40 protein-coding genes, 1 tRNA gene and 2 pseudogenes (2 of these 43 running past the window's edge) are annotated in these 57,671 nt (G+C 71.6%); 14 read left to right on the top strand and 29 right to left on the bottom strand.

What is annotated here, in order from left to right; translation table 11 throughout:
• From QQK26_RS08755 to rpoB, 7 genes are all read right to left on the bottom strand, one after another.
• Nucleotides 1-2,325 carry the 5' portion of a transglutaminase-like domain-containing protein gene (locus QQK26_RS08755; RefSeq protein WP_284231861.1) on the bottom strand. 150 nt of this gene lie to the left of the window's left edge, so the window shows 2,325 of its 2,475 coding nt (coding positions 1-2,325); the start codon lies at nt 2,323-2,325; its stop codon lies off the left edge, out of view.
• An 11-nt stretch (nt 2,326-2,336) separates the two neighbouring features.
• Nucleotides 2,337-3,710 (bottom strand): DUF58 domain-containing protein, encoded by a 1,374-nt coding sequence (locus QQK26_RS08760; protein WP_284231862.1) that lies wholly within the window; start codon nt 3,708-3,710, stop codon nt 2,337-2,339.
• Entirely contained in the window at nt 3,707-4,672 is a 966-nt protein-coding gene (locus tag QQK26_RS08765; RefSeq protein WP_284231863.1) for an AAA family ATPase, read from the bottom strand. Before QQK26_RS08765 ends, QQK26_RS08760 begins: the two co-directional genes overlap by 4 nt.
• A 41-nt stretch (nt 4,673-4,713) precedes the next feature.
• On the bottom strand, nt 4,714-10,815 hold the full coding sequence (locus QQK26_RS08770) for an Ig-like domain-containing protein (RefSeq protein ID WP_284231864.1): 6,102 nt from the start codon (nt 10,813-10,815) through the stop codon (nt 4,714-4,716).
• Complete coding sequence (locus tag QQK26_RS08775) at nt 10,815-11,945, bottom strand: serine/threonine-protein kinase (protein ID WP_284231865.1); 1,131 nt, start codon at nt 11,943-11,945, stop codon at nt 10,815-10,817. Before QQK26_RS08775 ends, QQK26_RS08770 begins: the two co-directional genes overlap by 1 nt.
• A 357-nt stretch (nt 11,946-12,302) precedes the next feature.
• Nucleotides 12,303-16,181 carry a DNA-directed RNA polymerase subunit beta' gene (rpoC, locus tag QQK26_RS08780; protein WP_284231866.1) on the bottom strand — a complete coding sequence of 1,293 codons (3,879 nt, stop codon included), beginning with the start codon at nt 16,179-16,181 and terminating at the stop codon, nt 12,303-12,305.
• Nucleotides 16,182-16,225: 44 nt separating this feature from the next.
• A complete protein-coding gene (gene rpoB / locus QQK26_RS08785; protein ID WP_284231867.1) occupies nt 16,226-19,714 on the bottom strand; it encodes a DNA-directed RNA polymerase subunit beta in 3,489 nt (1,162 codons plus the stop codon).
• 260 nt (nt 19,715-19,974) lie between these two features.
• On the opposite strand from rpoB, the gene QQK26_RS08790 reads away from it, so the two are divergent.
• From QQK26_RS08790 to QQK26_RS08820, 7 genes are all read left to right on the top strand, one after another.
• The gene (locus QQK26_RS08790; RefSeq protein WP_284231868.1) at nt 19,975-20,823 is read left to right on the top strand and encodes a spermidine synthase; all 849 of its coding nucleotides are present in this window, start codon (nt 19,975-19,977) and stop codon (nt 20,821-20,823) included.
• Nucleotides 20,824-21,326: 503 nt separating this feature from the next.
• Entirely contained in the window at nt 21,327-22,625 is a 1,299-nt protein-coding gene (locus tag QQK26_RS08795; RefSeq protein WP_284231869.1) for a PQQ-dependent sugar dehydrogenase, read from the top strand.
• A 724-nt stretch (nt 22,626-23,349) separates the two neighbouring features.
• The gene (locus QQK26_RS08800) at nt 23,350-23,832 is read left to right on the top strand and encodes a SprT-like domain-containing protein (RefSeq protein WP_284231870.1); all 483 of its coding nucleotides are present in this window, start codon (nt 23,350-23,352) and stop codon (nt 23,830-23,832) included.
• 129 nt (nt 23,833-23,961) lie between these two features.
• Nucleotides 23,962-24,816, top strand: coding sequence for an amino acid ABC transporter substrate-binding protein (locus tag QQK26_RS08805; protein WP_284231871.1), 855 nt, complete (start codon nt 23,962-23,964; stop codon nt 24,814-24,816).
• Between the two features lie 63 nt (nt 24,817-24,879).
• The gene (locus QQK26_RS08810; RefSeq protein ID WP_284231872.1) at nt 24,880-25,545 is read left to right on the top strand and encodes an amino acid ABC transporter permease; all 666 of its coding nucleotides are present in this window, start codon (nt 24,880-24,882) and stop codon (nt 25,543-25,545) included.
• The gene (locus QQK26_RS08815; protein ID WP_284231873.1) at nt 25,532-26,311 is read left to right on the top strand and encodes an amino acid ABC transporter ATP-binding protein; all 780 of its coding nucleotides are present in this window, start codon (nt 25,532-25,534) and stop codon (nt 26,309-26,311) included. Before QQK26_RS08810 ends, QQK26_RS08815 begins: the two co-directional genes overlap by 14 nt.
• A 30-nt stretch (nt 26,312-26,341) precedes the next feature.
• Nucleotides 26,342-26,926 (top strand): CGNR zinc finger domain-containing protein, encoded by a 585-nt coding sequence (locus QQK26_RS08820; RefSeq protein ID WP_284231874.1) that lies wholly within the window; start codon nt 26,342-26,344, stop codon nt 26,924-26,926.
• 91 nt (nt 26,927-27,017) lie between these two features.
• Here the strand turns inward: QQK26_RS08820 and QQK26_RS08825 are convergent, their stop codons facing one another.
• A complete protein-coding gene (locus QQK26_RS08825) occupies nt 27,018-27,560 on the bottom strand; it encodes a hypothetical protein (protein WP_284231875.1) in 543 nt (180 codons plus the stop codon).
• A gap of 42 nt (nt 27,561-27,602) precedes the next feature.
• Nucleotides 27,603-27,905 carry a DUF427 domain-containing protein gene (locus QQK26_RS08830; protein ID WP_284231876.1) on the bottom strand — a complete coding sequence of 101 codons (303 nt, stop codon included), beginning with the start codon at nt 27,903-27,905 and terminating at the stop codon, nt 27,603-27,605.
• Nucleotides 27,906-28,008: 103 nt separating this feature from the next.
• Between QQK26_RS08830 and QQK26_RS08835 the strand changes: the two genes are divergently transcribed.
• Both QQK26_RS08835 and QQK26_RS08840 read left to right on the top strand, forming a co-directional pair.
• A complete protein-coding gene (locus QQK26_RS08835) occupies nt 28,009-28,458 on the top strand; it encodes a hypothetical protein (protein WP_284231877.1) in 450 nt (149 codons plus the stop codon).
• A 236-nt stretch (nt 28,459-28,694) separates the two neighbouring features.
• Entirely contained in the window at nt 28,695-30,326 is a 1,632-nt protein-coding gene (locus tag QQK26_RS08840; RefSeq protein ID WP_284231878.1) for a DEAD/DEAH box helicase, read from the top strand.
• Between the two features lie 70 nt (nt 30,327-30,396).
• On the opposite strand, the gene QQK26_RS08845 is transcribed toward QQK26_RS08840, so the two are convergent.
• The 11 genes from QQK26_RS08845 to QQK26_RS08895 form a co-directional block, all read right to left on the bottom strand.
• A complete protein-coding gene (locus tag QQK26_RS08845) occupies nt 30,397-30,777 on the bottom strand; it encodes a DUF805 domain-containing protein (RefSeq protein WP_284231879.1) in 381 nt (126 codons plus the stop codon).
• Nucleotides 30,774-31,316: an NUDIX hydrolase family protein gene (locus tag QQK26_RS08850; protein WP_284231880.1), complete on the bottom strand. Its 543-nt coding sequence runs from the start codon at nt 31,314-31,316 to the stop codon at nt 30,774-30,776. The genes QQK26_RS08845 and QQK26_RS08850 overlap by 4 nt, the downstream gene beginning before the upstream one ends.
• Nucleotides 31,317-31,365: 49 nt before the next feature.
• On the bottom strand, nt 31,366-32,256 hold the full coding sequence (locus QQK26_RS08855; RefSeq protein ID WP_284231881.1) for a hypothetical protein: 891 nt from the start codon (nt 32,254-32,256) through the stop codon (nt 31,366-31,368).
• Between the two features lie 317 nt (nt 32,257-32,573).
• On the bottom strand, nt 32,574-33,296 hold the full coding sequence (locus tag QQK26_RS08860; protein ID WP_284231882.1) for a FadR/GntR family transcriptional regulator: 723 nt from the start codon (nt 33,294-33,296) through the stop codon (nt 32,574-32,576).
• 25 nt (nt 33,297-33,321) lie between these two features.
• Entirely contained in the window at nt 33,322-34,287 is a 966-nt protein-coding gene (locus QQK26_RS08865; RefSeq protein WP_284231883.1) for a DUF4862 family protein, read from the bottom strand.
• Nucleotides 34,284-35,672 (bottom strand): MFS transporter, encoded by a 1,389-nt coding sequence (locus tag QQK26_RS08870; RefSeq protein ID WP_284231884.1) that lies wholly within the window; start codon nt 35,670-35,672, stop codon nt 34,284-34,286. The genes QQK26_RS08865 and QQK26_RS08870 overlap by 4 nt, the downstream gene beginning before the upstream one ends.
• A 102-nt stretch (nt 35,673-35,774) precedes the next feature.
• Nucleotides 35,775-36,665 carry a 2-hydroxyacid dehydrogenase gene (locus QQK26_RS08875; protein ID WP_284231885.1) on the bottom strand — a complete coding sequence of 297 codons (891 nt, stop codon included), beginning with the start codon at nt 36,663-36,665 and terminating at the stop codon, nt 35,775-35,777.
• Nucleotides 36,666-36,869: 204 nt separating this feature from the next.
• Complete coding sequence (locus QQK26_RS08880; protein WP_284231886.1) at nt 36,870-39,044, bottom strand: alpha-galactosidase; 2,175 nt, start codon at nt 39,042-39,044, stop codon at nt 36,870-36,872.
• Nucleotides 39,045-39,111: 67 nt separating this feature from the next.
• Nucleotides 39,112-40,458 (bottom strand): ABC transporter substrate-binding protein, encoded by a 1,347-nt coding sequence (locus tag QQK26_RS08885; RefSeq protein WP_284231887.1) that lies wholly within the window; start codon nt 40,456-40,458, stop codon nt 39,112-39,114.
• Nucleotides 40,459-40,508: 50 nt separating this feature from the next.
• Nucleotides 40,509-41,468 (bottom strand): carbohydrate ABC transporter permease, encoded by a 960-nt coding sequence (locus QQK26_RS08890; protein ID WP_284231888.1) that lies wholly within the window; start codon nt 41,466-41,468, stop codon nt 40,509-40,511.
• Between the two features lie 11 nt (nt 41,469-41,479).
• Complete coding sequence (locus QQK26_RS08895; RefSeq protein WP_284231889.1) at nt 41,480-42,427, bottom strand: carbohydrate ABC transporter permease; 948 nt, start codon at nt 42,425-42,427, stop codon at nt 41,480-41,482.
• A 186-nt stretch (nt 42,428-42,613) separates the two neighbouring features.
• Between QQK26_RS08895 and QQK26_RS08900 the strand changes: the two genes are divergently transcribed.
• Nucleotides 42,614-43,639, top strand: coding sequence for a LacI family DNA-binding transcriptional regulator (locus QQK26_RS08900; RefSeq protein ID WP_284231890.1), 1,026 nt, complete (start codon nt 42,614-42,616; stop codon nt 43,637-43,639).
• Between the two features lie 70 nt (nt 43,640-43,709).
• Nucleotides 43,710-44,135, top strand: a complete 426-nt coding sequence (locus QQK26_RS08905; protein ID WP_284231891.1) for a hypothetical protein — start codon at nt 43,710-43,712, stop codon at nt 44,133-44,135.
• Between the two features lie 18 nt (nt 44,136-44,153).
• Here the strand turns inward: QQK26_RS08905 and QQK26_RS08910 are convergent, their stop codons facing one another.
• Nucleotides 44,154-44,315 (bottom strand): hypothetical protein, encoded by a 162-nt coding sequence (locus QQK26_RS08910; protein WP_284235389.1) that lies wholly within the window; start codon nt 44,313-44,315, stop codon nt 44,154-44,156.
• A gap of 180 nt (nt 44,316-44,495) precedes the next feature.
• Nucleotides 44,496-45,131 carry a carbohydrate-binding module family 20 domain-containing protein gene (locus QQK26_RS08915; protein ID WP_284231892.1) on the bottom strand — a complete coding sequence of 212 codons (636 nt, stop codon included), beginning with the start codon at nt 45,129-45,131 and terminating at the stop codon, nt 44,496-44,498.
• A gap of 44 nt (nt 45,132-45,175) precedes the next feature.
• Between QQK26_RS08915 and QQK26_RS08920 the strand changes: the two genes are divergently transcribed.
• Both QQK26_RS08920 and QQK26_RS08925 read left to right on the top strand, forming a co-directional pair.
• The gene (locus tag QQK26_RS08920) at nt 45,176-45,391 is read left to right on the top strand and encodes a TIM-barrel domain-containing protein (protein WP_284234527.1); all 216 of its coding nucleotides are present in this window, start codon (nt 45,176-45,178) and stop codon (nt 45,389-45,391) included.
• A gap of 221 nt (nt 45,392-45,612) precedes the next feature.
• Nucleotides 45,613-45,918: a helix-turn-helix domain-containing protein gene (locus QQK26_RS08925; RefSeq protein WP_284231893.1), complete on the top strand. Its 306-nt coding sequence runs from the start codon at nt 45,613-45,615 to the stop codon at nt 45,916-45,918.
• Nucleotides 45,919-45,993: 75 nt separating this feature from the next.
• Here QQK26_RS08925 and QQK26_RS08930 read toward each other — a convergent pair.
• Together QQK26_RS08930 and QQK26_RS08935 are read right to left on the bottom strand one after the other, a co-directional pair.
• Nucleotides 45,994-46,084 (bottom strand) — tRNA-Ser (locus QQK26_RS08930).
• A gap of 55 nt (nt 46,085-46,139) precedes the next feature.
• Nucleotides 46,140-46,730 carry a hypothetical protein gene (locus QQK26_RS08935; protein WP_284231894.1) on the bottom strand — a complete coding sequence of 197 codons (591 nt, stop codon included), beginning with the start codon at nt 46,728-46,730 and terminating at the stop codon, nt 46,140-46,142.
• Nucleotides 46,731-46,794: 64 nt separating this feature from the next.
• Here QQK26_RS08935 and radA point away from each other — a divergent pair.
• Nucleotides 46,795-48,142, top strand: a pseudogene (gene radA / locus QQK26_RS08940) (DNA repair protein RadA).
• 7 nt (nt 48,143-48,149) lie between these two features.
• Here the strand turns inward: radA and QQK26_RS08945 are convergent.
• The 5 genes and pseudogenes from QQK26_RS08945 to QQK26_RS08965 all read right to left on the bottom strand — a co-directional run.
• Nucleotides 48,150-48,785: a hypothetical protein gene (locus QQK26_RS08945; protein WP_284231895.1), complete on the bottom strand. Its 636-nt coding sequence runs from the start codon at nt 48,783-48,785 to the stop codon at nt 48,150-48,152.
• Nucleotides 48,786-49,181: 396 nt separating this feature from the next.
• The gene (locus tag QQK26_RS08950; protein WP_284231896.1) at nt 49,182-53,780 is read right to left on the bottom strand and encodes an ExeM/NucH family extracellular endonuclease; all 4,599 of its coding nucleotides are present in this window, start codon (nt 53,778-53,780) and stop codon (nt 49,182-49,184) included.
• Nucleotides 53,781-53,902: 122 nt separating this feature from the next.
• Nucleotides 53,903-54,406 carry an amino-acid N-acetyltransferase gene (locus QQK26_RS08955; protein WP_284231897.1) on the bottom strand — a complete coding sequence of 168 codons (504 nt, stop codon included), beginning with the start codon at nt 54,404-54,406 and terminating at the stop codon, nt 53,903-53,905.
• Nucleotides 54,407-54,415: 9 nt separating this feature from the next.
• On the bottom strand, nt 54,416-55,876 hold the full coding sequence (locus tag QQK26_RS08960; RefSeq protein ID WP_284231898.1) for an MFS transporter: 1,461 nt from the start codon (nt 55,874-55,876) through the stop codon (nt 54,416-54,418).
• Nucleotides 55,877-55,974: 98 nt separating this feature from the next.
• A pseudogene (locus tag QQK26_RS08965) lies at nt 55,975-57,671 on the bottom strand (ATP-dependent Clp protease ATP-binding subunit); it runs 792 nt beyond the window's last position.

Genomic DNA, 57,671 nt, shown 5'->3' on the forward strand with positions numbered 1-57,671 from the left:
GTCGAGTAGCGCCCACGCGGCGTGCGCCTGCTCGGGGCCGGGCGGGTGCTCGCCGAACACGGCGACGTCGACGGCCTGCGCCAGCTGCGTCGCGCGCGGACGACCCAGCTCGCGGGCGATCTGCAGCCGCGTGCCGTCCCACGGCACGGCGATGCGCGCATCCGTGTACGTGTCGATGAGCTCCTCCCAGGCGCCGACGATGGCGACCTCGGGCGACGCGGCGGCACGGCGGCCGCGGCGGCGCAGCAGCTTGCCGGCCGCCAGCACGATCACCGGCAGCAGCACGAGGACGACGACGGCCAGGATGAGGGCCACCAGCCGCAGCGCCATGAGCGCCTGCGCGAGGCGGGCCTGCTCCTCCTGCTCGTCGGTCAACGGTGCCGAGTCGGCGTCCTCGCTGAGCGCCTCGGGCGGGTCGATCGGATCGCTCGACTCCTGCTGCGGCACGGTCGGGTTCTGCGGCAGCTCCTCGCCCTCGGCGATGACCGACGGCGGCATCGCGAACTGCGGCGTCGCCGCGAGCGCGACCCAGGTGCCGTCGGCCGAGCGCGCCTCGGCCCAGGCCGTGACGTTGCCGCCCGTGCAGACCTCGTCGCAGGCGGGCACGCCGGCGGGCGCGTCGTCGCCGAGGCGCACGCCGACGACCACGCGCGACTCGAAACCGAGGTAGCGCGCCACCAGGGCTGCGGCGGTGGCGAACTGCTCGTCGTCGCCGGGCGCCGCGACCAGCGTCTCCGGCGACGGGTCGTCGCCCGCGCGCTGCTGCTGCTCCTCCAGGCTCGCGAAGAGCTCCTCGGTGCGGGCGGTGGAGTGGCCGGAGTAGCTCGACTCGAAGGCGTAACCGGCCTGCTCGTCCAGGCGGGCGATCCAGGCGGCGGACTGCGCATCCTCGCTGACGGCGTGGCTGAGGTAGCCGCGTTCGACGAGCCGGCCGACCAGCTCCCGGACGTCGGCCGCGGTGCGGCCGACCTGCTGCTGCTCGACCCACGAGGCGAGCGCGGGATGCAGCTCCGGGTCGATGAGCGACTCGCCGCCGGTGCCCGTCAGCTCCTCGTCGCCCGCGCCGGCGGGAGCCCAGACGCGGTAGCGGTCGCCGGCCGCGAGCCCGTCGCCGGATGCGTCCGTCGCGGTCACCGCGGTGGCGCGGTCGTCGCTCACGTAGAAGGAGTCGGCCAACCGCTCGGCGCGCTCGCCCGCGAAGCTCGGTGAGGAGCGCAGGCCCTCCGGCACCGGGGTCCAGACGCCGTCGTAGCGCTCCCCGATCGTGATCTCGAGCTCTGCATCCGAGCCGTCGATCCGGCCGTTGGTCGGCAGCCGGCTGAACCGCCCGGCGGCCGTGTCGTCGGCGACGTGGAACTCGTGCCCGTCGTAGGCGTCGAGGGTGGCGAGGCGCAGGCGCTCGACCGCGCCGGTGTCGCCGGTGACCGTGAACAGCGCCTCGTCGACCGCCCCGGCGGTGAACCATGAGCGGTACTTCGCCAGCGGGCTAGCCTGGCGCTGCACGACGAGGCTCGGATCGACCCGGTCGCGCCAGGCCGAGCGATCGCTCAGACCGGATGCGGCGGGTGCGACGAGCAGGCCCGCCAGGAGGGCGACCGCCAGGATCGCCCCGCCGAGCACGTTGCGGCGCGCCGCGGCGGCGAGGGACTCGCGGCGCTGCTGGACGGCACCGGTGCGCGCCCGTGCGAGGCGCAGTGCGCGCGCTCGGTCGAGGCGCCCTCGGCCGACGAGCCACACGACCGAGGCGAGCAGCAGCCCGAGGCCGATGCCGAGCTCGCGGGGCGCGGGGAGGACGAGGCCGCCCAGCACCAGGGGCTCGCTGGTGGCGCTCGCCCCGAAGACGGGCCCGAAGGCGACCATGAGCACCGCGATGGGCGCGGCGAGCGCCGCGAGCCGACCGCCGCGCACGATGAGCGCCGCCGCGATCAGCGCCCCCGCGTAGACCACCGCGAAGAACGGCACGAGCACGGCCTGGTAGTCGCCGAGCGGCAGCTCGAGGGTGAGGAGCTGCTTCCAGCCGACGACGAGTCCGACGACGGCGTCGCCGGCGCCCCCGAGGGCGGCGAGCGGCCCGGTCAGCGCGCTCGGCACCGCGAGGCCGACGGCGCCGAGCAGGTAGAGCGCGACGGCGACGATGCTCGTCTGCCACCAGCGCCAGCCGAGGTATCGGCCCGCGACGACGATGCCCGGGCCGAGCACGGCGGCCGCGGTGCCGAGGAGCAGCACGCGCTGGTCGCCGTAGATCGGCCACGCGCTCGCCGTAGCCAGCGCGACGGCGACCACGACGTAGGCCAGACCCCACCAGGCGGTGGAGTCGAGGCGCACGGCATCGCGCCTCATCGTCCGGCGCCCCGGGCGAGCATGCGGGTGAGGTCGTGCAGCGCGCCGACGGTGAGCACGCTGAGCTCGGGCGTGGTGCGCAGAGTGGGCTCCGCGCCCGGCTCGCAGCGCACGGCGACGACGGCGACGTCGGGCGGGAAGGCGACGGCGATCGCGCGCAGGCGCGGCAGGGGCAGCAGCGAGCCGGTGACGACCAGGGCGATGGAGAGCTCGGGGTAGGTCTGCACGGTCAGCTTGGCGACGTCGCCGAGCGCCATGGCCGTCGAGGAACCCTGCACGCCGCTCATCGCGTCGAGCAGCCCCTTGGCGCTGATGGTGGGCAGCGTGCGGATGGCCTTGACCGAGTCCTTCTCGTACTCGGAGATCTCCGCGCTCATCGACACGAGCACGTCGCGCCCGTCGCGCACGCCCTGCGCGGCGAGGCTGGCGGCGGCGCTGACGGCCATCTCGAACTCGTCCTCGCTCGCGTGCTCGTCGTCGTGCCGCAGCCCGAGCAGCACGGCGATGCGCGAGCGGCGCGACTCCTCGTACTGGCGCACCATGAGCTGCCCGGTCTTGGCGGTCGACTTCCAGTGAATGTGCCGCTGCGAGTCGCCGGCGGCGTAGTCGCGGATGGCGTGGAACGACAGGTCGGCATCGACGATGTCGCTGGTCGGCTGCCCCTCGAGGTCGCGGATGAGGCCCTGGCTGGTGGAGGGCACCGGCACGGTCACCGGATGCACGAAGATCTGGTGCTCCTCCGGCCAGGTGATCTCCCGGCGCAGGAAGCCGACGGGGTCGCCGCGGCCGATCGTCAAGGGCCCGACCGTGATGACCCCGCGGCGTCGAGCCGCGATCGCGAGCGGTTCGCGGTGCTGCCCGCCCGCGCGCAGCAGCGGCACGTGCGCCTCGACCAGGCCCTCGCCGACCGGCACGTCGACGATGCCCGGCAGGGCCACGCGGCGGGCGCGGTTGACGATGTCGATCCATCCGCCCACATCCGTGCCGGCGACGACGCGGTCGCGCTCGAGGTGCAGGCTCACGCCGTAGTCGTGGCCGCCGACGAGGAAGGGCGCGCTCGCGAGCAGCAGCAGCGCCGCGACGACCGCGACCGCCCAGGCCTCGACCCAGCCCAGGGTGGCCCCGAGCACGACGCCCGCGACCAGCAGGGCGGCGAGCAGCCAGCCCGCGGGCATGACCGTCTCGCGCAGGAAGCGGCCGGTGCGCCGCGCCACGCGGGCGCTGCGCCGGGCCGCACGCCGGCTCCAGGCCACACCGCTGCCCACCACGCCGCTGCGGCTGGTGGTGTACCGCGTGACGGTCGCCGCACGCGTGTGCGTGCGGGTGCTCGTCGCGGTGCGGTGGGTCCTGGAGTCGGTGTCGCCGTTCACGCCGCGCCGTTCTCCGCGGGCGGGGCGACGTCGAGCAGCACCTTGCCGATGACCGCCTCGGCGGTGACGCCGTCGAACTCGGCCTCGGGCTCGAGGATGATGCGGTGCGCGAGCGCCGGGATCGCCAGCTCGCGCACGTCGTCGGGGGTCGCGTAGGTGCGTCCCTGCGACGCGGCCCACGTCATCACGATGCGGCTGAGCGCGATGGCGCCGCGCACGCTGACGCCCAGCTTCACCTCGGTCGCGCGCCGGGTGGCGCCGACGAGGCGCATGACGTAGTCGTGCACGAGCGGGTTGACGTAGACGCCGCGGGCCAGCTCGGCCATCTGCACGATCGTCTGCGGCGTGATGATGGCCTGCAGCTGCGCCTTCGGCTGCGCCGTGCCCTGCAGGATGCGCATGGTGGCCGCGTCGTCCGGGTAGCCGATGGAGGTCTTGATCATGAAGCGGTCGAGCTGCGCCTCGGGCAGGCGGTAGGTGCCGGCCTGCTCGACGGGGTTCTGGGTCGCGATGACCATGAACGGCGTGCCGACGGGTCGGGTGACGCCGTCGACCGTGACGTTGCCCTCCTCCATCACCTCGAGCAGCGCCGACTGCGTCTTGGGCGAGGCCCGGTTGATCTCGTCGGCGAGCACGATGTTGGCGAAGATCGGGCCCGCGTGGAACTCGAACTCGCCGTTCCTCTGGTCGTACACGGTGATGCCGGTGACGTCGCCAGGCAGCAGGTCGGGCGTGAACTGCACGCGCGAGTTCGTGCCGTCGACGGTCTGCGCCAGCGAGCGGGCGAGCGCGGTCTTGCCGGTGCCCGGGTAGTCCTCGAGCAGCACGTGGCCCTCGCTGATGGCGGTGGCGAGCACGAGCTCGATCACCTTGCGCTTGCCGAGGATGTTCTGGCCGATGTTGTCGGCGAGCAGCGAGAAGGTCTCGGCGAACCAGGTGGCCTGCTCCTGGGCGATCGTCATGCGGGGTGTCCTTTCCGGGACGGATGCTGGTGCTGGGCTGGTCAGGGTGTCGGGCTGGGTGAGGGGTCGGTTCCACCGGGGTCGGTGCCGGCGTCGCCGCCGTCGTCTCCAGGGGGCTCAGGCGGGCCGCAGCCAGGAGTCGTCCAGATCAGCTTCCGATTCTCAGGCGCGAGCGACGCGTAGCCGTCGATGAACCAGGCCTCCACCGTCCAAGACCTCGTGAAGAGGTTGATCAGGGAGGGCTCGTTCTCAATCGCCGTAGTACGGATCGAGGGCGAGGCCCCAAGTTCCGACACCTGCACGCCGTGCGGGGCGGCGCCGCTGGCATCGGCGCAGCTGTTCGAGAACGTCACGGTCACCGGTCGCTGAGGGGCGCCAGCAGCAGCGCGGATCGGCGTCTCAGACGTCGAACATTGGTTCTGGCGGCGATCTGTCGAGCAGTACTTCGCGGCGATCGCACCCGGGCGCGTCATGGTCTGCGCGAAGTCAGTGCCGACGTCGGCTCCGTCGACGCTGTAGCGGATCTCGAAGCGCTGGCGGTTCTCCAGGTTCGGTCCGGTGCGGAGGTTCCACGTGTAGGAGTTCCCGAAGCCCGACCGCTGCCCAATCTCGTAGCTCGCCCCGATGCCGCCGCCGGCCCTGGGAGCTCCCGGATCCGTCCAGGTTCCTGCCGGCAGCCCGCCCCACCACGATGCAGCCCAGCCATTCGCCACGCAGACGCCGATCGTGTAGTCGGTGTTCTGCTCGAGACTGGAGATCGTGGTGCTGGCGGACTGGATGCCTCCATCCACCGAAGCCTGACCGCCCCGAGTGGTGCAACGGGGTTCGCCGCCGCGGCCCGTCCACGCCACGTAGACGATGGAACGCTCGCGATCCGAGAAGTTCGCGTCGAATGGCGCATCGCTCACGGTGATCGAGTCCTGACCAGCCCCCTGCAGGCTGATCGGCCCGGTGCGCGGCGCACCCGCCACGCGCACGGTTGTGCTCTGCGCGGCACCGGTGCGGTCGCCGCCCTCGGTGCGCGGTGGGGAGAAGGTGCTCTCCGGCAGTGCTGTGACGTCGATGCGGTCGCCGACCGGCACATTGTCGTAGCGGTAGGTCGACGTGCCGCCCTGACGGATCTCCTGCCGCGCCTGGCCTGCCACCGTGACGGTGATGCGGCCCACGTCCGCCGCGGAGCGCACCGTGACCTCGATGGTGCCGACGCGGTCGCTCGGCACCGAGCCCTCGGCCTGGCGCGCGGAGACGTTCTCGATCGACGGAGCGGCGTACGCGTTCGTCGCCACGGCGGAGCTGTCGAGCGACTCGCCGACGCTGTTCACGGCCCGCGCCGTGTAGTTGTGCCGCTCGCCGTTGACCAGGCCGCCGATGCGGCAGTGGTACTCGCCGCCCGCGGGCGAGCAGCTCTGGTCGCCGACCCGGTTGCCGTTCTCGTAGATGACGACGCCGGTGAGCGACGGGTGCGCGAGGGCCGCCTCGCCCAGCACGACCGCCAGCGTCACCCGGTCGGGCCCGTAGTCGATCGTGCGCACCGAGGCCGGCCGCTGCGGGTAGCCCTGCACGTCGAGGGTCAGCTGACCGCTGCCGGTGCGGTTCTGCGCGTCCTGCACCGTGAACGGCACGACGCACTCCCCGCCGGCCGGGCGCTCGCCGCCAGGCCAGGTCGCCGTCACCTGCGATTCGCTCGATGCCGTGACGGTCGCGACCGCGCAGCGCACCGAGCCGTTGCCGACCTGCGCGAGCCGCAGCCCCGATCCGCTGTTGCCGGCGAAGGGGTCGTACTCGCCGCCGACGCCCACGACGGTGACCGAGCAGCTCGGCCCCTGGCTCACCGTGCAGCTCTGCCGCAGGGTCGCGCCGTCCGGGGCATCCGGCGCCGCGGCGCCGACCGTCAGGCGCACCGCCGCGCTCAGGCCGCCGAAGTTCGACACGCTCACCGTGGCGTCCTGGCGCGTGCCCGGCACCGCATCCGCTCTGGACTCGATCGTGAGCGAGGAGCCCTGCTGCACGAGCTCGAAGGCTCCGCCCACGTCGGCCACGCGGTAGTCGAGCAGGCCGCGGTCGCCCTCGCGACCGCCCTCCCAGCTCGTCATGCCCTCGTACAGGTCGACGGTCTGGCTCTGGCCCGGCGGCACGGTGAGACTGATCGACTCGAGCACGGCCTGCGGGTCCTCGGGCACGATCGACACGGGCACCGGCACGATCGTCCACGACGACTGGCCCTCGAGCCGCACGGGCACGGCGCAGGTGTCGCTCCAGGGCGCCTCGCGACCGGCGGCGTAGCGGATGCCCTCCGCCCCGTTCACCGTGCAGCTCGCCTGCGGGCGCTGCACCGAGAGCCCCTCCGAGTTGCGCACCTCGAGGTCGTCGCGATCGTCGACGTCGAGGAAGTCGCGCACCTCGACGTCGACGCTCTGCTCCTCGTCGACCGTGACGGCGGGCACGCCCGTGCGCAGCTGCACCCGCATGTCGTCGAAGGCGGGGATGCGCAGGAAGCCGTAGGCGACGACCTCATCGCCCGCCGCATCCGGCCCGGTCAGCGAGAACGGCACGAGATCGCCGCCGTCGCGCGCAGCGCCGCTGATGCGGTGCCCGCTCACCGCGTAGCGGGAGGCGTTCGGGCCCCACACCTCGAGCTCGAGCGCGGCGGTGTCGCCGGAGGCCCACTGCACCTTGCCCGCCACCACGTCGATGCCGGTGGTGAGCTCGTGGCGATTGCGAGCCGTGAGCACGGTGTCGGTGACCGTCGGCCGGTCGCTGGCGGCCTCGCTCGTCACCGAGACGACGAGGTAGCCCTGGGAGGTGCTGCCCGACTCGCTCGAGCGCACGGTGTAGACGTAGGAGTGGGTGCCCAGACGGTCGCCGGCGCGCAGCGAGACGCGGCCGTCCTCCAGCGCGGTGCCGGCCTGGTCGACGAGCCCCTCGAGGCGGGCGTACTCGGGGTTCGAACCCGTGCGCGGCGCATTCGGCTCGATCGACACCAGCTCGAGCGCACCCAGCTCGGGGTCGCGGTCGTTGAGCAGCGGGTTGACGGTCACCGGCTCGCCGCTGCCGACCTGCACGCGCACGTAGTCGCTGTAGGTGACCGGGGCCGTGTCGACGAGGGACGCGTCGATGACGCCCACCCGCACGGTGCCGGTCGCCTGCTCGCCCTGCGCGTCGCGCACCGTGTAGTCGAAGCGCACCTGGCCGCCGGCCACGCCCGCCGCCGGGGCGCTGTAGACGATGCTCGCACCGTCGGCCGAGATCGACGCGACGCCCGAGCCCGCCGGCGGCTGCGAGACCCCGGCGAGCACGACGGCGTCGCCGTCGGGATCGGCGATGTTGCGCAGCACCGCGATGGTGGTGCTCTTGCCGCTGAGCACGCGGCCCTCGAGCACCGGCGGCTGCGGCGCGCGGTTCACGCCCTGCTCGAGCACGGTGACGGTGATCGACGTCGCGTCGAGCCGCTGCGGCTCGTTCTCGAGGTGCACCGAGTAGCGCAGGGTGTAAACGCCCGGCTCGTCGGGCGCGAGGTAGCGGACGAGCGAGCTCGAGACGAAGCGCAGCTCGCCCTGGGCCTCGGCACCACCCGTGAGCTCGGGATGCACCAGCAGGCGCTCGCCGAACGGGCTGACGTCGTTGTCGGTGACCGGGATGTCGATCTGCTCGCCGACCCGCACCGTCGCGGTGTCGGGCACGGCGATCGGCCCGACGCCGGAGGAGGGCGAGACAAGGAACGCGGTGATGGCGCCCTGCACGGTCGTGCCGGCGCCGTCCGTGATGCTGACGCGGGCGGTGCCGATCGTGCCGGGCGAGCCGTCGGCGGTCGTGCCGGAGAGCCGGATGCGCGCCTGGCCCACCGCGTCGACGGACAGGTTCGGATCGGAGGTCGTCACGTCGGCGACCATGAGCACCCGGTCGGAGGCGTTCTGCACCGACGAGATCACGTCGATCGTGGTGTCCTCGTTCGGCCGCACGAAGGCCGTCAGCGGGCGCAGCGTCGGCGTCGCCGCCTGCTCGGCGACGGTGACGCGGATGGTGCCGGTCTGGTCCTCGAGGCTCTCCGTGTCCTGCACCGCGTAGTTCACGAGGTACTGGCCGGCCGTCGAGGCGTTCAGCTCGACCGCCCCGGAGGCGCCGTTGGCCGTGACGCCGAGACCGCCCTCGACCGCGGCCGAGGCGACGACGGCGTCGCTGAGCCGCAGGGAGCCGGAGCCGCCGGTGACCAGCTCCGCGGCCGGCACGGACTCGCGGGCACCCACCACCATGGACAGGGCGATGCCCGGTGCCTCGAGCGCGGGGCTGCCGGTCACCGTCACCTCGAGCTCGCGCGTGGTGCTGGCGCCGCGGGAGTCGGTCACGACGATCTCGAGGCGCACGACCCCGCCGCCGGCGTTCGGGTCCTGGTGGCGCAGCACGAGCGCGCCGTCGGCGGTGACGATCGCGGTGACGGGGTCGGCCGCATCCGCCTTGATCACCTCGCTGACGACGAAGGGGTCGCCCTCGGCGTCGATCCATCCGTCCAGCACGGGCACCCGCACGGTGCCGCCGGGCGCCAGCTGCGGCGTCGGCCAGCGCTGCGTGCAGCCCTCGACGGCGCACCACTCGGGCGCCGTGTTCTGGTCCTCGGGCACGACCGTCAGCGTCACCTGGGCCGGCTCGGAGAGCGCGCTGCCGTCCGTCACCTGGTAGCCGAAGGTGGCGCTGCCCTCGCTCGCGGCCACCTGCACGACGCCGACCTGATCGTCACCGGTGAGGCCGAGCGACCCGAAGCCGGGATCGCTGAGGCCGCTGGCGAGCGATTCGGACGCGATCGTGAGCACGTCGCGCGCGTTCGGGTCGTGGTCGTTGAGCAGCATCGGCAGCGAGACGATGGCGCCGGCGCGCACGCCGAAGCGGTCGTCCACGGCGACCGGGGGCTCCTGCTCGGCGACGTCGTCGACCTGCACGGTGCCCTGGTCCTCCTGCGTCTCGTCCGCGAGCGACCACTGCTCCAGCGGGATGAGACGGCCGTCCGGCACGGTCCACAGCAGCCCCGTGGCGGTCTCGTTGAGCACCACGCGGTCGCCGTTGCTCCGCAGGCGCGGCGTCAGCTGGCGGTCCTCGGTCTCCTCGGCCAAGCCCTCCAGGTCGATGACGCCCTCGCGATCGGACGACCAGAGCGATCCACCCGATGCGGTGAGCCAGGCCGCGTGCTCGTCGCCGTCCACGAGCACGGGCGCCGCGGGGGTGCCGCTCGCCTCGACCACCGTGGTCGGCTGCCCGGAGGCGAGCCCCACCGCGACCAGCCGCTCGCCGTCGGCCAGCAGCACGCGCTCAGCCTCGGAGGACGACTGCTGCAGCTGCGCGGACTCGCCGAGGCCGGTCTCGAGCGGCTCGCGGTCGGCGATCCACAGCTCGCCGGTCGTCGGCGCGCTGAGCACCCAGCGGCCGCCGAGCAGGGCCAGCTGCACCGGCGCATCCGCCTCGGGCGCCCCGTCGACCGCCGCGGGCTCGCCGACGAACTCGCCGGCGGTCGCGTCGTAGCTGCGCACCGCGCCCTCGGCAGCGGAGTAGACGGCCACCAGACCACGGTCGTCGACGGCCAGCGCGGTGACCAGGTAGGGGTCCTCGGGCTCGACCGGCTGGCCGTCATCGTCGATGAGATCCGCGAAGGGGTCGATGCGCACGGGCGCGGGCGCCGAGCCGTCGGAGCCGAGCGCACCGACGTAGGCCTCGCCGTTCTCGGTGCGGTAGCCGACCCAGGCGCCGGAGGCGATGACCTCGTCGGTGCCGGCCGGCGTCGCCTCCCCGCCGGAGGTCGCGGAGTCCTCCTCCTCGGGCTCGTCGGCGGCCGACTCGACGAGGTCGATCGGGGATGCCGCGTCGACCGTCCACTGGCGGCGCATGCCCTCCGAGAGCACGAGGCCGCCCGCTCCGGACTGCACGACCCCGCTCGGGTCGTCGACGCTGCGCACGGTGTCGAGCTCGCCCAGCTCGGTGTTGACGCGGGCGTACTGCCCGGCGTCGCGGGTGACCCACACGCCCGTCTCGAGGCGCGGCGCCTCCTGCGCGTCGTAGCCCTGCGACACCGCGATGAGCGTGCCGAGCAGCGCCGCGACGGCGACGGAGGCGCCACCGACGAGCCAGCGCCGTTTGCGCACGGTCGCAGGTGCGGTCATCAGAGCACGCCCGAGGCGAGCAGGCCGATCGCGGCGGTGCCCAGGACGACGGTGGCGATGCCGGCGCCGAGCAGCGCCGGCTTCCAGGCGCCGCTGCCGCTGCGCCGCGGGCTCGGGGCGACGCGCGCGCTGCGCTCGTCGATCTGCTGCTGCACGCGGGCGGCGCGGCGGGAGTGCTCGTTGACGGTCGTGATGACGGGGCCGCGCTGACGGTCGTCCGAGAAGTCGATGGGGGCGCTGGCGCCCGCCCAGTGGTCCGAGGCGACCTCGAGCGGCGTCGGCGGGATGCCGAGCTCGTACTGCGCCCAGCGCAGGGCCTCGGCGAACTCGACCATCGTCGCGAACCGCTGCGACGGGTCCTTCGCCATCGCCTGCGCGAGCACGGCCTCCAGGCGCTCGGGCACATCCGCTCGTTCGATGCGCTGGTAGCGGGCCTTCACCACGCGCTGGGTGAGCTGCTCGCGGCGGTTGCGGTCGCGCTCGGCGACCTCGAACGGGCTGCGGCCTGCGAGCAGCGTGTAGAGGGTCGCGCCCAGGCTCCACACCTCGGAGGGCACCGAGCCGGAGACCTGTTCCTGCAGCACCTCCGGCGAGCTCCACGGCACGCTCATCGCGAAGACCTCGGGCTCGTCGCCGCGACGGTTCACGCTCGCGGCGATGCCGAAGTCGGCGAGCACCGGCGAGCCCATCGTGGTGACCAGCAGGTTCGACGGCTTGATGTCGCGGTGCAGTAGCCCGGACCGGTGCGCGGTCTCCAGCGCCGCCGCGATGCGGACGCCGGCGTCGAGCACCGCCGGCACCTCGAGCGGGCCCTTGCGGTAGCGGGCGCCGAGGGTGTCCGGGCAGAACTCCATCACCAGGTAGGGGCGGCCGTCGGCGGCGATGCTGGCCTGGTAGATCGTGACGATGGCCGGGTGCGCGCTGAGCCGCGCCATGATGTCGGCCTCGGCGTTGAAGGTGCGCAGCACCTCGGGGTTGATCGCGTCGTCGAGCAACACCTTCACGGCGACCACGCGCCGCGGCATGTCCTGCTCGTACAGGAACACGTCGGCGAACCCGCCGTTGCCGAGCGGACGGATGAAGCTGTAGCCGGGAAGGACCGGCGGCTGCGACGTGGCGCGCTTCGCCAAGGGCTGCTCCTCCTGCGGTCTCGGATGTTGGACGGTCGGTCGCGCGGGATGCCGTTCGAGGCGACGAGGATGCACGATGGAGCCCCCGTCGAGGGAACCTACCCGCCCGCGCAAGCCGAGCCTAGATCCCCCAATGGGGGGGTCAGCCCTCGGGAGGCGCCTGCGCGGCCTGGGGGTCGGCCCTCCTGCGGGTGCCCGGTGCCGGCACGTCCCCCGTGCGGCGCGCCCTCGCGGGCAGGACGACTCCCACCTCGCGCGAGGGCCCGAGGGGGCCGAGCGGATGAGCGATCGCGCTCCGGGAACGACGGAGGGCCGCCACCGGACGAATCCGGTGACGGCCCTCGTGACCTACGGCGCTTAGTTGTAGGTGCCCGGCTGGTAGTCGTCGCTCGAGAAGGACTCGAAGTCGACGAAGCTCAGGTCGGACTCGTTGAACGACGAGTCGTCGGAGAAGATGCGGTTGGGGTACCGCTCCGCCTTCGCCTCGGCCGTCGCCTCCACCGACACGTTCCGGTACTTGTGCAGACCGGTTCCCGCGGGGATGAGCTTGCCGATGATGACGTTCTCCTTGAGGCCGACCAGCGGGTCGCGCTTGCCCTCCATGGCGGCCTGCGTGAGCACGCGGGTCGTCTCCTGGAAGGACGCGGCCGACAGCCAGGACTCGGTCGCGAGCGAGGCCTTGGTGATGCCCATGACCTCCTGGCGAGCCGACGCCGTGCGCTTGCCCTCGGTGAGCGCCTGACGGTTGAGCTGGTTGTACCGCGAGCGGTCGACGAGCTCACCCGGCAGCAGGTCGGTGTCGCCGTGGTCGACGACGGTGACCTTGCGGAGCATCTGACGGACGATGACCTCGATGTGCTTGTCGTGGATCGGCACGCCCTGCGAGCGGTACACGTCCTGCACACCGCCGACGAGGTGCTTCTGCACGTCGCGCACGCCCTTGACCCGCAGGACCTCCTTGGGGTCGACGGCGCCGACCTGGAGCTGCTGGCCGAGCTCGATGCGGTCGCCGTCCTCGACGAGGAGCGTCGCGCGCTTGAGCACCGGGTAGACGAACGGCTCGTCGCCGTTGTCCGGCGTCACGATGACGCGGCGCTGCTTGTCGGTGTCCTCGATGGTGACCCGGCCGGTGGCCTCCGAGATCGGGGACGCACCCTTGGGGGTGCGGGCCTCGAAGAGCTCGGTCACACGGGGCAGACCCTGCGTGATGTCGTCGGCCGAGGCCGAACCACCGGTGTGGAAGGTGCGCATCGTGAGCTGCGTGCCGGGCTCGCCGATCGACTGGGCCGCGATGATGCCGACGGCCTCGCCGATGTCCACGAGCTTGCCGGTCGCGAGCGAACGGCCGTAGCAGGCGGCGCAGACGCCGACCGCCGACTCGCAGGTGAGCACGGAGCGCACCTTGATCTCGGTCACGCCGGCCGCGATCACCTTGTCGATGAGCACGTCGCCGACGTCGTCGCCGGCCTCGGCGAGCACCTCGCCCTTGGCGTCGACCACGGCCGCCGCCAGGGTGCGGGCGTACACCGAGTTCTCGACGTCGCCGTCGCGCTGCGCGACGCCGTCGACCTCGATCGCGATGGGCATCTGGAGGCCCTTCGACGTGCCGCAGTCGTTCTCGCGGATAATGACGTCCTGCGAGACGTCCACGAGACGACGGGTCAGGTAGCCCGAGTCGGCCGTACGGAGCGCCGTGTCGGCGAGACCCTTGCGCGCACCGTGGGTGGCGATGAAGTACTCGGCGACCGTGAGGCCCTCGCGGTACGAGTTGATGATCGGGCGCGGGATGATCTCGCCCTTCGGGTTGCTCACCAGGCCTCGCATACCGGCGATGTTGCGCACCTGCAGCCAGTTACCACGAGCACCCGACGTCACCATGCGGTTGATGGTGTTGTCGACGGGGAAGTTCTCGCGCATCGCGCCAGCGACCTCCTCCGTGGCCTTGGTCCAGATCTGGATGAGCTCCTGGCGGCGCTCCGCGTCGGTGGTCAGACCCTTGTCGTACTGGTCCTGCACCTTGGCGGCCTGCGCCTCGTAGCCCGCGATGATCTCCTTCTTGCCGGGAGGGGTGAGCACGTCGCTGAGGGCGACGGTCACACCGGAGCGCGTGGCCCAGTGGAAGCCGGCGTCCTTGACGCGGTCGAGGGTCGCGGCGACCTCCACCTTCGGGTAGCGCTCGGCGAGGTCATTGACGATCGCCGAGAGGGTGCCCTTGTCGGCCACCTTCTGCACGAAGGGGTAGTCCTTCGGCAGCGCCTCGTTGAAGATCGCGCGGCCCAGCGTGGTCTCGACCAGGTGCGTGCCGCCCTGCTCGAAGCCCTCCGGGGCCTCGTCCTCGGCGAGGTAGACGCCCTCGAGACGGATCTTGACCGTCGCGTTGAGGTCGAGCGTGTGCTCGTCCTTCGCCAGGATCGCCTCGGCGATCGAGGAGAAGGCGCGGCCCTCACCCGTGGCGCCCTCGGTGACCGTCGTGAGGTGGTGCAGACCGATGATCATGTCCTGCGTGGGCAGGGTGACCGGGCGGCCGTCCGACGGCTTGAGGATGTTGTTCGACGCGAGCATGAGGATGCGCGCCTCGGCCTGGGCCTCCACCGACAGGGGCAGGTGCACGGCCATCTGGTCGCCGTCGAAGTCCGCGTTGAAGGCGGCGCAGACGAGCGGGTGCAGCTGGATGGCCTTGCCCTCGACGAGCTGGGGCTCGAAGGCCTGGATGCCGAGGCGGTGCAGGGTGGGCGCGCGGTTCAGCAGCACGGGGCGCTCGCGGATGATGTCCTCGAGCACGTCCCAGACCTGCGGACGCGAACGCTCGACCATGCGCTTGGCCGACTTGATGTTCTGCGCGTGGCTCAGGTCGATCAGGCGCTTGATGACGAACGGCTTGAACAGCTCGAGCGCCATCTGCTTGGGCAGACCGCACTGGTGCAGCTTGAGCTGCGGGCCGACGACGATGACCGAACGGCCCGAGTAGTCGACGCGCTTGCCGAGCAGGTTCTGGCGGAAGCGACCCTGCTTGCCCTTGAGCATGTCGCTCAGGGACTTGAGGGCGCGGTTGCCGGTGCCGGTGACGGGACGACCGCGGCGACCGTTGTCGAACAGGGCGTCGACGGCCTCCTGCAGCATGCGCTTCTCGTTGTTCACGATGATCTCGGGAGCCCCGAGGTCGAGCAGGCGGCGCAGACGGTTGTTGCGGTTGATCACACGACGGTAGAGGTCGTTGAGATCCGAGGTCGCGAAGCGGCCACCGTCGAGCTGCACCATCGGGCGCAGCTCCGGCGGGATGACCGGCACGACGTCGAGCACCATCGCGGCCGGCGAGGCGCCGGTGGTCAGGAACGAGTTGACGACGCGCAGGCGCTTGATGGCGCGGATCTTCTTCTGACCCTTGCCCTCGGCGATCTGCAGGTGCAGGCTCTCCGCCTCGGCGGCCAGGTCGAAGCTCTCGAGGCGCTTCTGGATGGCCTCGGCGCCCATGTGGGCCTCGAAGTACAGGCCGAAGCGGTCCTGGAGCTCGTGGAAGACGGCGTCCTCCGGCTTGAGGTCGCCGACCTTGAGGGTGCGGAAGTCCTCCCAGACGCGCTCGAGCCGGTTGATGTCCTCGTCGAAGGACTTCCGGATCTGGCCCATCTCCTTCTCGGCGCCGTCCTTGGTGCGGCGCTTCTGGTCGGCCTTGGCGCCCTCCTCCTCCAGCGAGGCGAGGTCGGTCTCGAGCGTCTGCATGCGCGTCGCGATCTGGGCGTCGCGCTGGCCCTCGAGGTTCTTGATCTCGAGGCGCAGCTCGTTCTCCAGGCCGGGCATGTCGGCGTGACGACCCTCGTCGTCGACGTCGATGATCATGTACGCCGCGAAGTAGATGACCTTCTCGAGGTCCTTCGGCGCCATGTCGAGCAGGTAGCCCAGGCGCGAGGGCACGCCCTTGAAGTACCAGATGTGCGTGACGGGGGCGGCGAGCTCGATGTGGCCCATCCGCTCGCGACGGACGGAGGACTTGGTGACCTCCACGCCGCAGCGCTCGCAGACGATGCCCTTGAAGCGCACGCGCTTGTACTTGCCGCAGGCGCACTCCCAGTCGCGGGACGGGCCGAAGATCTGCTCTCCGAAGAGACCGTCCTTCTCCGGCTTCAGGGTGCGGTAGTTGATGGTCTCCGGCTTCTTGACCTCACCGTAGGACCAGGCGCGGATGTGCTCGGCCGTGGCGAGGCCGATCCGCAGCTCATCGAAAGTCGTTGCGTCGAGCAATGTTCTTCTCTCTTGTTCGAAAAACGAGTCGTAGGTGGGTCGGATCAGATCTCGTCGACGGACGAGGACTCGAACCGGCTGGAGATGTTGATGCCGAGCTCCTCCGCCGCGCGGAAGGCCTCGTCGTCGTTGTCCTTCAGGCTGAGGACCGTGCCGTCAGCGGCAAGGACCTCGACGTTCAGGCAGAGCGACTGCATCTCCTTGATGAGCACCTTGAAGGACTCGGGGATGCCCGGCTCCTGGATGTTCTCGCCCTTGACGATCGCCTCGTAGACCTTGACGCGGCCGAGGATGTCGTCGGACTTGATCGTGAGGAGCTCCTGCAGCGCGTAGGCCGCGCCGTACGCCTCGAGGGCCCACACCTCCATCTCACCGAAGCGCTGGCCGCCGAACTGCGCCTTACCACCGAGCGGCTGCTGGGTGATCATCGAGTAGGGGCCGGTGCTGCGGGCGTGGATCTTGTCGTCCACGAGGTGGTGCAGCTTGAGGATGTACATGTAACCCACCGAGATGGGGTGCGGGAACGGCTCGCCGGAGCGGCCGTCGAACAGACGGGTCTTGCCCGAGCTGTCGATGAGGCGCACGCCGTCGCGGTTCGGCAGGGTCGAGTCGAGCAGCCCCGCGATCTCCTCCTCGGCCGCACCGTCGAAGACGGGGGTCGCGACCTTGGTGCCGGGGGTCGCCTCGCGGGCGTCCTCGGGCAGGTTCGCCGCCCACTCCGGGGTGCCGTCGACCTTCCAGCCCTGCTTGGCGACCCATCCGAGGTGGGTCTCCAGCACCTGGCCGAAGTTCATGCGGCCCGGGATGCCGAGCGGGTTGAGGATGATGTCGACGGGGGTGCCGTCCTCGAGGAACGGCATGTCCTCGACGGGCAGGATCTTCGAGATGACGCCCTTGTTGCCGTGGCGGCCGGCGAGCTTGTCGCCCTCGGTGATCTTGCGCTTCTGGGCGATGTAGACGATCACGCGGTGGTTGACGCCCGAGCCGAGCTCGTCGTCGTTCTCGGCCGAGAACTCCTTGACCGCGATGACCGTGCCGGCCTCGCCGTGGGGCACCTTCAGCGAGGTGTCGCGCACCTCGCGGCTCTTCTCGTTGAAGATCGCGCGCAGCAGGCGCTCCTCGGCGCTGAGCTCGGTCTCGCCCTTCGGCGTGACCTTGCCGACGAGGATGTCGCCGGGGCGCACCTCGGCGCCGATGCGGATGACTCCGCGCTCGTCGAGGTCGGCCAGGAGGTCCGGGCTGACGTTCGGGAGGTCGCGGGTGATCTCCTCCTTGCCGAGCTTGGTGTCGCGGGCGTCGACCTCGTACTCCTCGATGTGGATCGAGGAGAGGACGTCGTCCTTCACCAGGTTCTGGCTGAGGATGATCGCGTCCTCGAAGTTGTGGCCCTCCCACGGCATGAACGCGACGAGGAGGTTCTTGCCGAGCGCGAGCTCGCCGTTCTCCGTCGCGGGGCCGTCGGCGATGACCTCGCCGACCTCGACGCGGTCGCCCGCGTTCACGATCACGCGCTGGTTGTAGCTGTTGCCCTGGTTCGAGCGCGTGAACTTGTCGAGGTAGTAGGAGTCGTACTCGCCCTCATCCGTCATCACGGTGACGACCTCGGCCGAGACCTCGGTGACCGCACCGGCGCGCAGCGCGGTGGTGACCTCGCCGGCGTCGATGGCCGCGAAGGTCTCCATGCCGGTGCCGACGAACGGCGACTCGGCGCGTACCAGCGGCACGGCCTGACGCTGCATGTTGGCGCCCATGAGCGCGCGGTTCGCGTCGTCGTGCTCGAGGAAGGGGATGAGCGAGGTGCCGACCGACACCATCTGGCGCGGCGAGACGTCCATGTAGTCGACCTCGCCGGCGTCGACGAGCTCGACCTCGCCGCCCTTGCGGCGCACGAGCACCTTCGCGTCGGCAAACTTCATCGCCGAGGTGAGCGGCGCGTTGGCCTGGGCGACGACGAAGTCGTCCTCCTCGCTCGCGGTCAGGTAGTCGATCGTCGTGGTGACGGTGCCGTTCTCGACGCGGCGGTACGGCGTCTCGATGAAGCCGAAGGAGTTGATGCGCGCGAAGGACGCGAGCGAGCCGATCAGACCGATGTTCGGGCCTTCAGGCGTCTCGATCGGGCACATGCGGCCGTAGTGCGACGGGTGCACGTCGCGCACCTCGACGCCGGCGCGCTCACGGCTCAGACCACCCGGGCCGAGCGCCGAGAGGCGGCGCTTGTGGGTCAGGCCCGCGAGCGGGTTGTTCTGGTCCATGAACTGCGACAGCTGCGACGTTCCGAAGAACTCCTTGATCGCGGCGACGACGGGGCGCACGTTGATCAGGGTCTGCGGCGTGATCGCCTCGATGTCCTGCGTGGTCATGCGCTCGCGGACGACGCGCTCCATGCGGGACAGACCGGTGCGGACCTGGTTCTGGATGAGCTCGCCGACCGCGCGGATGCGGCGGTTGCCGAAGTGGTCGATGTCGTCCACGTCGAGGCGGATCTCCACCGGCTTGCCGTCGCGGGTGCCGTTCAGCGACGACTTCTCCTCGTGCAGCGACACCAGGTACTTGATCGTCGCGACGATGTCCTGCACCGTCAGCACCGAGTCGCTCAGCGGCGCGTCGATGCCGAGCTTGCGGTTGATCTTGTAGCGGCCGACCTTCGCGAGGTCGTAGCGCTTCGGGTTGAAGTAGAAGTTGTCGAGCAGCGCACGCGCGGCCTCGGCGGCGACCTGCTCGCCCGGACGCAGCTTGCGGTAGATGTCCTTGAGCGCCTCCTCCTTGGTGAGGATGGCGTCCTTCTCCAGGGTCGCGGCGATCGACTCGACGCCGGGGAACTCGGCGAGGATCTCCTCGCTGGTGAGGCCGAGGGCCTTGAGGAAGACGGTGACGGACTGCTTGCGCTTGCGGTCGATGCGCACGCCGACCTGGTCGCGCTTGTCGATCTCGAACTCGAGCCAGGCTCCGCGGCTCGGGATGACGCGGGCCGAGTAGATGTCCTTGTCGGAGGTCTTCTCCTGGGCGCGCTCGAAGTACACGCCGGGCGAGCGGACGAGCTGCGACACGACGACGCGCTCGGTGCCGTTGATGACGAAGGTGCCCTTCTCGGTCATGAGCGGGAAGTCGCCCATGAAGACCGTCTGGGTCTTGATCTCGCCGGTCATGTGGTTCATGAACTCGGCCTCGACGTAGAGCGGGGCCGCGTAGGTCTTGCCGCGCTCCTTGCACTCCTCGATCGAGTACTTCTCGGGCTCGAGGTAGGGGTTCGTGAACGAGAGCTGCATGGTCTCGCCGAGGTCCTCGATGGGCGAGATCTCCTCGAAGATCTCCTCGAGGCCGCTCTTGACGGCGACGTCGGTGCGACCGGCGGCCTGGGCGTCGGCGAGGCGACCCTTCCAGACGTCGTTGCCGACGAGCCAGTCGAAGCTCTCCGTCTGGAGGGCGAGCAGGTCCGGCACGGTGAGCGTGTCGCGGATCTTGGCGAACGAGAGCCGCGAGGCGTTCCGTCCGTTCTTGGGGGTGGGGGTCGATGCGTTGCGCGCAGCAGCCAAGGAAATAACCTCCGTGGGGCTCCGTGGAGCCCGTCACTGTCGGACCGTCGTGTGGGTTTCGAACGAGAACTCGCCAGGACCTCGGTACAGTGGGATGCGCGGGAGCATCCTCACCCGGGTCGGCCAACCGCAATATGAAGGCACAGAAAAGATCTGGGAGCGCAAAGCTCTACTGTAGGCCTCCGCGAGCCGGATGTCCAGTCCCGTCTTGACCGCATCCGGTCGTCTCGGGTATAACCGCGCGTCACGAGAGGTTCACGATGGCCGACTCCCCCTCGATCGTGCTCAAGGGCAGCGGCCTCGAGGCGCGCATCGCCGAGGACCGCTACCTGCCCGGCACCTTCTCCCTGGTCGTCGACGGCACCCCGCAGTCGCACGTCGACCTCGACGACCCGAGCCACCTCTTCTACGAGTACGTGCGCCGCATCGGGCACCTCGTCGACCTCGTCGCCGATCCGGGGAAGCCGATCACCGCGGTGCACCTGGGGGCCGGAGCGCTCACCCTGCCGCGGTACGTCGAGGCGACGCGACCGGGCTCGCGGCAGCAGGTCGTCGAGCTGGAGCGCGACCTCGTCGACTTCGTACGCGAGCACCTGCCGCTGCCTGCGAAGGCGTCGATGCGCATCCGCTACGGCGACGCCCGCGAGGTGCTCGCAGGGCTGCCGTCGGGGCTGCGCGGCAGCGTCGACCTGCTCGTGGTCGACGTCTTCAGCGGCGCGCGCATCCCCGCGCACGTGACCAGCCTCGAGTTCTACGAGCTGGCCGCGTCCTTCCTCTCCCCCGGCGGCATCATCGCCGTGAACGTGGCCGACGGCGCCGGGCTGGAGTTCGCCCGAGGCCAGGTCGCGACCCTCGGCATGGCGGTCGGCGAGGTCGCGGTGCTGGCGGAGGCGGGCGTGCTCGGCCGACGCCGTTTCGGCAACCTCGTGCTCGCGGGCGCCCGCGAGCTGCCGCTCGAGTGGATGCCGCGCCTGCTCGCCGGCGGTCCGCACCCGGCCAAGGTGCTCGCCGGACGCGAGCTGCGCGACTTCACCGCCGGCGCGAGGATCGTGACGGATGCGACCGCCGTGCAGTCGCCGGAGCCGAACCGGAGCGTGTTCGGGGCCTGAGCGCTCGCTGCGCGCTGAGGTCACGGGCGGGCGACGAGTATCCGCTCACAGGACACCCCGGTGCGGCCTGCCGATCTGCAGGAGAACAGCGGGATCCCTTCCGTTCGATCCGCCTACCGATACCGATCGACGTCGCGTCGGCGGGCTCTCCGCAGCCTCCCTCCTTCGGATCGGAGGGATCTCCTGCACGACGCAGTCACCGCGACCCCATCCGCAGCCCGCACCCCGCCCCCGCCCCCGCCACCTCATCGGCCGAACGACGGAGATGCGACCCGGGTCCGGATCGGGAGGCCCGTACATCCAGGGGTCTTCCGGGGCCGAGCGGCGGGAACCGAGCGGATCTCCGTCGTTCGGCGAACCGGGTCTCGGGGAGAGGGAGGTCAGGCTGCGCAGCGCAGGCTCGCATGCGCGGTCCAGGGCCGCGCGACAGGGTGGGCCCGGCGCCGCGGTCGGCACGGGAGTCCGAGCCGGCGAGCGGCGCGCACGACGATCGGGGTTCGACGATGAGCAGGCGGCTGGACCGGGATGACGGCACCGCGTCGAGGGCGAACACGGATCGGATGCACGGCCTGGCACCGCGGTCGGGCACAGCCGGGCGCACGACGGATGCCGCCTCGGCGCGCCGGCGCGGCGGGGCCGGGCTGCCGGCGGCCCGCCTGCGGCGAGCGCTGCGGCTCGGCGCGCCGGCCGGGGCGCTCGTGGCTGCGCTGGCGCTCGCGGGGTGCACGCCCGCATCCGAGCCGCCGGCCGCGACCGGGGGCACGACCGACGCGACGGAGGAGGGACCGCAGCCCACCGCATCCGCTGCTCCGGGCGGTTCGTTCGTGCCCTCAGGCGAGCCGGAGGTGCTGGCCGAGGGTCTCGACGTGCCGTGGTCGGTGGTCGTGCTCGACGACGGCGCGACGCTGATCAGCGAGCGCGAGACGGCGCGAGTGCTCGAGCTCGTCGACGGCGCGCTGCGCGAGGTCGGCACGGTGCCGGGCGTGCGGGCCGAGGGCGAGGGCGGACTGATGGGCCTCGCCGCACTGGAGGCCGGCGGCGAGCGCTGGCTGTACGCGATGCACACGGGTGCCGACGACAACCGCATCGTGCGGATGCCGCTGCAGGGAGAGCCGGGGGCGGTCGCGCTGGGCGCACCGGAGGAGCTGTTGACGGGCATCCCCAGCTCGAGCACCCACAACGGCGGCCGGCTGGCGTTCGGACCGGACGGCAAGCTGTACGCCACGACCGGCGATGCACAGGACCGGCCCTCGTCGCAGGACGCCGGTTCCCTGGGCGGCAAGGTGCTGAGGCTCGAGCCCGACGGCTCGGTGCCCTCGGACAACCCCACGGCCGGCTCGCCCGTGTACACGCTGGGGCACCGCAACCCTCAGGGTCTGACCTGGGACGCGAGCGGGCAGCTCTGGGCTTCGGAGTTCGGGCAGGACACCTGGGACGAGCTCAACCGCCTCGAGCCCGGCGGCAACTACGGCTGGCCCGAGGTGGAGGGGCAGGCGGGCGCCGAGGGCTTCGTCGACCCGGTCGTGCAGTGGTCCCCGGCGGAGGCGAGCCCGAGCGGGCTGGCCGCGGCCGGCGACTCGCTCTACCTGGCGGCGCTGCGCGGCGAGCGGCTCTGGCGCATCGAGTCGGGCGAGCCGGTGACGACCGAGGCGTACCACGCCGGCGAGTTCGGCCGGCTGCGCGACGCCGTGCTCGCACCCGACGGCGCGAGCCTGCTGGTGCTGACGAACAACACCTCCCGCGACTCGGCCGGACCGGGCGACGACCGGCTGCTGCGCATCCCGCTGGCTCCGGCCGATTGAGCGGCGGTGCGCCGCGACCTGGCTCGCTGCCATGACGCTCGGAGGCGCGCCGCTCGGATGCGCATCGCACGGCCGAGCGGATGCGCGCCGCGCAGGGGTGCCGCGTACGACTCAGCACCGGGACGACAAGTCAGCGTCGGCCGAGGCGCTGACACGTCGCGTCGGCGCTGAGTCGCAGCGAGCTGAGTCGCAGCGAGCTGAGTCGCAGCGGGCTGGCGGAGTGGCGGAGCGCGGCAGGGTGACAGAGTCCAGTGCGCAGCCAAGCGGATGCGCGTCGCACGGATGCGCGCCAAACGGGACTTGCCGCACGGAGGCTCGCCGCGTGAGCGCGCCGCGTACAACTCAGCACCGGGGCGACGAGTCAGCGTCGGCCGAGGTGCTGACACGTCGCTCCGACGCTGAGTCACGGAGGGCTGTGTCGCGGCCGGGTGACAGAGTCCAGCGCGCAGCCGAGCGGATGCGCATCCGCCAGGACGCGCGCCGAACGGATGCGCGCCAAACGGGACTTGCCGCACGGAGGCTCGCCGCGTGAGCGCGCCGCGTACGACTCAGCACCGTGGCGACAAGTCAGCGTCGGCCGAGGCGCTGACACGTCGCTTCGGCGCTGAGTCGCGGAGCCGAGCCGAGCCGGGCCGAGCCGCGCCGGGCCGGGCCGAGCCGAGCCGGGCCGAGCCGGGCTCGCGGCGCCGAGCGCGCGGTGCCGGGCGGCGCGTACGCTGGACGCGTGGCGGAGCTGGACCGGGTGCGCGTGTGGGCGGACGCCCTCATCCGCTTGCATCTGGACCCGTCGTGGTCGTTCGGCTTCGACAACGCCAAGACCCGCGCCGGCCTCTGCGACTACCGCGCCAAGCGGATCACCGTCTCGCGGTACCTGGCGGCGCGCTACGAGGACGACGAGATCCATCAGGTGCTGCTGCACGAGGTGGCCCACGCCGTGGCCGGGCACCGCGCAGGGCACGGGCCGGCATGGAAGGCCGCGGCCGATGAACTCGGCTACGAGGGCTCGCGGCTGCACGACGGCGCCATCGCCGACGAGCTGGCGCCGTGGGTGGGCCGCTGCCCCGCGGGCCACGAGCACTACCGCTACCGCCGCCCGACCCGTCCGCTCGCCTGCGGGCGCTGCGGGCGGGGCTTCGACGCGGCGCATCTCATCGACTGGGTGCATCGCCCGGTGAACGCCGCCACCCGTCGGCGCGCCGCTTCCTGAGCGCGGGCCGGATCGTCACGCGGCGTCACGCCGGCCGGGAATGATCCGAGGTCTGACATCGTTCCCCGAGGGTCCGCGCCGATCCGGCGCGCCCCACCATCCCGGCCACCGGCACCACAGGAGACCGTCATGTCCACCATCTCGAACACCCCCGGCTCGAACCAGCCCCGCAGTCGTCGCGGGCTGCTCGTCGGCGGCGGCATCGCGCTCGCCGTGGTCCTCGCGGCCGGCGTCACCGTGGCCGTCGTCGCCTCGCAGGGCGGCGACGATGCGCCCGCCGGGGCCGAGGGATACGACCTCGTGGCCGACGGCACGCTCACCGTGGCGACGGAGGGCACCTACCGGCCCTTCACGTTCCACGACGAGTCGGGGGACCTCACCGGCTACGACGTCGAGATCGCCGAGGCGGTCGCCGAGAAGCTCGGTCTCGAGATCCGCTTCGAGGAGACGGAGTGGGACGGCATCTTCGCGGGCCTCGATGCCGGCCGTTTCGACGTGATCGCCAACCAGGTGTCCATCAACGACGAGCGCGAGGCCCAGTACCTGCTCAGCGAGCCGTACACGGTGTCGCCCGGCGTCATCATCACCAGCGCCGACAACACGGAGATCACCGGCTTCGAGGACCTCGAGGGCAAGCGCGCGGCGCAGTCGGCCACCAGCAACTGGTACGAGATCTCCGCGTCCTACGGCGCCGACATCGAGACCGTGGAGGGATGGAACGAGACCATCGCGCTGCTGCGCGACGGCCGCATCGACTTCACCATCAACGACGAGCTGACGTTCCTCGACTACGTGAAGACGCAGGGTGCGACCGACATCCAGGAGGTCGCCGCGACCGACGACCCGTCGCGCAACGCCTTCGCGCTCGCCCAGGGCAATGACGAGCTGCTCGCCGACATCGACGACGCGCTCGCCGAGCTGGCCGCCGACGGCACGCTCGCCGAGATCGGCGAGAAGTACTTCGGGCAGGACGTCTCGCAGTAACGCGCGCATCGGGCGTGGGCGGACCCAGCGGGTCCGCCCCCGTCCGCGGCAGGAAGGACCCCGATGGACATCGACTGGCAGCTCGTCGCCGACTCGTTCGTGCCGATCCTGGTCGGCGGTGCGACCGGCACGGTGCCGCTCGCGCTCGGCTCGTTCGCGATCGGGCTCGTCATCGCGCTCGGCGTGGCCCTGCTGCGCCTGTCGCCGCTCAAGCCGCTGCGGGCGATCGGCTGGTTCTACGTGTCCGTCATCCGCGGCACGCCGCTGCTGGTGCAGCTCTTCTTCATCTTCTACGCGCTGCCGGCGCTCGGCTGGGTCGTGCCGCCGTGGCCCAGTGCGATCCTCGCCTTCTCGCTGAACGTGGGCGGCTACGCGGCGGAGATCATCCGCGCCGCCATCCTCTCCGTGCCGCAGGGCCAGTGGGAGGCCGGGTACACGGTCGGCTACTCGAAGGCGCAGACCCTGCAGCGTGTGATCCTGCCGCAGGCGATCCGGGTGGCGGTGCCGCCGCTGTCGAACACGTTCATCTCGCTGGTCAAGGACACCTCGCTCGCCTCGGTGGTGCTCGTGACGGAGCTGTTCCGCGTCGCCCGCCAGATCGCCACCTTCAGCTCGGAGTTCGTGATCGTCTACCTCGAGGCCGCCCTGATCTACTGGCTGTTCTGCCTGCTGCTCGCGTGGGCCCAGGGCCGCATCGAGAGGAGGCTGAGCCGCTATGTCGTCCGCTGAGATCGAGGCCCCGCTGCTGCGGGTGACCGGCCTGCACAAGCGCTTCGGCGAGAACGAGGTGCTGCGCGGCATCGACCTCGAGGTGCGCCGCGGCGAGGTCGTCGCCATCATCGGGCCGAGCGGCTCGGGCAAGACCACCGTGCTGCGCGCGCTGAACGGCCTCGAGGTGGCGGACGCCGGCGAGATCGCGATCGACCCGGGCCTGCACCTCGACTTCCAGTACCCGCTCACCGAGGCGCACCGCTACGGCCTGCGCGACCGCTCGGCGATGGTCTTCCAGAACTACAACCTGTTCCCGCACCGCACCGTGCTGCAGAACGTGACGGATGCGCCCGTCCGGGTGCGCGGACTGCCCCGCGCGCAGGCGGTCGCCGAGGCGGAGGCGCTGCTCGCGCGCGTCGGCCTCGCCGACAAGCGCGACGCCTACCCCTACCAGCTCTCCGGCGGCCAGCAGCAGCGCGTCGGCATCGTGCGCGCGCTCGCGCTCAAGCCCGAGCTGCTGCTGTTCGACGAGCCCACCAGCGCCCTGGATCCCGAGCTCGTCGGCGAGGTGCTGCAGGTGATCAAGGAGCTCGCCGACGACGGCTGGACGATGGTCATCGTCACCCACGAGATCTCCTTCGCCCGGCAGGTGGCCGACCAGGTGCTCTTCATCGACGGCGGTGTCGTGGTCGAGCGGGGCGAGCCGAAGCGCATCCTCACCGAGCCCCGCGAGGAGCGCACCGCGCGCTTCCTGCGGCGGCTGCTGCATCCGTTCGAGGACTGAGCGCCGCGCGCGACCTGGGATGATGGTCGGGTGCAGACCGGTCAGTTCCTCGTTCCGAGCGATGGCAACCGCTGGTTCTTCGACTCCGGCTCGCTGGCGTTGGACTTCGGATGGACGGGCCCGTTCGCGAGCGACGAGGTCGCCGAGCGGATGCACGCCCCCGAGCACCTGCGCGCCTGGCTCGCCGAGCGCTTCGAGCAGCTGGAGCCCGCCGCCGACCCGCGCAACCTGCAGGACGCCCTGCTGCTGCGCGAGGCGATCGTGCGGATCGCCTCCGCCATCGCCGACGGCGGCGCCATCGCGGCGGAGGACGTCGACACGGTCAACCTCTACGCCGCGACCCCCGATGTGCCCCCGGCGCTCGACGGCGGCCGGCGCCAGGCCGGCCGCAGCGTGATCCGCACCGGCCAGGCGCTCTCGACGATCGCCCGCGACGCGATCGCGCTCTTCGCCGAGCACGCCGAGGACGGCCGCATCCACCGCTGCTCGGCGGAGGATTGCGCGCTGCTCTTCTACGACGACTCGCGCTCGGCCAACCGCCGCTGGTGCTCGATGCAGCGCTGCGGGAACCGGGCGAAGGTGCGCGCGCACCGGGCGCGCGCGAAGGCGTCCTGAGGCGACCCGGCGGTCCGAGCGCCGATCGATGCCCCGCACCGGACCCGCCCAGGCCGGGCGCCGACCCTTGCTGCGACCCGGGCCCGCCCGGTCAGGCGCCGACGCGCTCCGGGTGCTCCGCCAGCACGGTCGGCTGGCCGCCCACGGCGCGCGCCGCCGCGATCACGGCGTCGCCCTCGCCGAGCGCGGCGCGCTCCTGGCCGCTCACGCTCGCGGTGAGCAGGTGCGCGTAGGCGCCCCGCAGGGCCGTGGCGGCGGCACCGACCAGTGCGGCCTCCGGCGAGGTCGCGTCGATGCCCAGGGCCATCAGCTCGTCGACCACGGCACCGGCGAGCAGCTGGTCCTCGACGGCGGGCCGGCCGCCCTCGCCGCCCACGGCGACGATCGCGATCATGGCGCGGCGGCCGAGGTCCACCTGCAGCTGCAGCAGCCAGGCGGCGGTCGCCGCCGCGCTGCCCGGTCCGGCGACGAGCTGCGCGGCGCCGGGCGCGGAGGAGGCGTGCGGCTGCGTCGCTCCGCCCGGGATCGCATCCGCCCAGACGACCGCATCCGCTCCCCCGGCGATGCGGGCGGCACCGTCGTGGCCGTGGTCGAAGCGCACCTGATAGCGGGTCTGGGCGTGCGGGGAGCTCATCCCGCCAGGGTACAGAGCCGGGCTGCCCAGTCGCCGGGCTGCTCAGTCCTCGAACGTCACCGTACGGTCGAAGGCGACGAAGCCGGCGAAGTCCTTGCCGACCCGCTCGACCGCGCCGGGACGCAGGTCGGGGTAGCTCCACGCGATGTCCCGCACGGTCTCGCCGTCGACGACCGCGTCCCAGTACTGCGCCGCGCCCTTCCAGGGGCAGGTGTACGCGGTCGGGCTCTCCTGGAAGAGCTCGGTGCGCAGGCTCGACGGCGGGAAGTAGCGGTTGCCCTCGATCTGCGCGAGCTCCTCCTCGGGAGCCTCGGCGAGCACGGTGCCGTTCAGCACAGCCTTCATGGTGGTCCTCCTGACCGTCGCGGGGTCAGCAGGCTACGCCGATGCGGACGGTGACCGGCGCGGCGTCCAGGCCGCGCCCATCCGCTGCCGGGAAGGTGAACGGATGCGCATCCTCCTCGCCCTCGAGCTGCCCGCCGAACCCGACGCCGTGCTCGAGGCCCTGCGCGACCCGCAGGTCATGCGCGACGCCGCACGGCCCGTGCTCGACTACCGCTCGCTCGAGCCCGGCGGCTTCCCGGAGCGCTGGGAGGGCGGCCCCCACAGGGTGCGGCTGCTGGCGCTCGGGCTGGTGCCGATCGGCGAGCAGGTCATCGACCTCGACTGGCCGGAGACCGGCCGCGAGGGTGTGCGGATGCAGCGCGACCGCGGTCACGGACTGCGCGGCCTGCTGCGGGTCGAGCACCGCATGGCCGTCTCCCCGGGACCGGTCGGCACGAGGTACCGCGACCGGCTCGAGATCTCGGGCCCGGTCGGGGCGCTGCTGTGGCTGCCGCTGTGGGTGGTCTGGCGGTGGCGCGGGCTGCGCATCCGCTCGCTCGCCTGGCACTGGTGAGGCGCTGCGCCGCGCGATCGCCCGACGGCTGTTAGGCTGGGATCACCGGCGCGCCATCAGCGCAGCGCCTGCGTCGTAGCACGCGGATGCCCAGCATCCCTCTCATCATCGCGAAGACCGCGATTCTGCAGATCACTGCATACGGCGAACGGATGCGTCACCCGACGCCTTCGCCCGAACACCGATCCGCGCCCGGTCGCCCGTGCGCCCGGATCGGCCCAGCCCCGGAAAGCTCTATGACCGACACCACCACCGCGCCCTCCTTCGAGTCGCTGGGCGTGCCCGCGCCCCTCGTCGAGGTGCTCGCCCAGCAGGGCAAGACCGGCGCGTTCCCCATCCAGGTCGACACCCTGCCCGACACCCTGACCGGGCGCGACGTGCTCGGCCGCGGCAAGACCGGCTCGGGCAAGACCCTGGCGTTCTCCATCCCGCTCGTCGCCCGCCTCGCCGCGGCCGGCAAGCGCCGCGAGAAGGGCCGCCCCCGCGCGCTCGTGCTCGCCCCGACCCGCGAGCTCGCGACCCAGATCAACGCCGTCGTCGAGCCGCTCGCGGCCGCCTACGGCCTGCGCAGCACCACCATCTTCGGCGGTGTCACGCAGAGCCGTCAGGTGCAGGCGCTGAACGCCGGCGTCGACATCGTCGTGGCCTGCCCCGGACGTCTCGAGGACCTCATGAAGCAGGGCTTCGTGCACCTCGACGCCGTCGACGTCAGCGTGCTCGACGAGGCCGACCACATGGCCGACCTCGGCTTCCTGCCCGTCGTCACCCGCATCATGGACAAGACGCCGAAGCAGGGCCAGCGCCTGCTCTTCAGCGCCACGCTCGACAACGGCGTGGACAAGCTCGTCAAGCGCTTCCTGCACGACCAGGTGCTGCACTCCGTCGACGAGGCCACCTCGCACGTCGCCGCCATGACGCACCACGTCTTCGAGGTGCCGGACGCGGATGCGAAGAAGGACCTCGTGAAGGCCCTGGCCAGCGGATCGGCCCGCCGCATCCTCTTCATGCGCACCAAGCACCAGGCCAAGAAGCTGGCGAAGACGCTCACCGCGGCGGGCATCCCGGCCGCCGATCTGCAGGGCAACCTGTCGCAGGCGGCCCGCGACCGCAACCTCGCCGCCTTCAGCGCCGGTGACATCAGGGTGCTCGTGTGCACCGACGTCGCCGCCCGCGGCGTGCACGTCGACAACGTCGAGCTCGTGATCCACGTCGACCCGCCGGCCGAGCACAAGGCCTACCTGCACCGCTCGGGCCGCACTGCCCGTGCCGGCAGCGAGGGCGACGTCGTCACGATCATGCTGCCGAGCGAGCGCCAGGACACCAAGGTGCTGCTGCGCCGCGCCGCCATCACCGTGACCCCGCGCCAGGTGCGCGTCGACGACCCCGAGGTCGTGGCGCTCATCGGCGAGGTCGCCCCGTACGTGGCGCCGAGCGCCGAGCCGGCTCGCGGGCAGTCGCAGGGCGGGCAGTCGCAGGGCGCCAACGCGCAGCGCAAGCGCGCGGCCCGCGAGGAGCGCGGCCAGGGCTCGCCCCAGGGCGGTCGCGGACGCCAGCAGGCGCCGCTCGCCGAGGGCGCCGAGGACGGCTCGCGCCGTCGCCGCGGCGGCCGCGGACGCGGCGGTGAAGGCGCGCAGGGCCAGGCCCGCGACGGCCAGCGCTCGCGTGGCGGCGCGACGCAGGGCGGCGAGCGCGCCGCGCAGGCCGCCTTCGCCGAGCGCGCCGGCCAGCCGTCCCGCCAGCAGCAGGACCAGCCCACGGGCGGACGCCGCACCACGGGACGCCGCGCCAGCTCCAACGGCGGCTCCGGCAAGCTCATGGTCGGCAGCGTCGTGCGCCAGAACGGCGGAGGCCGCCGCGGCGGCTACTGAGCCGGACCGACAGGACGGGCCGTCACCCCTCGGGGGTGGCGGCCCGTCCTGTCTGCGCGGAGCGCGAGGGTCAGTCCGCGGCGGCGTCCGGGGTGTCCGCAGCGCGGGTCGGCTGCGCGCAGAGGTAGGCGATGAACGCGAGGCCGACCAGCGGGACGAGCAGGAAGAACGCGAAGGGCCAGCCGTAGCCCGCATCGCGGAGCCGGCGCACCGTGATGGCGAGGGTCGGCACGAGCGTGACGAGGCTCCACAGGCTGACGGCCCAGGAGTCGGTCGCGCCGAAGCGCTCCACCGCTGCCGGGCCGGTGACGAGCCCGCCCGAGACGATGCCGAGCCCCGCCGAGACGAGCACGGTGAAGAGGATCGCCCACCAGAACTCGGAGCGGCGCGACGTGCCGGTGAACTCGGCGTAGCCGCGGAAGAACGCCGCGATCGCCGCGCCGAAGCTCACGCCCAGGCGCCGACGGAGGCGAGGCCCGCGCTCAGCAGGTGGCCGCGGCCGCCCTCCATCTCGGCGGCGACGGCGTCGGAGTGCGCCTGCGCCGGGCTCATCCAGGTGAGCTCGAGCGCGTCCTGGCGCGGATCGCAGGTGCCGGTGACCGGCACCATGTAGGCGAGGGATACGGCGTGCTGGCGCTCGTCGGTGAAGGTGCTCGCGCCGGGGAACGGGAAGTACTCGGCGACGCTGAACGGCACGGGCGAGGCCGGCAGCTGCGGGAAGGCCATCGGACCGAGGTCCTTCTCGAGGTGCCGGAACAGCGCGTCGCGCAGCGACTCGCCGTACATCACCCGCCCGGAGACCAGCGTGCGGCTCATGACGCCCTCGGCGTTCACCCGCAGCAGGGCCCCGACCTCGGTGACCCGCCCGAGCCCGTCGGTGCGCACCGGGATGGCCTCCACGTACAGCAGCGGGATGCGGCGGCGCACGGTCGCCAGCTCCTCATCCGAGAGCCAGCCGGGCGTGGGATCGGGGGTGCTGACGGAGCTCATGCTCCATTCCTACCGTGCCGGAGCGGATGCACCGCGCATCCGCTCGCGATCAGTCCTCCGCGTTCAGCGAACCGCGGCGCACGGCGGCCACCCAGCGGCCGAGGAAGTCCGCGCCGGCCTCGTCGTGGATGAGGTCGCCGGCGGTGAGCACCGGATACGGGGTCTCGGGCACGCCGTCCTTCGGGCGCACGTCGACATGGGTCACCGAGTGGCCGCGCTCGTGCAGCCAGGTGGCCATGGCGTAGTCGGTGCGCGAGTCGCCGACCGTGCGCCAGTGCTGCGGCGCCGCGCCGTCCTGCTCGAGCAGCTGCAGGGCGCGCTCGGCACCGAGGTCCTTGCCGAGCCGCACCGACTCGATGTCGGTGGAGATGATGGTCGGGTCGACGCGCACCTGCACGTCGCCGTCGACGTCGGGCCGCTCGTCGCCCTCGCGCACCGCACCGAAGCCGTGACGGGCCAGCGCCTGCATCGCCAGCTCGTCGAAGACGGGCTGCTGGGCGAGGTAGGTCTCGCTGTCGACCTCCATGCGCTGCTCCACCGAGACCATGGCGCGCTTCGTGTGGTCGAAGAACACGAGGTCGTCGAAGCGCTCGGCCACCAGCAGCTCGATCTCGTCGCCGTAGGCCTGCGGCAGCGCGAGGTCCTCGTCGACCTGGATCTCGCCCGCGCCCTCGTGGGTGATCGAGAACCAGACCGCGCCCTTCTCGCACACCGCGTGCACGCGGGCGCCCTCGGGGAGGCCGGCCGCGAGCAGCGGGGGCACGACCTGCTCGGTGATGAACGCATCCGATCGTCCGGTGTTGAACACGATCGGCACGCCGAGCCTCGCGAGTTCGACGAGGTCGGTCGCGATCGAGTCGATCGCGATGGAGCGGGTGACGGGACTGGCGATGGGGCCGTCGACGTCGAGGAGCAGGCCGAGCAGTGGGGATGCGGTCACGAGCAACCATTATCGTCGCCTGCCCGCCGCGACGAGCCATGCTCCGCAGGCGACGGCGCCGTCGGCGGCGCGATGAGGAGTCTCGGAGCGGGGCGCGGCGAGCGCGCACCCCTACGCGCCCGCCGCGGGCACCTCGTGCGGACCCCACCGCCGAGGTCGTTCTCGCCGGACGAGCCGGCCCCCTCAGGACGCGATGCCCGGAGTACCGAACCCCCGGTGCCCTTCGAGCCTCGCGTCGCTCTCCATCATGCCCCATGGCGGGGGCTGCATCGGCGGAGATGACGATTCTTCGCCACGTCAAGCGCTGCACTCGACGTTCAGCGCCCCATCCGCTCCTCCGTCGGCGAGATCCATCGCGCCGCGAGCTCGCGGCGGAGCCCGCCCAGGAGCTCGTCCATCGCACCGTGAGCGTCGTCCGCGTCTCCCTGGCGCACCGATCGCGCGACCAGCAGATGCCCGTCGACGGCCGTCGACGAAGGGTGGTGCGGCATGAGGCCGCCGCGGGTCCGGCCGCTGAGCGTGGCGGCGAAGAGCTCTTGCATGGCCGCGAAGAGCTCGTTGCCGCTGGCGCGCAGCAGCAGCGAATGGTAGGCGATGTCCGCGGTGAGGAACGCGTCGCGTGCCCCGGCGTTCGCCGAGCGGGCCAGGTGCTCGGCGAGCTCGACGAGCCGGTCGCGATCGGCGCCCGCCGCGTGGATGGCCGCGGAACGGGCGGCCGCTGGCTCGATGGCGAGCCGGAGCTCGGTCAACGATGCGAGTTGCGCTGCGCGCGTGGAGCCGCCGAGACGCCACGTGACGACCCGGGGGTCCAGCAGATCCCAGTCCGCGAGCGCCCTCACCACCAGACCGACGCTCCGCCGGGCCTCGAGCATCCGGACCGCCTCGAGCGAGCGCATCACCTCCCGCGCCACGGTGCGCGAGACCTCGAACCGCGCCTGGATCTGTTCGAGTCGGATGGCGTCGCCCTCGCGCAGCTCGCCCTCCACGATCTCGCGGGCGAGCACCGAGACGATCGCGCTGTGCAGCACCTCGGCCGGCATGCCGTCGCTCGCTCACCCGGTCCGCTCAGCGCGGGCCTGGGAGCGCCTCCACGACCGTGCGCAGCAGCGTCAGGCGTTCGACGATGCCCGCGGCAGCATCCGCGGGCGCGACCTTCGCCCCGTCGAACCGCAGGGGATGCACCGCCTCGTCGAACGCGGCTCGCACGTCGGTACGGGTCAGCGCCGAGGCGGGCAGCCGATCGCGAAGGGGCGGATGGACGTCCGCCCACGCGGGTCCGTAGGGCGAGTACCGCTCGGTGGCCCCCGAGACGATCACGCCTCGCAGCAGACCGGTGCGCTGCGCGGCCCGCACGTGCTCGACGACGGTCGCAGCGCCGCGGCCCTCGATCGCCGAGCGGCCGGTGTTGAGGCTGACCCCGATGTCCGTGGACGACTCCTCGGCGGCGGAGCGCACCGCCCGGAGCTCGACCGGCAGCGGCAGCAACCCCTTGCTGCCCGCGGACTCCGCGGATCGCGCATCGCAGTGCTCCACGACGAGCGCGGCCCCGCACCAGTCCCAGGAGGCGAGCTCGATGAGGGAGCGCTGCAGCGAGCGTCCCGCGTCCTCGGATCGCGACGGGTCGACGGTCGGGTACGAGTGCACCTGCACGGCCACGATGTCGTGGCCGCGATCCGCGAGCGAGCGAACCTGATCGTTGGCGCGTCGCAACGCCCGCAGCGCCGCCATGCGCCCCTCATCATCCGGTGCCGCGATCCCCATCCCGCCCGTCGCCAGCCCGGCCGCGAGGCCGATCGTCGTGACCACGACGGCGGCGGGACCGGCGCTCCGCCTCGCGGCGCGGTGGAGAGCGGCTCGGTCCTCGGGCCAGGTCGGCGCTCCGACGCTGATCTCGAAGCCGTCGACGCCCGGCAGATCGCGCGCCGAGGCGTAGAGCTCGGAGCGTGCGGCCTCATCGAGCCCGGCGGCCAGCGCATAGCCCCCGACGACGCGGGCCGACCGGACCTCGACGGGAGCCGGGGCGCCGCTCATCGCCTGCCGACCGACGCGCCGGGACGCGCCTCGCCCGCGACGGCGTCCGAGCCGACCGTGAGGTCGCGATCGACCGTCTCCGGTGCCAGCGCCGTGGCGATGAACGACACCAGCATGGTGAGCGACATGTACACCGCGATGGGCACCCACGAGTCCGCGAACCTCGCGAGCAGCGACGCCGCCAGCAGCGGCGCGACCCCACCGCCGATGACCGACGAGAACTCCCGGCCCAGCGTCACGCCCGCGTACCGGTAGCGGCTGCCGAACAGCTCGGGGAAGTACGACATGTGCACCCCGGTCACGCCCTGCGCCGCCACCATGTAGCCCAGGATGATGATGATCGCGATCAGCACCTGGGAGCCGGTGCCGAGCCCGGGGAAGACGAGGAACGGCGTCACGACGAGGATGCCGCAGAGCACCAGGGTCGTCCGCCGGCGTCCGAACCGGTCCGACAGCGCTCCGGTGAGGAAGGCGGCGATCGCGGCGCAGACGGATGCGGCCAGCTGCACGGGAGGGATGAACGAGGTGTCGACGCCGATGACCGTGGCCAGGTACCCGATCATGAACACCTGATACGTGTAGGACTGCGTCGAGACGCCCCAGTTCATGAGGATGACCCGCAGCACGCCGCGCTTGCCGTGTCGCGCGACCTCCTTGAGCGGTGCCTGGTTCTTGACGTCGACGCTCTTCTTGAGCTCCTCGAAGATGGGGCTCTCGGCCATCTTCGCGCGGATGACCGCGGCCGCGATCGTCACGGCGATGCTGCTCCAGAACACCGCGCGCCATCCCCAGCTCATCAGCGCCTCCTCGGGGAGCTGCTGCACGAGCACCCAGGCCAGCGCGCCGAGCACGGCGCCGAGCGCAGCGCCCACCATGACGAAGGCCGACAGGCGGCCCCGTCGGCCGAGGGGAGCCGTCTCGGCGAGCAGCGTCGCTCCGCCGGACTGCTCCGCCCCCGCTCCAAATCCCTGCAGGAACCTGCAGGTGACCAGGAGCACGGGAGCGAGGATGCCGATGGTGTGGAAGTCGGGCAGGCAGCCGATCGCGAAGGTGGCGCCGCCCATGAGGAAGAGGGTCGTGACGAGCACCCAACGGCGGCCGTACCGCTCGCCGAAGTGCGCGAAGAACAGGCCGCCGAGGGGCCTCGCCGCGAAGCCGACGGCATAGGCGCTGAAGGCCGCGATGAGCCCCGCGACCGGGGAGATCTCGGGGAAGAAGAGCTTGCCGAAGACGAGCGCCGAGGCCGTTCCGTAGATCACGAAATCGTAGTTCTCGAGCATCGTGCCCACGAGCCCCGCGGTCGCCGCTCGGCGGACGTTCGCGGGGTCCGCCGGTTGCAGCTGACTCTGCGGGATCTCCTCGCCTGCCGCTGGTACGTCTGCCATGATCCATGCCTCCTCGAATGGTTCATCGTCCGATCGGTCGGGCGTCGTCGCCCACGGCGGCGGCGCGCACGGTCCGGGCGCCGCCGAGTCGAAGCGCCGCGGTCAGCGGCCGGTGAGGACCACGCGCTCCAGATCGTCGCCTCGGGCGAGGAGCTGGAGGTTGCGCGCGATGTCGCGCACGCGGCCGCGGAAGGTCTGGGTGGTGACGCCCGAGATGTGGGGGGTCATGAAGACGTTGTCGAGCAGCTCGAACGGCTGCTCGGCGGGCCTGGCCGCCGCGCCCGCCGTCGGGTACGCGTACCAGGTGTCGATGACGGCTCCGCCGATGCGGCGCTCGGCCAAGGCGGTGTAGAGCGCCGCAGGGTCGACCACTGCCCCGCGCGCCACGTTGACGAGCATCGCGTCCGGTCCGAGCCGCCACAGCTCGTGCTCGCCGATGAGGTGCCGGGTCTCGGCTCGCAAGGGCAGGCACAGCACCAGCACGTCGGCCTCGTCGAGCAGCTGGTGCAGCCGGTCCACGGTCGCCGTCCAGGCGAGCCCCTCCGCGGAGCTTCCCGACCGCGACACCGCGATGCCGCGTGCGCCCAACGCCCGGAAGGCCTGCCAGGCGCGCCGACCGATATGGCCGAGGCCGACGAAGCCGACCGTCGCGCCGTCGAGGCCGGACGACTGCTGCAGAGCAGGATCGTAGACGGGCGAGGCCCAGCGCCCGTGCCGGAGCGCGGCGTCCTGCTGCTGCAGCCGCCGGCGCATGAGGACGGTGGTGGCGACCGCGTACTCCGCGATCGATGCTTCGTGGTGGAAGGTGTTGGCGACGGCGACCCCGGGCGGCAGCGCCTGCTCGTCGATGCCGTCGACACCCGCTCCGGCCACGTGCACGAGCCGGAGCGCGTCGGCGGCGGCCGTGAAGGGGGTGGTGAAGCGCGGCCCGACGAGCACGTGCGCGCCCGGCAGGGCCGGGCGATCGTCGCGTCGTCCCGCCGCTCCAACCACCGGAACCGAGTGCCTCGGGGGCTCGACGATTCGAGCAGCTCCCGATGCGGATGCAGGTTGCCATCGGCGACGACGACGTCGAGCGCGTGCTGCGGCATGCTGATCTCCTCTCGCAGGACGAGGGGATCGATCGCCGAATCGGATCACCTCGTCGTGACCTCCAGGTGGGCAAAACATACCGCCCTTTTGCTCCGAAGGTAATACCTACGAGGATTTGCGAGGCATGCAGACCGCCGTCGCGCGGATCAGCACCAGCCGATCGGCGCCGAGCAGCGGTGCGGCGAGCCCGATCCGCCCCAGCACCTCGCCGCTCAGCTCGACGCCGTTCTCCACCCAGCCGGGCAGCGCGCCGCGGTGGATGGATCGCGCCGACGGCTCCTGCACCCGCACGCGGTAGCGGCGTGCCGGGTCGAGGCCGGGCAGCAGGATGCGGCCGAACGGCGCGTCGAGAGCGTGGTCGACGACCGCCATCCTGAACAGCGCATCCGATCCGTCCTGCGACACGACGCCCTCCACCTCCACGGCGGGGATGATCGGATCCGCGTGCACCACCCGGCCGCCGTGCAGCAGCGGGCGCAGCTCCTTGTGCAGGGCGATCCAGGCGCGCAGGGTGTCGAGGTCCGCATCCGGCGTGCTCGTGAGATCCCACTCGATGCCGAAGTGCCCCCACACGGCGGTGCCGGCGCGGTAGTCGAGGTCGAGGGTGCGCCCGGTCGAGTGGTCCTGGTCGGCTCCGACGTGCGTGCCGAGCAGCTCCGGCGGCAGCAGCAGCGAGATCCAGCGCTGCATGCGCTGGCGCTCGTGCGCGTCGATGCAGTCGCTCACCCAGACGCGGTCGGCGTGCTCCATGATGCCGAGATCCACGCGTCCGCCGCCGCCGCAGCACGACTCGATCTCGAGGTCGGGATGCGCCGCTCTCAGCTCGGCGAGGAGCCGGTAGGTCGCGAGGGTCTGCGCCCGCACCCCGGGCGCGAAGGAGGGCTGGTGGCCGGCGTCGACGAGCGGACGGTTGTGGTCCCACTTGATGTAGTCGATGCGGTACTCGGCGACCAGGGCCGACATCCGCTCGAGGACGTACGCGAAGGCCTCCGGGTTGCCGAGGTCGAGCACGTGCTGCTGGCGGGAGGGCACGCCCGGGCCGCGCTCGGTGCCGAGCACCCACTCCGGGTGCGTGCGGGCCAGCTCGGAATCGAGGCTGACCATCTCGGGCTCGAACCACAGGCCGAACTCCATGCCCAGCGCGTGCACGCGGTCGGCGAGCGGACCGAGCCCGTCCGGCCAGACGTCCGGGTCGACGACCCAGTCGCCCAGGCCCGCGTCGTCGGCGCGGCGGCCGAGGAACCAGCCGTCGTCGAGCACGAAGCGCTCCACGCCGACGGCGGCGGCGCGCTCGGCGAGCTCGAGCAGCCGCGGCAGGTCGTGGTCGAAGTAGACGGCCTCCCACGTGTTGAGGATGATGGGCCGGCGCGTCGCGGGATGCTGCGGGCGCGCCCGCAGGAAGTCGTGGACGCGGCCGGCGAAGGCGTCGAGCCCCTCGCCCCACGAGGCGACCAGCCACGGCGAGGAGTAGGACTCGCCGTGGGCGAGCACGGCCTCGCGCGGCAGCAGCAGCTCGCCGCCGCGCAGCAGCTGCCAGGCGTTCGTCGTGCGCTCGGCCGCCATGACGCCGTTGCCCGACCAGGCCAGGTGCACGCCCCAGACGGCGCCGCGCCGCCAGCCGAAGCCGGGCTCGCCGGCGATGAGCACGGTCGCGTTGTCGTGGCCGGGGCGGCCTCCCCAGGCCTCGCGCGCCCAGCGGCCGGTCTCGAGGCGGTGCCGCTGCGGGGTGCGCTCGCGGGTGTGCCGCCCCGTCATGTCGAGCAGCTCGCTCGCGCTGAGCGGCACCGGCAGGCCGGGCTCGAGACCGGTGACCTCGTAGCCGTCCGGGCCGAGGTTGCGCAGGCTCGCGCGCACCCGCACGACGCCGGAGGGGTGCAGCTCGAGCTCGGTCGTGAGCTCCAGCTCGGTCGCCTCATCGAGGGCGGTGCTCAGCAGGCGCACGGCACCCGCGGGGCCGTGCGCCCATCCGCTCTCCCCCGCCTCCTGCACCACGTGGTCGACCCGCGAGGGCCCGAAGGACCAGGCCGCGCCGTCGCGGTGGCCGAGCAGGCCGGGATGGCCGAGCCAGCCCGTCGAGTGCAGCGGCACGACGCCGACGTTCGGCTGCGCGTAGACGACGGAGTCGCCCACGGGGCGGGCCAGCGCCGGGAGCAGGGCGGACACGTCGTCGTCGTCGACGGCCGTGCCCCAGTGCAGAACGGTCGGCAGCTCGTCGGCGACGGTGCGCAGGATGAGGCTGGTGCCGCCGCGGCGGAGGTGGACGACGGGAGAGGAGGTCATCAGGCGATCCTTCAGGAGAACGGGGCCGGCCCGCCACTGCTGCGGCGGGCCGGCGCGGTGGGGTGCGTCAGTCGGCGTGCTCGGCGAAGATCGCCGCGCTCGCCTCGTCCATCTCGGCGAAGACGTCGCTGTCGCGCTCACCGGTCCAGAACAGCTCGGACATCGACGAGACGGTGCTCTGCACCTCGGTGCCGCCGGAGAAGAGCGGCGACTCGTACAGCGTGCCGTCCTCGAACTGCACCGTGAAGGCGCTCGTGTCGATGCCCTGCTCGGCGAACGCCTCGGTCGTCGCGGTCATCGCCTCGGCGATGGACGGGAAGAAGGTGCCGTCGGCGCCGGCGAGCGTCTGGCACTCCTCGGTGCCGAGGTAGGAGATCCACTCCCAGGCCGCATCCTCGTGCTCCGTGCCCGCCCAGATGACGTCGGCGTTCGATCCGGAGAGCGCGCGGCGCTCGCCGATCGGGCCGACGACGCTCGGCGCGGAGCCGACGTTCACGCCGTCGAGGGCCGCGAAGGTGTTGAGGTTCCAGGAGCCGCTCTGCACCATCGCGACGGAGCCGGAGCCCAGCTGCTCGGCGATGCCGGTCGTGAACTCCTCGAAGTCGGGCGTGTAGCCCTTCGCGACGAGCGATCGGATCCACTCGGCCGTCGCCACGTAGTCGTCGTCCTCGTACTGGAAGGTGGTCGGCCAGTTCTCGGCGTCGCCGAGCTCCCACCCGGTGGTCGGCGCGAATTGGGCCCAGGTGTCCTGGCCGTTGATGCCGCCGCCGGTGAGCGTGCTCATGCCGTAGACCGCGACCGAGTCGGCGTCGAAGCCGGCCTCGTCGCCGCGCACGCCGTTCGTGTCGACGGTCAGGCGGGCGATGACGTCCTCGAACGTGCCGCCATCCTCGGGGTTCCAGGTCATAGTCGCGACGTCCTCGGCGGTGAGGCCGGCCTCGGCGAGCAGGTCCTGGTCGTAGAAGAAGGCCATCGTCGACCAGTCCTTCGGCAGGCCGTAGACGCTGCCGTCCTTGTACTCGCCCCAGGTGGTGAGCCCGATCGCGTAGCGGTCGAGGTCGAAGCCCGACTCGTCGATGCGGTCCTCCAGCGGCAGCAGCTGCCCCTGGTCGGCGAACTCGGGGTAGTAGGAGGGGTGGTTCATGAAGGTATCGGGGGCGTTGCCGCCCACGAAGCCGGCCGTGATCTTGGCCCAGTAGTCGTCCCAGACGTACTGCTTGATCTCGACGTCGATGGCCGGGTTCGCGTCCTCGAACGCGGTCTCGCAGGCGGCGTAGGAGACGGCCTGCTTGTCGTCCCAGGTCCACCAGCTGATGGTCTCGGTGCCGGAGTCGCCTCCGGTCGAGCAGCCGGCGATGGGGATCATGACGAGCACGCCGAACGCGGACGCGGCGAGCAGCTTCTTGGTGGTCATGCGGGAACTCCTTCGTTCTGGGTGATGCAGGGGGTTGCGGGGAGGTGGGGTCACTTGACGCCGGAGAAGCCCAGCGAGTTGACGATGCGTCGGCCGAAGACCAGGAAGACCAGCAGCATCGGCAGCGCCGCGAGCAGGGCGGCGGCCATGAGGCCGGCCCAGTCGGGCTGCGCCTGCGGCGACGACTGCTTGAAGACGCCGAGCGCGAGCGTGAGCGGCTGCACCGACTCGTCGTTGGCGACGAGCAGCGGCCAGAAGTAGTCGTTCCAGTAGGTGATGAAGCCGAGGATCGAGATCGTGGTGATGGGTCCGGAAGCCAGCGGGATGGTGATGCGGAAGAGGATGCGCAGCCGGCTGGCGCCGTCGAGCATCGCCGCCTCCTCGATCTCGCTGTTCATGCCGAGGAAGAACTGCCGCAGGAAGAAGATGTTGAAGGCCGAGAAGAGGGCACCGGGCAGGATGAGGCCGGCGAAGCTGTCGAGCAGCCCCAGCTCCTTGATGGTCACGAAGTTCGGCAGCAGGGTGAGGATGCCCGGGATCATGAGCGCCGAGAACAGGATGCCGAAAACGAGGTCGCGCCCCTTCCACTGCAGCCGCGAGAACGCGTAGGCCGCGAGGGTTGCGAAGAACACCTGGCAGAGCGTGGCGACGCCGGCGTAGATCACGGAGTTCACCACGAAGCCGCCGAGGTTCACCGAGACGCCCGAGCCGCCCTCGGCCTGGGCGTCGGCGGCGCTCTGCAGGCCGAGCACGCGGCCGAACGGTCCCCAGGTGAAGTCGACGGGCAGCAGCGAGGCGGGGTTCTGGATGAGCGCGAAGTTGTCGCTGAGCGCGGTGCGCAGCATCCAGGCGAAGGGGAAGACCGTGATGAGCACGACGACCGCGAGATAGACCCACGCGAGGGCGCGCCCCGGGCTGAGCCTGCGACGGCCGGCGAGGCGCCGGGCGGCGGGCGCCTCCGGCTCGGTGGCGGAAGCGGATGCGGGTGCGGGTGCGGTGGTGATGGCCATGGTCGCGCCTTTCAGCCCTGGTCCGATTCGGAGGCGCGCAGCAGTCGCATCTGCGCGAAGGAGATGACGATGAGCATCGCGAAGAGCACCAGCGACATCGCGGACGCGTACCCGAAGTCGAACTGCCCGAAGGCCTTGTCGTAGATGTACATCTGCAGCACGAGCGAGGCGTTCGCCGGCCCGCCCTTGGTGGTCACCTGCACGATGTCGAAGACCTGGAACGCCCCGATGACGGTGAGCACGAGCACCATCGCCATGATCGGCCGCAGCAGCGGCAGGGTAAGACGGCGGAACATCTGCACCTCGCCGGCGCCGTCGAGCTTGCCGGCCTCGTAGATCTGCGGCGGGATCGTCTGCAGCCCCGCGAAGACGAGGATGGTCGTGTAGCCCGCGGTCTTCCAGACGGTGATGAGCGCGAGGGTCGGCACCACCCATCCCTTGTCCGTGAGGAAGCCGACCGCGTCGCCGCCGAGCGCCTCGATCGCGATGTTCACGATGCCGAGCTGGCGGTCGAGCATCCAGGAGAAGACGACGGCCGCGACGACGTTCGAGATGAGGAACGGCAGGATCACGACCGAGCGGATGGCGGTGGAGCTGGTCAGGCGGTGCAGCACGACCGCGGTGGTCACCGACACGAGCATGGTGAGCGCGACCGTGAGGATGACGAAGTAGATCGTCGTGCCGAGCGACGACCAGAACTTGGCATCGCCGCCGAGCTCGACGAAGTTGTCGAGGCCGATCCACTCGGGATCGCTGAGCACGCGGTAGTCGGTGAAGCTCAGGTACACGCCGCGCAGCGCCGGGTACGCGGCGAAGACGATGAAGCCGAGGATCGACGGCGCGATGAGCAGCCAGGCGAGCCTGGCGTCGCCGCGGCGCGCGCTGGAGGCGGAGGACCGCGGGGGTCGGAGGGTGGCGCGTCCGGCGGGAGCCGGGGCGGTGATGCGCTCGGTGGTCACGATGACTCCTTCGTCTCGTCGCGACCTCGGGGAGTGGTCGCTCGATCGATGCGGCGACGATGACTTTATCGATCGCTTTATCGATCAAGAGGATACGATGAACGCGTCGGGCGTGAATGTCAAGCGGCGCCCGCGATCGTCGAGGGAGACCGACCGGATGCGCGACCACCTGCACGAGCCCGGCGCATGACCGCGCGCCGTCGTCGTCCCGCATCCGCTGCCCGCCCGCGTATCAAGGACGTCGCGCTCGCCGCGGGCGTCTCGGCGCAGACGGTCTCGAACGTGCTCAACGACAAGCCCGGCTTCACCGAGGAGACCCGCGACCGGGTGCTGCAGGCCGTGGCCGAGATCGGTTACATCCGCGACGCGGCCGCCCGCGCGCTGCGCACCGGGCAGTCGCGGCGCATCGCGTTCAGCATGAACAGCGACAACCTCGACCCGCGCAACCCGTTCGCGCTCACTTTCCTGCAGGCCGCCATGACCACGGCCAGCGAGCTCGACCGGCGGGTGATCGTGCTCATGCACGAGCGTGAGGAGGACGGCTCGTTCGCCGCCGACCTCGCCGACCGCGAGGCCGACGGCTTCCTGCTCGCCAACAGCGGCCCCGGCGACTACCGGGTGCGCCTGCTCGAGCAGGCCGGCGTGCCGTACGCGCTCATGGGCCGCACCGCGCCCGGTCAGTCGCAGGCCTGGATCGACATCGACAACGCCGCCGCCATGACCGGGGCGGTCGACCGGGTGGTCGAGCACGGCTTCACGCGCGTGGCCTACGCCGGCTACGCCGACGGCGGCGCCTGGCTGCAGGACCGTCTCGACGGCACCCGCGCGCGCCTCGCGCACCACGGCCTCGCGCTGCGCGACGACTTCGTGCTGGAGGCGTCCCTGCCCGAGCTCGAGCCGTGGGTGCGCGCGCTGCTGCAGCGGGAGGACCGACCGGATGCGATCGTCACCGCGAGCGACTCCATCGGCATCATGGTCGTCAACGTCGCGCACGCGCTCGGGCTCGACGTGGGCGGCCACCTGGCGGTCACGGGATTTGACGGGGGCGTGCTGGCGACCACCGTCATCCCTCCGCTCACGACCGTCGAGATCCCGGTCGCCGAGATCGCGAGCCGGCTCATGCACCGGCTCGTCGACGAGATCGAGCGGGGCCGGACGGATGCGCCGGGCGAGATCATCGCCACGGCGTTGCAGGAGGGACGCACGGCGTAGTGCCGCTCCTCCGCGCCCCGTGCCGCTCAGGTGCGAGGATCGAGGCGAGCGGATGCCGGGAGGAGCGGACATGGGCTTCAGCGACGACGAGAAGCGGGCGATGCAGCGGCGCGCCGAGGAACTGCGCGGCACGAAGGGCCTGAAGGGCGCGGCGAAGCTTGCCCGCGAGCTCGAGGCCTGCCTCGCGGTGATCGACGGGCTCGAGGGCCTCGACGCCGAGGTCGCCACGACCCTCCACCGCATCGTCGGCGACGAGGCGCCGCACCTCAACCCGAAGACGATGTACGGCTTCCCGGCCTACGCCGACGGCGAGGGCAAGGTCGTCATGTTCGTGCAGCCGAAGTCGACGTTCGACACCCGCTACCCGACCGTCAACTTCGACGAGCGCGCCAACCTCGACGACGGCGACCTGTGGCCGACGTCCTTCGCGGTCGTCGCGGTGACGGATGCGGTCGAGCGGACGCTGCGCGAGCTGGTGCGGCGCGCGGTCTCGTAGCGGATCGGTGCGCGGCGCTCAGCGCGCCGACGACGTGCGCCGCTTCAGCCAGCCCCACACGACGGTCGCGGCGAACAGCACGAGACCGACGACGGCGAGCCAGAGCAGCCCCTCGACGACGAACCCGACGATGGACAGCACGACCCAGAGGATCAGCAGGGCGACGACGATCTTCAGCATGCGCCCGACGCTAGCCGCGGCTCGGCCCGGGGGAGCGGATGAGGCGCTGCCGTTCAGCGTCAAGCGGGTGCCGTCGGCGCCGCGGACTGCGGTTCACGAGCGGGGAGACTTCGCTCTCCACTCGTGATGCGCGCAGGAAGGTGGCCGTCGCCGAACCGGAGGCAGGCGCCGGAACGACGGCTAGAACGCGCCAGTCGTCATCCCCGCCGAACCGGATGAAGGTGTGGTGAGCAGGTTGTCGCTTCCCGGCTCCCACGCATCGGCCGTGTTCGGCGAGCCGGCCTCCTGTCGTTTGATGCATTTCCACTCGACCGAGGTGCTGGGCGGCAGATTACTGATCACGCCCGTCCAGGTCGGGTAGGCGCTCGGCTCGAGTTTCATCGCGCTGGCGGGCGACCAGTTTCCGAGCTGGGGGATGCTGCCGACGACGTAAACGGACAGCCCGGGGGAGGTGTTGCCCCACTCGCAGGCGAAGGTGGCCCAGACCGGCTCCTCCCCGAGTGTGAAGGCGAAGCTCCGCGCCGTCGTCACGCTCGCGCTCGGCGCCTTCGCCACGACCATGTCGCCGCCGGCGTTGCACCAGCCGCTCGCCGCGGCGTCGAAAGCCGCCTTGTTCGCGTGCTCGGCCAGCGGCGTGCCGCCAAGCGTTACCGAAGCCGCCTGCTCTCCGTCGATGACGAGCTGCACGACCGCCGGACGGCTCGAGGGGGCACCTGCGTAGGTCCCGCTCGCTCCTCCGATCGTCACCGTCGCCACGCCCCCGACGACGGACTGGCCGATGACGGTCTCGCGGCCCGCGCCGTCCTCGTAGGCCACCGTCTCACCGTCGTCTTCGTAGAGGATGAAGTCGGTTGGGTTCGATGCTCGGCGACGCGCTGCTCGTCGCACCGGTCCTCGAACCGGGCGCCCGACTGTGGAGCGTCTATCTGCCCGACGGTGATTGGGTGGAGGCCTCCACCGGCAAGCCGTTCCAGGGCGGCCGCCTGATCGACGTCGATGTCCGCGAGCGCACCGCCGTGCCGTTGTTCGTGGCGGCGGAACGCTGGGAGTCCTTGCGACCGGTGCTCGTCGGCTAGGAGCCCCGGAGCGGTTGCGCTCGACCCGCACCCGTTCTCTGCGCACTCCGACCGGGTTGAAGCCGCGGCGAGCCATCTCCGGGAACAGCGCTCACGACGGCGAGGGGTGCCAGGAGACCTCTCCCCCGGCGCCCTCTCGTCGGGCCTGCTGCTGCTGGTTCAGCGGCGCGGCGATCATGCTTCGATGACCACAACCGCAGACTGAGAGGAGAGTGACTGAGATGACCATGTCCCTGAAGGACTTCGTAGCCGAGCACCCGGTCGACCGGGAGCGCGTCGACGCGCAGAAGGGGCGGATGCTCGCCGAGGTTCGCGCCTACCGCCTCCGTGAGCTGCGAGAGCAAGCTGGGCTGACCCGAGCACAGCTGGCCGAGCGCATCGGTGTGGGACAGCGCCAGGTCTCCAAGATCGAGCACGGAGACCTCGAGAGCGCGAAAGTCGGAACGATCCGCAGCTACCTCGAGGCCGTCGGTGGCGGGCTCGCCATCGAGTACATCGTGGGAGACCAGCGCGTCCAGGTCGCTTGACTCGAGTTTTGCGCGCCCCGACATGACAAAGGCCCCGCCTCCCAAGTGTTTCTAGGGGAGTCGGGGCCTTCACAATGGCGGTGACGGTGGGATTTGAACCCACGGTAGGGGGTTACCCTACACAACTTTTCGAGAGTTGCACCTTCGGCCGCTCGGACACGTCACCGGGATCGAGCATAGACGAGACGGAGGGCCGGCGCCAATCGGCCGGCCGCATCCGCTCAGCCGCCATTGACGACGAACAGCAGGAGCAGCGCCGGCAGGAGCAGGGGCTCGAGGAGGGAGCCGACCTGGTCGCTCGCGCTCACCGTATCGATGCACCGCCCGTCGACCTTCGCCTCCACCGCGTTGCCGCCCGCGGGCACTCGACTCGGGTCCGGTTCATGCCCGGGATCCCCGGAGACGGCGTGCTGGGCATCGTCGTTCGCGAGGCCGAGCGTCAAGTACCCGAAGCCGTCGCCGACCTCCGTGGCGACCAGCCAGCGGTCGTAGCTGAACATCATGCCGTCGCCCTCGAACAGGCGCACTCCGCTCGCCGTGAGCGCTGCGATCGCCTGCTCGAACTCGCCGTCCGGGTCGCCGGTCACGGTCGCCGTGCGCCGGTATTCGAAACGCTCCCCGCCGCCTTCGCACGGCTCGCTGACCCAGCGCTCAGCGGCCGGTCCCGGGATCGCCGGTTCCAGCAAGGCTCGCATCCGGTCCTGCTCAGCCTCGACGAGCGGTGCGGAGACCGCCTGCGCCGAGACGACGGCCCACAGCCCGGCAGCAGCGACCACGCTGCCCAGCGCGATCGCGCCCGTCCTCCACCGCATCCGGATCCCCCATCCGCTCGTGCTCGGAGCGTACCGCGTCGGTGGTCGCCCCTACGCTGGCTGCATGGCCAAGGCGACCGCGAACTTCCGCTGCACCGAGTGCGGGTGGACCAGTCTCAAGTGGGTCGGCCGCTGCGGCGAGTGCCAGTCGTGGGGCACCGTCGAAGAAGCGGATGCACCCACCGGCAAGCGCGTGAACGCGATCGTGCCCAAGGACGGCCGGCAGGCGCAGCCCATCACCGAGGTGAGCACCACCAGCGCGGTCTACCGCCCCACCGGCATCGGCGAGTTCGACCGGGTGCTCGGCGGTGGCGTCGTGCCGGGCGCGGCCATCCTGCTCAGCGGCGAGCCGGGCGTGGGCAAGTCGACGCTGCTGCTCGAGGTCGCCTCGCGCATCGCGGCGCAGGGCGCCCGCGTGCTCTACGTCAGCGCCGAGGAGAGCGCGTCGCAGGTGCGGCTGCGCGCCGAGCGCACCAACGCGCTGCACCCTCCTCTTCCTCGCCAGCGAGTCGGATCTCGCCGCCGTGCTCGGCCAGGTCGACGCGGTGAAGCCGAACCTGCTCATCGTCGACAGCGTGCAGACCGTCTCGAGCAGCCTCAACGACGGGCTCGCGGGCGGCACCTCGCAGGTGCGCGAGGTGGCCTCCACGCTCATCCGCGTCGCCAAGGAGCGCGACCTTCCGGTGCTCATCGTCGGCCACGTCACCAAGGACGGCTCGATCGCCGGACCGCGCACGCTCGAGCACCTCGTCGACGTCGTCTGCCACTTCGAGGGCGACCGGCAGAGCGCGCTGCGCTTCGTGCGCAGCCTCAAGAACCGCTTCGGATCGACGGAGGAGGTGGGCTGCTTCGAGATGACCGGCGACGGCATCCAGGAGGTCGCCGACCCGACCGGGCTCTTCCTCTCGCGCTCGACCCAGCCGGTGAGCGGCACCTGCGTGGCCGTCACGGTGGAGGGACGGCGTGCGCTGCCCGTCGAGGTGCAGGCGCTGATCGTCAACAGCTCCTCGCCGCAGCCGCGCCGCGTCGTGAACGGTGTCGACGGGTCGCGCGTGGCGATGCTGCTCGCCGTGCTCGAGCGGCGCGCCGGTCTCAAGCTCGGCGACGCGGACGTCTACGTCTCCACGGTCGGCGGCATCACCCTCACCGAGCCGGGCGCCGACCTGGCCATCGCGCTCGCCATCGCGAGTGCGGCGCGCGACACCCCACTGCCGGGCAATCTTGCCGCCATCGGCGAGATCTCGCTCGCCGGCGAGGTGCGCGCGGCGAGCGCCTCCGACCGCCGGCGCTCCGAGGGTGCCCGGCTCGGCTTCAGCACGATCGTCGGCGACGAGGCGGCCACCCTCCGCGAGGGGCTGCGGCGGGCCTTCGCCGCCGCGCAGACCGGGGGCCCGGCGGTGCCCGACTTCTGACCCGCCGTCAGCGCAGCTCGAACTGGCGGGCCTCGGATGAGGTCACGCCGTTGATCGTCACCTCGAGGTTGTAGAAGCCCGGCGAGACGAGCGAGCCGCCCTCGCAGTCACCCTCGATGCTGCGGGTGCGGTTCCAGACCAGGGGCGTCGAGCTGGCGAGCTGCTGACCCGCCTCGAGCACGACCTCGGCCTCCTGCGGCTCGGCGTCGCAGTCCGTCGACAGCCAGATCTGCTCGGAGCCGCTCGTGATGAGGAATTGCTGGTTCTCGGTGCCCGCGTCGAGCAGGCAGGCGGACTGGCTGACGTTCGTCACCGACAGGGTCAGCTGCGGCAGCACGCCCTCGCCGTAGCTCTGGGCATCGGTGAGCGCGGCGACCTGCAGGGCCGTGCCCGGGCATGGCGTGCTCGCAGGGTCGACCGAGGCGCTGGGCTCGGGAGCCGGCTCGTCGGCGGGTTGCTCCTGCGAGGCGCTCGCCTCGGGGCTCGCGCTGGGTGCAGGCGCCGTGGCCGGCTCGCCGCCGAAGGGCCGCACCACGATGAGCACGATCACCAGCACCACAGCGATGAGCCCGCCGAGCAGCACCAGCCTGCGACGGCGGTACACCGCGGCGGACACCGGACGGTTCGACTGCTGCTCGGACATGCGGCCAGGCTACCGGCGGCGCGGATGCGGGTGGCGCAGGTGGGGCCCGTTCGGGTCGCGGGCCCGGGTCGCAGCTCACCTGCCCAAGTCGCTGGCGCTGGCGCTGGCTATGCACGTTTGGGGTGCCTTCGCGACGTTGGGGCATGCACGCGCACGCCCCAATGTCGCGGAAGCGCCCCAAAGCCTCTCGACCAGGCGCCGATGCATGGCTGCACCGCCCGAGTACCCGACGACGGAGTACCGGAACGACAAAGGTGCTGTCGTGCGACAGCACCTTTGTCGTTCCGGTACTCCCTCAGCCCGGGAGCGCCCGGGAGCACGCGGGAGCGCCCGGGAGCGCGCGAAGGGCGGCCGCACCGTGGTGCGACCGCCCTCCGGACGAACGGAGCCCGCGGGTTACGCCGGCGCCGCCCGACGACGCGCGATGACCAGCACCGCACCCGCCGCCAGCATCAGCGCACCGAACACCAGCGCCGGAGCCACCTGCGCACCCGTGTCCGCCAACGACGCCGTACCCGCGTCTGCCACGGTCACCGACTGCCAACCGATCACGTTCCCGTCCGCATCCAGCACCGCCAGACGATGCGCACCCGCCGGCAGATCGGACGGCAGCTCGATGGTCACGTAGCCGGCAGCGTCGACCTGCACCCAGCCGTCGCTCACGAGCAGCGGCGTCGAGTACAGCCACACCCGCACCCAGTCGCCCGCGTACTGCTCGCCGACGAAGATGCGGATCGTCTGCCCGGCCGAGAGCGACCGGTCGTCGACCGTGATGCGGTTCTCGAGCGCCGCCGTCAGCGACGCCGCGGGAGCGGGCGCCAGCGCGGTGCCGGGCTGCTCGGCGCCGGGGTCGCCCGGGGTGCCGGGCCCACCGGGCTCGGTGCCGTCCACGACCGTGCCACGGCCGAGCGCCGCCGGCTCGACCGGGTCGACGGCCTCGAAGTAGGAGACCGCGGCCGCGAGATCCACGATGCCGGTGTCCGCCCGCGCCGTGCCCTCGGCCAGGGTGCCGAAGTTGTCGCCACCGGAGGCCAGGAACGAGTTCGTCGTCGCACGCACGACGTCGTCGGCTCCGAGCTGCTCGCCATCGACCGAGACCGAGACGATGCGGGAGCCCGCGGCGGCCGTCGGGTCGTACGTGTAGTCCACGTTCGCCGACAGGCCCAGGTTGAGGAACGGACGGCTGGCACCGGCGGGCTGCCACTGCTCCTCCAGCACCTGGGCGAGCTGCTCGCCGGTCAGGTCCATGGTGAACAGGCTGTTGGCGAAGGGCTGCACGTTCGCCACCTCGCGGTAGGTCACCGTGCCGTCCTCGCCGAACAGCAGGTCGTCGCGCACACCGCCGGGGTTCATGATCGCGATGTCCGAGTCGACGCTGCCGCCGAACTCGGGGCTCTCGCTCGTCGCCCACAGCTGAATGTCCGCGATCAGGTTGCCCAGCGCCGACTCCGCTCCGCGGTCGTCGTCGCCGTTCGGCAACTTCGCGCGGGTGATGTCGCCGGTGATGCTGCCGATCTCCTGACCGCCGATCTCCTCGGCCGCTGCGACCGCCTCGGCCACGATGGCCGCAACCTCGCGGTCGGCGGGGAAGAGCGCGCGCTTCGCGGTCCTGTCGACGAGCGGCACGATCCCGGCGCGCACGTCGAGCAGCTCGCCCGTGGTGCGATCGACGTCGAACTCGAGGCGGTCGAGCGCGCCGCCGTACTCGCCGGTCTGCAGCACCGGCCGCTCCACGCCGCCCTCGGGGGCGATCCAGCAGTCGTACTGCTGGTGCGTGTGCGCCGAGATGATGGCATCGACCGACGGCGTCACGTCGTTGACGATGGCCGCGAAGTCGTCGCCGGCCGCCACCATGGCGTCGCAGTCCGCCGCGCCGGCACCCTCGTGGGTGAGGAGCACGATCACGTCGGCCAGGCCGTCCGCCTCGATCTCCCCCGCGACGCGGTTGACCGCCTCGACCTGGTCGCCGAAGACGAGCCCCTCGATGCCGGCGGGGTTGACAGCGGATGCGGTCTGCTCGGTCACGGTGCCGATGAAGGCCACATCGACACCGTCGACGGAGCGGATCGCGTACTCCTCCAGCACTGGTTCGCCCGTCGCCTCGTCGTATACGTTCGCACCCAGCGCGAAGTCGACGCCTCCGAGGCCAGGGATCACACGATCGCGCAGATCGGCGAAGCCGCGGTCGAACTCGTGGTTGCCGACGACCGACAGGTCCAGCCCGGCCGCGCGGAGCGCGTCGATGGTCGGCTGGTCGTCCTGCGAGAACGAGGTGAACGTCGAGCCGCCGATGTTGTCTCCGGCGGAGACGAACAGCGTGTTGCGGTTGTCGAGGCGGAACCGGTCGACGGCCCCCGCAAGCACTGCGGCACCCGCCACACCCCCACCGGGGTTCGCCTCGAGACGACCGTGGAAGTCGTTGATGCCGAGCACTTGCACGGTCGTCGTGTCCGACAGGTTCAGACCGACGAGCACGGGGTCGTGGTCGCTGGAGCGGAAGACGTCCGCCGCGTAGAGCTGGCTGACGTTGGTGTTGTACCGGCTGTACTCGAACGCCGGCGACTCGACCGAGTTGATGTTCCAGATGTCCGCACCGACGACCGTCTCGGCAGCAGCCTCGTTCGCGAAGACGTAGTCGAGCGAACCGACGGAACCGTCGAAGGCGTAGGTGTGCTCACCGGTCGTCGCGCCGATGTCGGTGAAGCCCGCCGTACGGATCACGTCGATCGGCGCCTCCATCGCGTAGGAGTTGAAGTCGCCGACCAGGAAGACGCGGTCGTCGTCGGTGGTGAACGAGCGGACCCAATCGGTCAGGCTCTCGGCCTGCCGAACGCGGTCGCCCGAGTAGTAGCCCTCGCCCTCGTCCTCGTTGTCGGTGCCGGCGGTCTCCTCGTCCGAGCCGCCCTTCGACTTGAAGTGGTTGCTCACGACCAGGAACTCCTGGTCGGCGCCGCCGTCGAGCGGACGGAACCACTGCGCGAGCGGTTCGCGGGCGTTCGAGAAGTTCGGGTCGCCGATCAGCATGAGCGACTCGCCGACCGTCTCCACGACGTCGGAGCGGTAGATGAAGGCGTTGCGGATCACGTCCTCGTCATCGATCGCAGGACGCGCCTGCGGCGACGCAGCGTACGCCCATGCCTCGGAGCCCTCGGCCAGGTTCAGCCGGCGGACGAGGTCGGCGACGGCCTCATCGCGGTCCGCACCGAACTTGGCGCTGTTCTCGATCTCCTCCAGCGCGACGACGTCGGCTCCGAGGCCGCGGATGGCGGCGACGATCTTCGCTGCTTGACGGTCGAGGTTGGCCTCATCCGCGGCACCGCGGACGTCGCAGCCCCGGGCGGTGATGGGGTTGCCGGCCCGGTCGCGGTACACGTTCGTGCAGCCTTCATCCGCTGCCGTCCTCGTGAAGTAGTTCAGCACGTTGAACGTGCCGATCTTCACGTCGCCGGCGATCGGACGCGGTGCGGACTCGCGGGTCGCATCGAAGGCCACCGGCACCTCGGTGCCCTCGGAGGGCTGCAAACGCCACGTGCCGAAGGCGTAGCCGAGCACGGCGCCCTCCGTGACGGTCGCCGAGGCGCCGACACGGGCAGGCGCCTTCCGGGAGAGGTAGGGCAGCGGCACGTCGGTGGCGTCGTCCTGGTAGTCGAAGCCCCGGGCGTCGTCGAGGACCAGTACCTCGTCGAGCAGCGCGAGCTGCGCCTCGTACGCCGGGCTGTCCACCGCACCCGCCGTGGTCGGATTCAGGATGGGCTCCGTGCCCGGCGTGAGCGCGACCTCGCCGTAGGTGTTCGCGTTGTAGACGTTCGTGACCGTCATCGCGCCGACGGGCTGCACGAGCATCGACTCGTAGCGCTCGAGCTCCCCATCGCCGAGCGGCCAGGCCAGCTCGGTGACGGTGGGCAGCTCACCCTCGCCGAGGTCCTCGACTTGGGCGGCGGGATCGCCGAGCTGCACCTTCGTGACGCCGAACTGCTCGCGCACGACTCCGGTGACCCGCACCGCGTCGCCGACCTCGAGCTGCGCGACGTCGGGCGCCTGGTTCTCGGGCCACTGCACGAAGACGGCGTGGGACGCCTCGCCCTCGACACCACCGGTGCCGGCGGTCTGGATGTGGAGGCCGGCCTCGTCACGGTCCTCGAGGAACGAGCCGATGACGACGCCCTCGGTGGTGACGGTGTCGCCGACGAGCGGGCTCTCGGCGCCGGTGCCCTGGATCTCGGCGATGGAGCGGATGCTCGGCTCGGCCGGCTCGGCCGGCTCGGCCGGCTCGGTCGGCTCGTCGGGCTGCTCCGGCTGCTCGGGTTCGCCCGGCTGCTCCGGCTCGCCCGGCTCCGGCGCTGGAGCCTGCGTCTCGCCCGCAGCGTTGGTCGGGGTCGGCGCACCGACCGCGAAGTCGGCGGCGTTGCTGTCCGTGTCGCCGCTGGTGCGGGCGATCGATCCGGTGAGGCTGGACTTCGGTCCCGCGGCCGTCTCGAAGGTGTTGCTCTCCCCGAAACCGACCACATCGACCACGTCGAGCGCCTCGTGCCCGGCGACATCGCCCGTGATGCCCGTGGCGGGGAGCGTCGCGGCCTGGTCGCTCAGGAAGTAGGTCCCACCTGCGGCGGCGGGGTTCAGCGATCCGCTCTCCAGATCCGGCGTCGGCAGCTCGGCGCCGGCGCCCCCGTTGGAGCCGACGCGGACGAGGAAGTGGCCGTCGGCGGCGATCATCCCGGACAGTGCGAGATTGCCGGTGGGTACGCCCGTACCCCCGCGAGCGCGGTACTGCAGCGACCATCCGTCGAGGGAGACCGAGGCGTCCCCGATGTTCTTCAGCTCGACGAACTTGTCCGCGAGCAGCGCGCCATCGCTGCCACCGTTCGCGTACACCTCGCTGATGACGACGGACGTCGACGGCGCGGCGTACGCCGGCGTCGAGATGAGCGGCGCGAACAGGAGCGCGCCCGCCGTGCAGACCGCCACCCCCGTCCCGACGCGGAAGGATCTGGGCATGGAAGGGCCTCTCGGATGCTGTGCAGGGACTCCCGAAACGCTATGGAGAGCGCGCATCCGCCCGATTCCCGCCACGTTACGGTCGGGTTAATTCTGCCCCTCCAACGAGTGACACGCCAGGGTCAGAGCGTCTTGAGCATCCGGGTGTTGCCGAGCGTGTTGGGCTTCACGCGCGCGAGGTCCAGGAACTCGGCGACACCCTCATCCGATGACTGCACGAGCTCCGCGTAGACCTCGGGCGACACCACATGCTCGCCGATCGGCAGGTAGCCCTGGCGCCCGAAGAAGCCCGTCTCGAAGGTGAGGCAGAACAGGCGCTGCAGGCCGAGCTCGCGGGCGTCCTCCTCGAGCCGGCGCAGGATGGCGTGCCCGACGCCCTGATGGATCCAGTCCGGGTGCACGGCCACGGTGCGCACCTCGCCGAGGTCCTGCCAGAGCACGTGCAGGGCGCCGCAGCCGATGAGGTTGCCCACCTCGTCCTCGACGACGCGGAACTCCTGCACCGCCTCGTAGAACACGACGGCGTTCTTGCCGAGCAGGATGCGGCGCTGCACGAACGGCTCGACGAGCCGCATGACGGCGGGCACGTCGGTGGTGCGGGCGCGGCGCACGGAGAACTCGGGCATGCCTCCAGGCTAGTCCCGGGGCCCGTCGGTCTCGGGCAGCGCGGTGCGATCGCCGTGGGCGGTGCGCCGCCGCGGGATGCACAGGGCCAGCACGGCGCTGGCGATCGACGCGATCGCCCCGGCCACGAAGCTCAGCTGGAAGCCCTCCTCGGTCGGCACCCGCCCGTCGCCGAACGGCTGCGAGAGCGCGGCGAGCATCGCTCCGACCGAGGCGGATGCGGCGGTCGTGCCCAGCGCTCGCATGAGAGCGTTGAGCCCATTGGCCGCGGCCGTCTCCGTCGGCGGCACCGCGCTCATGATGAGGGTGGGCATGGCCGCGTAGCCGAGCCCGATGCCGATGCCGATCAGCACCGAGAGCAGCACGACCGCCCAGACGTCGCCGCTGATGAGCGTGGCCAGCAGGTAGGTGACGGCCATGATCAGCGATCCGGTGACGAGCATGATCCGGCCCCCGATCACGCGCAGCAGCGTGGCCGACAGCGGCGAGATGGCCATCATCACCAGCCCGCTGGGCATGAGCACGAGGCTGGCGACGAGCATGCTCTGCCCGAGGCCGACCCCGGTCTCGGCCGGCAGCTCGAGCAGTTGCGGCAGGGAGATGTTGCTGCTGAAGAGCGCGAAGCCCATGCCGACGGAGGCGAGGTTCGTCAGCAGCACGGCCGGCCGCGCTGCGACCCTGAGGTCGACGATGGGGCTGTCGATGCGCAGCTGGAACCAGCCCCAGAAGACCAGCACCGCGAGACCGCCGACGCCGAGGCCGAGGGTGCCCGGTGCGGTCCAACCCCAGACGGGGCCCTGCGTGGCCGCGAGCAGCACACCGCCGAGCCCGGCGGCCATGAGCAGCGAGCCCGGCACGTCGACGCGCCCCTCGCTGCGCAGGGTGCTCGGCGGCACGACGATCAGCGACAGCACGATGTTGAGCACACCGAGTGCGCCGGCGAGCACGAAGAGCGCGTGCCAGTCGAAGGCCTCGCTGACGAGCGCGCTGATCGGCAGGCCGAGGGCGGCGCCGACCCCGAGCGTGGCGCTCATGAAGGCGATGCCGCCGGGCATCCGCTTCGGCGGCAGCACGTCGCGCATGATCGCGATGCCGAGCGCGACGACGCCCTGCGAGAGTCCCTGCAGGGCGCGACCGACGAGCAGCATCGTGAGGGAGCCGGCCAGGGCGCAGACCAGCGAGCCGATGACGAGCAGCCCCAGCAGCGCGAGCAGCACGCTCTTCTTGCCGTAGAGGTCGCCGATGCGTCCGGCGATCGGCGTCGAGATGGCGCCGGCGAGCAGCGAGACCGTCACGACCCAGGCCGTGTTCTCGGCAGGCTCGCCGAGCAGCTCGGGCAGCCGCGACTGGATCGGCACAACCAGGGTCTGCATGAACGAGGCGCTCAGGCCGGCGAGTCCGAGCGCGGCGATGATCGCGCCCGGGCCGGGGCGTCTCGTGAGCCGGCTCCGGGCATCCGCTGCGTCGTTCATCCGCCCACGATTCTACGCCCGCCCTCCGACACGCGTCGGGGACGGCGGAAGGCCGGCCCCCGAGGGGACCGGCCTTCCGAGCGGACGAGCGGATGCGGTCAGGCGTTGTCGCCCGCGGTGATCGCCTCCGGCTCGACCCAGCCCTCCTGCTTGCTGGTGGTGAACACGAACTCGCCGTCGATGAAGTCGACGTGCACGTGGTCGCCGGCGTGCAGCTCGCCGTGCAGGATCTTCTCGCTGAGCGCGTCCTCGACCTGCTGCTGGATGGCGCGGCGCAGCGGTCGGGCGCCGAGCGCCGGGTCGTGGCCGACCTGGATGAGGCGCTCCTTGGCGGCCAGCGTCAGCTCGATCGTCATGTCGCGGTCGAGCAGGCGCTCGCTGAGGCGCTTGCCGAACAGGTCCACGATCTGCAGCAGCTCGGCGGGGCTGAGCTGCGGGAAGACGATCGTGTCGTCGACGCGGTTGAGGAACTCGGGCTTGAAGTGCTTCTTCAGCTCCTCGCTCACCTTGGCGCGCATGCGGTCGTAGCTCACGGCCGAGTCGTTCTCGACCTGGAAGCCCACGGGGCCGCCGGCGATGTCGCGCGCACCGAGGTTGGTGGTCATGATGATCACCGTGTTCTTGAAGTCGACGACGCGGCCCTGACCGTCGGTCAGGCGTCCCTCCTCCAGGATCTGCAGCAGCGAATTGAAGATGTCCGGGTGGGCCTTCTCGATCTCGTCGAAGAGCACCACGCTGAACGGACGGCGGCGCACCTTCTCGGTGAGCTGGCCGCCCTCCTCGAAGCCGACGAATCCGGGGGAGCACCGAAGAGGCGCGAGACCGTGTGCTTCTCGCCGTACTCCGACATGTCGAGCGAGATCAGCGCACCCTCGTCGTCGAAGAGGAACTCGGCGAGCGCCTTGGCGAGCTCGGTCTTGCCGACGCCGGTGGGGCCGGCGAAGATGAACGAGCCCGAGGGTCGCTTCGGGTCCTTGAGGCCGGCGCGGGTGCGGCGGATGGTCTTCGCCAGCGCGGCGATGGCCTGCTCCTGGCCGATGACCCGCTGGTGCAGGGCCTTCTCCATGAAGACGAGTCGGGCCGACTCCTCCTCGGTGAGCTTGAAGACGGGGATGCCCGTGGCCGCGGCCAGCACCTCGGCGATCACGCCCTCGTCGACGGTGCCCGACGCCTTGACGTCGCCCGAGCGCCACTGCTTCTCGAGGCGCAGCCGCTCGCCGAGCAGCTTCTTCTCCTCGTCGCGCAGGCTCGCGGCCTTCTCGAAGTCCTGCTCCTCGATGGCCGACTCCTTGGCGGTGCGCACGCCGGCGATCTTCTCGTCGAACTCGCGCAGCTCCGGCGGGGCCGAGAGGATCGACAGGCGCAGGCGTGCGCCGGCCTCGTCGATCAGGTCGATGGCCTTGTCGGGCAGGAAGCGGTCCTGCACGTAGCGGTCGGCGAGGTTCGCCGCCGAGACGATGGCGCCATCGGTGATCGAGACCTTGTGGAAGGCCTCGTACTTGTCGCGCAGTCCCTTGAGGATGTTGATCGAGTGCGCGATGGAGGGCTCGTGCACCTGCACCGGCTGGAAGCGGCGCTCGAGCGCGGCGTCCTTCTCGAAGTGCTTGCGGTACTCGTCGAGCGTGGTCGCGCCGATCGTCTGCAGCTCGCCGCGGGCCAGCAGCGGCTTGAGGATCGAGGCCGCGTCGATGGCGCCCTCGGCGGCGCCGGCGCCCACGAGCGAGTGGATCTCGTCGATGAAGACGATGATGTCCCCGCGGGTCCGGATCTCCTTGGTCACCTTCTTCAGGCGCTC

Origin of the sequence: Arenivirga flava (genome assembly GCF_030161575.1) — a bacterium.
In the GTDB taxonomy this organism is placed as follows: Bacteria; Actinomycetota; Actinomycetes; order Actinomycetales; family Microbacteriaceae; genus Arenivirga; species Arenivirga flava.

Excerpts from the sequence above, each read along its gene's own strand:
- QQK26_RS08765 (WP_284231863.1), bottom strand. The coding sequence starts at position 4,672 with ATGACGATCGCCCAGGAGCAGGCCACCTGGTTCGCCGAGACCTTCTCG.
- QQK26_RS08770 (WP_284231864.1), bottom strand. The coding sequence starts at position 10,815 with ATGACCGCACCTGCGACCGTGCGCAAACGGCGCTGGCTCGTCGGTGGC.
- QQK26_RS08790 (WP_284231868.1), top strand. The coding sequence starts at position 19,975 with ATGGCCGACTCCCCCTCGATCGTGCTCAAGGGCAGCGGCCTCGAGGCG.
- QQK26_RS08795 (WP_284231869.1), top strand. The coding sequence starts at position 21,327 with ATGAGCAGGCGGCTGGACCGGGATGACGGCACCGCGTCGAGGGCGAAC.
- QQK26_RS08805 (WP_284231871.1), top strand. The coding sequence starts at position 23,962 with ATGTCCACCATCTCGAACACCCCCGGCTCGAACCAGCCCCGCAGTCGT.
- QQK26_RS08810 (WP_284231872.1), top strand. The coding sequence starts at position 24,880 with ATGGACATCGACTGGCAGCTCGTCGCCGACTCGTTCGTGCCGATCCTG.
- QQK26_RS08815 (WP_284231873.1), top strand. The coding sequence starts at position 25,532 with ATGTCGTCCGCTGAGATCGAGGCCCCGCTGCTGCGGGTGACCGGCCTG.
- QQK26_RS08825 (WP_284231875.1), bottom strand. The coding sequence starts at position 27,560 with ATGAGCTCCCCGCACGCCCAGACCCGCTATCAGGTGCGCTTCGACCAC.
- QQK26_RS08830 (WP_284231876.1), bottom strand. The coding sequence starts at position 27,905 with ATGAAGGCTGTGCTGAACGGCACCGTGCTCGCCGAGGCTCCCGAGGAG.
- QQK26_RS08835 (WP_284231877.1), top strand. The coding sequence starts at position 28,009 with ATGCGCATCCTCCTCGCCCTCGAGCTGCCCGCCGAACCCGACGCCGTG.
- QQK26_RS08840 (WP_284231878.1), top strand. The coding sequence starts at position 28,695 with ATGACCGACACCACCACCGCGCCCTCCTTCGAGTCGCTGGGCGTGCCC.
- QQK26_RS08850 (WP_284231880.1), bottom strand. The coding sequence starts at position 31,316 with ATGAGCTCCGTCAGCACCCCCGATCCCACGCCCGGCTGGCTCTCGGAT.
- QQK26_RS08860 (WP_284231882.1), bottom strand. The coding sequence starts at position 33,296 with ATGCCGGCCGAGGTGCTGCACAGCGCGATCGTCTCGGTGCTCGCCCGC.
- QQK26_RS08865 (WP_284231883.1), bottom strand. The coding sequence starts at position 34,287 with ATGAGCGGCGCCCCGGCTCCCGTCGAGGTCCGGTCGGCCCGCGTCGTC.
- QQK26_RS08870 (WP_284231884.1), bottom strand. The coding sequence starts at position 35,672 with ATGGCAGACGTACCAGCGGCAGGCGAGGAGATCCCGCAGAGTCAGCTG.
- QQK26_RS08880 (WP_284231886.1), bottom strand. The coding sequence starts at position 39,044 with ATGACCTCCTCTCCCGTCGTCCACCTCCGCCGCGGCGGCACCAGCCTC.
- QQK26_RS08885 (WP_284231887.1), bottom strand. The coding sequence starts at position 40,458 with ATGACCACCAAGAAGCTGCTCGCCGCGTCCGCGTTCGGCGTGCTCGTC.
- QQK26_RS08890 (WP_284231888.1), bottom strand. The coding sequence starts at position 41,468 with ATGGCCATCACCACCGCACCCGCACCCGCATCCGCTTCCGCCACCGAG.
- QQK26_RS08900 (WP_284231890.1), top strand. The coding sequence starts at position 42,614 with ATGACCGCGCGCCGTCGTCGTCCCGCATCCGCTGCCCGCCCGCGTATC.
- QQK26_RS08905 (WP_284231891.1), top strand. The coding sequence starts at position 43,710 with ATGGGCTTCAGCGACGACGAGAAGCGGGCGATGCAGCGGCGCGCCGAG.
- QQK26_RS08910 (WP_284235389.1), bottom strand. The coding sequence starts at position 44,315 with ATGCTGAAGATCGTCGTCGCCCTGCTGATCCTCTGGGTCGTGCTGTCC.
- QQK26_RS08920 (WP_284234527.1), top strand. The coding sequence starts at position 45,176 with ATGCTCGGCGACGCGCTGCTCGTCGCACCGGTCCTCGAACCGGGCGCC.
- QQK26_RS08925 (WP_284231893.1), top strand. The coding sequence starts at position 45,613 with ATGACCATGTCCCTGAAGGACTTCGTAGCCGAGCACCCGGTCGACCGG.
- QQK26_RS08935 (WP_284231894.1), bottom strand. The coding sequence starts at position 46,730 with ATGCGGTGGAGGACGGGCGCGATCGCGCTGGGCAGCGTGGTCGCTGCT.
- QQK26_RS08945 (WP_284231895.1), bottom strand. The coding sequence starts at position 48,785 with ATGTCCGAGCAGCAGTCGAACCGTCCGGTGTCCGCCGCGGTGTACCGC.
- QQK26_RS08950 (WP_284231896.1), bottom strand. The coding sequence starts at position 53,780 with ATGCCCAGATCCTTCCGCGTCGGGACGGGGGTGGCGGTCTGCACGGCG.
- QQK26_RS08955 (WP_284231897.1), bottom strand. The coding sequence starts at position 54,406 with ATGCCCGAGTTCTCCGTGCGCCGCGCCCGCACCACCGACGTGCCCGCC.
- QQK26_RS08960 (WP_284231898.1), bottom strand. The coding sequence starts at position 55,876 with ATGAACGACGCAGCGGATGCCCGGAGCCGGCTCACGAGACGCCCCGGC.